The sequence below is a fragment of the Rhizobium sp. O111 genome (assembly GCF_055616315.1).
Genome location: NZ_JBSHXL010000003.1, coordinates 1 through 55,056, shown reverse-complemented (window position 1 = coordinate 55,056; position 55,056 = coordinate 1). Strand labels below are relative to the sequence as shown.

The window sequence follows — 55,056 nt, the reverse complement described above, 5'->3', positions numbered from 1 at the left end:
TCTTCGGGAGGCTTGAGATATCGGTCGGCATGGCGCTCGCGCTTGAAACCGACGTCGTCAATGGTCGTGTGCTCCCGGATGCAGGTGACGACGTCCTGGAGCTGGCGTCTCGAGGGCTCGTGGAAAAGGACGTCGTTAGTGACGACGGTGCGGACCCGGTGCTTCGTCGCCATATTGCTCAGCTCATGTAACCGCATCTGGTCGTTTGGGCGACGCCGGAGGGAGAGCGCAAGGTAGGCTCGGTCACGGAAGAGGTCGGCGACCTTGCGAAGCTGGACTGCGCATCTCTCGTCCGGAAGGTCGGGTACGAGAACAGCGAGAAGTCCTTCGGCGTAGAGCGCGACATCGTCCAAGCTCAGGATGCAGTTGCCCTTCCCGCCGCGCGATTTCCCGAGCGTCAGAAGGCGAGTCAGCCGCGAATACGCGGCCCGGTCTGTCGGGTAGACAAGCAGTGACATCCCGTCCGTCAGGTCGAGGCGGCATCCAACGACAAGGCGGACGCCGATGGCGCGGGAGGCTTCCAGCGCCCGGACGATCCCCGCCAGGGAGTTGCGGTCAACAACGCCGACTGCGTCAATGCCCAGTTCCTTCGCCGTCGTGAACAGCTCGTCGGCCGACGATGCTCCCCGAAGAAACGAGAAATGCGTGGTTACCTGGAGTTCCGCGTACCTCATGACACGTCCCTGCCCTTCACGCGAAGATTCCGTGGATGAACCACTTGTGCGAGCCCGTGCCCGCATCGACCCCGTCGCCTGAGCGGTAGAGCCAGAAGCGCCCGCCAGCGTCGTCCTCAACGACGAAGTAGTCGCGAACAGCATCGGCCTCGGAGGTGCGGACCCACCATTCGCCGAATACGCGCTCGGGGCCGTCGGCGCACCTCACGCGACGACGCTTGCCACGCCATGAGAACCAAGCCGGAGGATGGTCGGGCATCAAAGCCATGACCTCGACAGCGTCCGGGCGGTCCAGCAGTCGCACGGGCCGCTTCCAATCGTGGACCCAAGTCTCGTTGACGGCTTCCGCGGCCGCGGCGATGCGATGGAAGCTTCGTTCGGGAACGTCGGACGCGACAGGAGCTAACCGATAGACCCTGTTGCCGCGGTTGCCGAGGATGTCGATCAGCGGCGTGACGTCATCGTCGTCATCATCGACGAGCGACGACGAGCGCTGTTCCTCCTCGAGCGTTTCCGACATGACGGCGACGAGCGTCAGCCGTTCGATTCCGAAGCCCGGCTCGATCTTCTCCGTGCGGTCCTTGAAGAGCTTTGTGAGCCACGACACGTCGCGCGCTGGCTTGGCTGTTCCGGCGCGGATCGCCTGGCGCGTCCCGTCGGCCTTCTCGACGATGAGGTCGGTGCGACGGACGCCCAATCCCTTGCGCTGGAGTTCGCCCACCAGTTCCACGACAAGTCGCCCGACGTACCTGTTGATTGTCTCGGCAGCGCCGATCGGCTCCGCGAATTGGCGGGTCACCTCGATCCATTCGGGTGATCGGATGGGCTCGATCGGCTCCGAAGTGCGCCCATACATCTGGTCGATGCGTCTGCCAAGTTCAGGCCCGAAGCGAAGCGCAAGTGGGGCGCGTGGAGTGTTGGCAAGCTCGCCGATGAATTTGAAACCAAGAACCCGAAGGTCATCGACGACCTTTGGGGGAAGCCGAAGAAGAGATAGCGGAAGCTTTTCGACGGCGCGAACGATCTCGCCACGGGGAACGATCACAGTCTCTCGGGTGATCGCGCGAGCGCAAGCATGGGCCGCGCCCCAGGTGTCGGCAATCGCCACGCGGGCGGTCAGCCCGGTCGCGCGGAAGCGATTGGCGACACCCGTCAGCATCGGCTCCTCGCCACCTTGGAGGTGGTCCGCGCCTTCGGTGTCGAGAACCAGCCCATCCGTGCCATCGACCGCGACGATCGGGGAATAGATGCCGAGCGCCCAGAGCGCGATACGCTCGAGGGCGGCTGCGTCGGCGGCCGGGTCGGCATCGACCATCATCAACCCCTGGAACAGGGCCTGCGCCTTCGCTGCAGGCATGCCGACGCGCAATCCAGCCTTGCGTGCGGCAGCGTCGGCGGCGGCGACCCAGCGCTTCGAGCCCGACCTCGCGATAACGGCGATCGCCTGCTCAGGCTGAATAGAGGGATCGCCCCGCCGTACCCTGTCGGTCGAAAGATCGGGAAGAAATATCGAGACGACCCTTGTCATCACAGGCTCCAACTTCAAACTCAGCACACTCGCCGGCACGCGATCTCATCAATTCCAAAAGCCACTTCGCTCGCCCCACACCCGGCACGGGCAGCGGGTCCGATGGCAGCGCGCTCACCCTCCACCTCGTCACCGACGCCGTCGGCTGTCCGAAGTCGTTCGCTTCAGTCTGCCGTCGCCAACGCCGCACCACGATCCCGAGTGTCCCGGACTTCTCCGCGGCGAGCTGCAGTCTTCGCGACGACACCATTGGCAGGCGGACGAGCTCGCCGACGACCGCGCCGAGGCGACCGTAGCTGAGAGCCTCCTCCATGCTGGCGAGGACGTCCTCCTCCCTGCCGGCCTCGACGAAGATGACCCGGTCGGGATGGAGGCCTGCCTGCGCTAGCGCTGGCATGAAAAGGTCGGGCCTTGTCAGGCACCAGACGATCTTGCCCTTCGTCCTTGCGGCAACACCTGCGGCGAAGAGAGCGGCCGCCGCACCGTCGACGGTGCCTGACCCACCACCGGCGAATTCATGCAGTGCCCCGTATGCCAGGCCGCCGCCCGGGAGTACGGCATCGATCTCCGGGACACCAAATGGCAGACAGCCAGCCTTCTTTGCTACGCCGCCCTCGATCGAGGAGATGCGTTCGCGCAGTTCAGCGATGGCTAGCTCGCGGGCAGCCGACATCGGTCACGAATCCTCTGGAAGTCGCGGTGGACAGGTACGACATCATGCCGTGAAAACTCGGTTGTTCTCTTTCTGTTCCGTATCGATGACGGCGTCAAGATGCCTTGGAAACCGGAATCTTACGGCGTGGATTAGAGATTCGAAAATTTAGCGAAACGAATCAATTTGGTAGCGAACGCGGCTAAGGCGGTGACCTGGTTGAAAATATTTTTAAGTGGGTTAAAGGTTGGGCTCGACTTCTAAATGTAGCTGGCTCAAGCGCGGCGACAAGGTTTAGCAGTCCTTCCGGGCCTTCATCGCGCTGGCCAGCATGTGCGTACGCTCTAGTTACATATTGAAAACAGCGAGCCGACAGGATGCCGTCACCGCGACCCTACACTACCCTCACACCCCGATGGCCGTTATCTCGTGGTGAAAAGTCGGCTTTGGCGATTGAGCAATCCACCTTGAATTAACCGGCAAGCATGGGACGAGCTTGGACAGTTTGTAGATGAGAATGTTCGGCATAACGAGCGCCCTTTCGGCCTCGCCGGCTACCGAAACATGCTGCTCGATGACTTCAAAACCGTCCCCGACCTCCACTCCCAAGCAACGAAGATCGTGTGCGAGCCGCCGTTACCGATGGCGCGTCTGGAATTTCGAGCTTCACCGATCGGCAGCTTTGTCGGGCTCCCCGTGAACGGGCGAGAGATTTCGTTTACGGAACAAGTGATCTACAAATTTGCCAACGCGAAAATCGTGGAAGTATGGTCGGTGATCGACAAGATCGACAAGATCGAAATCGAGAAGCAGCTTTCCAATTATGGGCTCGCGCGCCATACAGGTGGAAGCCGCCTCAAGTCCAGGACATGAACCTGGTCGCCACTCAATGATCATCTTCGCTGTCGGCGGGTACCACAATTCCGACGTATCGTACGGGCTCGCATTCGCATCACGAAAACCCCTACCAAAGCACATCACCGTCACATAGACGCCTTCGGAATTACAGACCCGGTACGACTGCTGTTGCGGCCGATGTGCTATGATGCTGTCACTGATCGCCTTTGCCAGGATCGGCGCGTCCTGAGGATGCACCCTCGCGAGATAAACCTCGATTGGAAGGCCCTGCTCGGCTTCGGCAGGGTCGACGCCAAAAAGCGTTGCCAGGGCGTTGTCGGCGTACAATACGTTCTCGGGAAGGTCCACGTAAAAAAACCTGAATCGGGCACTTCGTTTCCAAATAGCTCGGTCGAAAAGGTCGTGGCCCGTGGGGAATTTGGGGTGCTTGGACGCTGTCCGTACGAGCGCCTTGTGCAGTTTGGCTAAACGAACGAGCTCCGATCATTGGATAAGTTGGGCCGACCGGAAAAGAGTGACAATTCCGCGACCCAAGCGATTAAGGAAACCACTCGGTAACCGAGTTTTGATGTCACCGGTTGACCGAATCAGGAATATTCGGAAACGTTTTATTAGCGACCTGAGTCCGGCTTTCCTACAAGGAACCCCAATGACTTACTTCACCGAAAAGGCCGACTTGCTGAACGTCATGGCGAACGCAAGCCGTTTACAAGTTTTGACGACATTACGAGATGGAGAGATGGGCGTCGGCAAGCTCGCCGAGACTGTTGGCCTGAGCCAGTCTGCTCTCTCCCAGCACTTGGCCAAACTTCGAGCAATGGACCTGGTGTCCACACGGCGTGATGCTCAGGCAGTTTATTATTCTGTGAAGTCCGACAGGGTTTATGCCGTATTGGACATGCTAAGCGACTTGTTCGACGAGACCATTGAAGTCCGGTCACTGATCGCTAGCTGAAGAAACTTACACTTTATACGAGGCGTTTCTCGGCGGTAGTCCGGCTTTGGGGGCAAACGCTTCCACATGGCGGCCTTGGATGCCCGTCGACAGCCGCTTGACACAAACCCTTATGGGTTTGAGCGCTACTTCGTATCTGGATTTAAGCGGCCCGATCGATATCGCTCGGCTGACGCCATCCCGCACCTTCAGTTGCTATCCAGATGCCCAATCTCCAAGGGGCCAAAGCTGCTATTCGTTCCCCAATCGGCCGCTCAACTGAAATCGTGCACCCTCGGGAGGATAATGAAGCGATGCATTCCCTTGAAAGTGCGGGGCCACCATCTTTTCGATAAGTCGCGATCCAAATCCGGTACGCGTCGGCGCAACCACCGGCGGTCCGCCGTGCTCTACCCAATCGAGCGAAAACTCTCCGCCAGCGGAGGCCCGCCACGTTATGGTTACTCGTCCGGCCTCATTTGAAAGTGCTCCGTACTTGATCGCATTCGTGGCAAGTTCATGAAGTGCCAGAGCCAGCCCCAGGCCCTGCTGATCCGAGAGGACCACGGATCGATCACCGCGCACGTCAAACCGACCTGACCTGCTATCGTGGAGGTCAAGTATCGAAGAGATGACTTGATCGATCTCGGTATCAACCCAATCGGATTGGGTGAGAATGTCCTGGGCCCGACCAAGTGCCGATATACGTCCCATGACGGCTTCTTGGGCTTCCTCTACAGAGCGCGCGTTTCGCAGACTTTGCGCGGTGATGGCCTGAACGATGGAGAGTAGGTTTTTCATCCGATGCGTAAGCTCTCGAGCGAGCACCACCCGCTGAGCGTTCTTGTCCTCAAGGGCGCTTTCGCGATCGTGAGACTGCTTGAGAGCGTCTGCAAGCGTGTAGGCCGCCCCCGCGAACCTCGACAGGCTCCTCAGGAGCCGCATGTCCTCTGCATCGAACTTATCGCCGTCCTCGTGCAAAATCCCCCACACCGTGCCGATGGGGCGGCCGCTGACATAGAAAGGCGCAAGGATGATCTCGTTTATGTAAGGCCTCAAGTCTCGGGCCGCGGGATAAAATCGGCCGGGCTCGCTCATCATCAACGCCTGATCGCGATCGATCACCGTGCCACAAGGGCTCGCCGCGACCGGCATCGTTCCGCCGACCATCGGCGCAAACCCGCCGGAGGTCGCGATCCAACGCAGAACGTCGCCATCTTCGCTCGTTTCGAGAAGCGTTATTCCAGACGATTTTGCCCGACATAATTCCAAGATCGCATCCGAAAGCTTCTGCAGAACGACGCGCGGAGATTTATTCAGTAGCTCAGCGAGCTCAGAAAGAACTCTCGCCTCCCCCTCGAAGTCGCTTGGACGACCTGTCTCGGTAGCCAGTCGCTGGGTGATGATCAGGTCATCGACCCGGCTAACTGGCTCGAAAATGTCGATAGCTTTCATTGGCCTGATCGAGTGTGGAGTTTTTGTTTATTAATATAGGTAAGCTAAGCCGACGCGCGGCGTTTTCAAGATTTGCGCTGCTTATGCCGTCTAAGACTCAACTATTTGTCTAACACATGAAGTTGATCCAGTTGCCTCCCCACCAGAGTCAGGCCCAATATTTTCTGCGCGTCGACACCCAGCTCCTAATCTTTGACCTCGGCTCCGCTCCGCTGTGACGAGACAATTTTTAGCCACCTGAGGACCTCTCGTTCGGAGTACGGCTTGCCCACGAAGCCGATCGGGTTCCACTGGTGAGCCACCTCACGCGTCGCTTCGTCCAGATTGCCCGAGACAAACAGCGAAGGGATGTTCCATCGTTGGCGCAGTTCACCTGCTGTCACAATGCCGTTCGATCCACGAGCCAGATTGACATCCATGATGGCCACGTCGACTTTGCCTTGAACCTTCTCGGCGAGGGAGATCGCCTGGTGCATATCCGAGGCCTGGCCGACCACCGTGTGTCCGGCGTCTCGGAGCATGTCTTCCAAGTCCATGGCCAGAAGCATTTCGTCTTCAACGATCATCACCCTGAGCAGCATCAAGCCTCCCTTGGGAGTGTGAGGACAGCGCGATAGCGATCGTCATGCTGACTATCGTCGAATTCCCCACCGACCTGAGCCACCATCGAACCAATCAGCCTTCTACTCAAATCCGTCAGGACGATTGGCTTCTTGCCGCCACTGACAGTGATAGACAGGTCAAGGCCGTTATCGCCGCGGCGCATGATCTGTACCTCGTATTCGTCCAACGTCTCCGCCCGAGAAAGCGCGGCCGTCAAAATTTCGTTGATGATCACCGAGACCGGAATGGCCCTCTCCGGCGTCAGTTCGACCTCCTCCGCGTCGACGGTCATGCGACCTTCATGATCCGCGCCTACAATGTCCAGGCAAAGTTTGTGAAGATGGGTAGCCATATCGACACTGAGGGCATTTCCCGCCCTGTAGAGACGCTCGTGCACTGAAATTATCGCCCGGACCCGGGAGATGGCCTCGTCAAACGCGGCGGCCGTTACAGGAAAGTGGAGACGACGCGCCTGCAATCGAAGGGTGCTTACGACGAGTTGGAGACTGTTCTTAACCCGATGATTGAGTTCAGCGAGTAGTCGTTCCTGTGCTTTCAGAGCCTCCTCCAGCTCGGCTTGACGGACCCTATCCGGGGTCACGTCCATCAGGACACCGATCATCCTTACCTTGCCGCCAGCGGTTCGCAGTATTTCGCCTCGCGAAGCAATGTGCCGCACCGCGCCGTCCGGTAGCACGATCCGATAATCGAAAACGAAGGCAGTTTGATCTGGCGATCCTGCCACGGCCGCGAGGTTCGCCCGGATTTGGACAAGGTCATCCGGGTGCATGCGAGCAAAGAACGGAGCCGCCACCGGACCAGCCTCGCCTACCGCAAAACCGAACATTTGGTCGACGATTTGGCTACGCCTCCAGATGTCAGTTTCAGGTTCGTATTCCCAAGTGGCCAGGTCGGCAGCGTGAAGGGCGACCCTCAGCCTCGCGTCCGCCTCCCTATTTCGCAACACGCTTTCCGTTACATCCATCGGATTTTGAATGATGAAACTCACCGCTCCTGTGTCGTCGAGAACTGGAGTATGGATCGGCATCCAAAATTTTTGGGAAAATCCTCCGCCCAACCGAGGAATGTCATATTGGATGACCGCCATCTCGTGGGCCTTGCGCGTCTGGAGCACATGCTTGAGCGACACCTCGAGAGGCCCTTGCTCGACCGTTCCCGGAGCGTCCGGGTTCTCCGGGAAGGCCTCAAGGATATGGCGGCCGACTATATCTTCGCGGGTGCGGGAGGTCAGAGCCAAGTAACTGTCGCTTGCACCTACGATCGCGAGGTTTCCGTCGAGAACGAGATACGGTTGCGGCATGCCACTAAGAATGGCGGCGAAGTTCGGGACTGCGGTCATTCTGGCACTCTGCGTTCGTCGCTCGGCAGGACAGCGACTTCCTTTCCGACGGCTCGGATGCAGGAGATAGGGCATATCACCATGCACAACAAGCGCCCGTCACGGTCCAACTTGCGTCCTGCTCACAAGGTTCCGGGATTAGACCCGTTTCTCGAACGAACAAATAACGCCGTTTTGAGATAACGCATTGGCTGATCAGTGATACACCAAGCTGCGGCAGATTGCATGACCCGCCGATTAAAAGGAATGGCCAAGTTGCTCGATGAACACTCACCGGAATTCGAAATCGTGCCCGCGGGATGGAACGAGTTCGAAAGATCGGCCGCATTAAGGTCATTCAACGTCCTTGATACGCCCACCGAACAGGATTTTGACGATATTGCCGCGGTGGCATCGCGGTTTTGCGGCGCACCGATCGCGGTCGTCAATCTGGTCGACACAACAAGGCAGTTTTTCAAAGCGGAGATTGGTCTGGGTGTTCGGTCAACGCCACTCGAAACCGCTTTTTGCCGTCACGCGCTGCTCGAGGAAGATGTGCTTGTCATTCCGGATGCCACCGCGGATCACCGTCTGGACTGCAATCCCTTGGTAACCGGTGCGCCCCACATACGGTCCTACGCCGGTGCCCTCATGAAAACTACCGATGGGTTTCCGATTGGCACGGTCTGTGTCCTTGATTACAGGATACGGGATTTCACGGCCGAACAAGTGGAAATGCTCCGCTTTCTCGCCCGTCAGGCGATGGCCCAGCTTGAACTGAGACGAACTGTCGCCAATCAACGGGAATTACTTGAACGTGCGGTGCGCGCCGAGCGGGCGAAGGCGAATTTCGAGCGCGTTGTCAGGCAGGCGTCGGACTTCATCGGCATCGCCGACACGGACGGAAACGTCTTGTTCTTGAATGACGCCGCCCGGGAGTTGGTCGGCCTGCGACAGGGCGAGCCTCTTCCGCCAAGGGTGATGGATTACATCGCGCCGGATGATCATATTCTCTTTCGGGAACAGGTCGTGCCGGTCGTCAGGGCCGGAGAAAGCTGCGAACAAGAAATTCGTCTGCGTCACTTCGAAAGCGGTGACCTTGTGCCGGCTTTGTACACGATGTTTCCAATTCGGGACGACGATGGTGCGATCGCCGGGTTTGGCGTGGTGACGAAGGACCTCACCGAGATAAAGGCGGAGGAATCCCGCCGTGCTGGCATGATGGCCGAGGCGGCTCACAGGGTCAAAAATACACTTTCGATCGTTCAGGCGATCGTATCTCAATCTGTGAGAAACGCTGTCACGCTCGACGATGCCAAGGAAGCGATCTCGAAGCGAGTTGTGGCGTTGGCACGGGCACAGGACCTCCTGACAACAGCGCAAGGCAACGTCGGGGACATTACGGAAATCGTATCCAATGCGCTAGCGCCACACGATTCGGGAGTGGGACGTTTCAATACAAGGGGCCCGCCGCGAAAATTGGATGCTGGTCAGGCGATGGGTTTGTCACTCGCGCTTCACGAGCTGGCGACGAATGCTGCAAAGTATGGAGCGCTCTCAGGTGATTCCGGCATTGTGGAGATCGAGTGGAGCTTGCGAGAGACCGGCGAGTTCAGTTTTCGATGGTCGGAGACCGGAGGCCCGCCCGTCGTCGTGCCAGAAAAAACAGGCTTTGGGACGCAGTTGATCCGCCGGATGGTCGCACCATACTTCAACGGCGACGTGAAGCTTGAGTATGAGCCGCTCGGCTTCCGCTTCAGCTTGGAAGGTCGGCTTCCTCTGGAGAGCTGAGCTGGCCAATTATCGCGCATGTCCGGTACACCAAGGTCATGTTCACGGCGGGATATCATTGACATGGTTGTGGCGAGATGTTTTCCCCAAGTCCCAAACGAAACATATGTTCAGAAACGATAGCCTGATTGCTGCCTGGTGGGGTGTCCGCCAGGTAGCAATCAACGGGTTATTCCGTGACCACGAGCATCTCCACATGAGCAAGATGCGTTTCCAGTGCTGGAAGCGTTTCCTTTGCAAATCCCACAATCGTCTGATTGTCTCCCGATCCAGCGTAGGTTCGAAAAAGCCCTACCGCCTCCATATGTGCCTGCGCCGCATATCGAGGTACGGGTCATCAAAGTCCTTTCCCTTGGCGGCACTTAGCTGATCCATCATCTTCCGATGCTTGGGAGCTAGGTCGGCGGTCGCCGGGGCTTTGATCGTCTTCGCGCGGAGTTCGACCGCGTCGTTGTATTTGAACCCCGTTCCGACGGAGCCGACATATTAAGTCGGTCATTTTCGGGCCACTAGCAGCAAGCTTCCCAGGCCGTTTCGGGCTGTCGACGTTTTCTCGTAACCAACGATGAAAAAGCTCTCCGAGGCAATGCAATTCACCTTGATCCAATCGGCAGTCCGTCCCGACCTGTAGGCGCTGTCCGCATCCTTGAAGATGATGCCATCGAGGCAATGTCCGCACGCGGCTCGGAAGATCGCGCCGCCCTCACCGTCGTTTTCCTCCGAGAATTGGATCAGTCCATCGCGATCAGCAAGCAGCTGTTCAAGCAGATGTCGGCGGCTCGATACTTCCATCGTCTGCAGGTCATGGCCATCACAATACAGCAGGTCGAAGGCGACGTAAATTGAACTCGAAGATGGCAGCTTGCCGCCTCGCCCACCCAGTGACCGCTGAAGCGCACCGAAATCCGACCGGCCTTCATCGTCCAGCACCGCTGCTTCTCCATCCAGGATAGCGTTCGGAACACCAAGTTTGCGAGCTTCAGCTATCGGCGGAAAGCGCCCGGTCCAACCATGCCCCGCAGATTACCAGTGCGGTTCCGCAAGCTCATATTTGTTTGGCGAAAGGTCAGCATCGTCGAAGAGAAAAACCGAACCGCCCGCGACCGCGATTACATCGGTCCGTGTGTACGACTGCGTAGATGTCATATGGAACCGTCTAGCCCGATTGATCGTTAGGATCAGCCTCAATCGAGCGATCAAATGACGAAGCATCTCAAATTTCTCGCTACACTGCACTTCCTACTAGCTTTCGCTTTTCTTTCTACCGGCGTCACCGCGGCGTTGGCGGCCGGCTCCGATAAGCCCGCAGGGCCGTCCGAAGCTCTATTCTTGCTTCAAATTGTCGTTCTCGTGGTGTCGGGCCGCCTCTTGGGTGAACTCATGGTGAGGATCGGCCAGCCCTCTATCATGGGCCAGATTATCGCCGGGGTAATCCTCGGCCCTTCGCTGTTCGGGCTTCTCCTCCCCGACTTTCAGGTTCGGTTGTTTCCGCCGGACGAGGCACAAAAAAGCATGAGCAACGCGATCGGGCAGCTCGGCATTTTGTTTCTATTGCTTTTGGCCGGGATGGAAACCGATCTTGCACTTGCCAGGAAGCTTAGAAGGTCAGCGACAGGGGTATCGTTAACCGGAATAGCCATCCCTTTCGCGGCAGGATTTGCGCTTGGCCAGTTCATGCCGGCCGACCTTCTTCCCGACCCAGATAAAAGGCTGGTCGCATCTCTGTTCCTTGGAACGGCCTTATCTATTTCGTCGGTGAAGATCGTCGCATCGGTCGTGCGAGAGATGGATTTCATGAGGCGGAATATCGGTCAGTTGATAGTCGCTTCGGCCATTATCGACGACACGCTCGGGTGGATCATCATAGCGGTCACGTTCGGACTCGCAAAAACCGGCACCGTCGACCCGCTCACCTTGGCGAAGAGCGTGACCGGCACCCTTGCTTTCATGGTCTTCAGCTTCACGATCGGACGCCGTATCGTTTTCGAGATCATCCGCTGGACGAACGACAATTTCAAAAGCGATCTCCCGGTTTTGAGTGCCATCATCGCCATAATGGGCGGAATGGCGATGATCACCAACGCGATCGGGGTGCACACGGTCCTCGGAGCATTTGTTGCCGGCATCCTGGTTGGCGAGTCCCCAATCCTGACCCGTCAGATTGATGTCCAGTTACGCGGCCTCACTACGGCGCTATTCATGCCGGTCTTCTTCGGACTTACGGGACTGCAAACCGATCTCACCGTCCTTGGTGATCCCAAAATCATCCTCCTCACTTTGGTCGTCGTTTTGATTGCCTCGCTTGGCAAGTTCGGCGGAGCTTTTGCAGCCGCCAAGGCCAGCGGTCTCTCTAATCCCGAAGCGTTGGCGCTCGGGTGCGGAATGAACGCGCGTGGATCGACCGAGGTTATCGTTGCGACGATCGGTCTTTCCGTCGGGGTTTTGAACGAGGAGTTGTTCTCGGTCATCGTGGCGATGGCCGTCATTACAACGATGGCGATGCCTCCAACGTTGCGTTGGGCGCTGGCGCGGTTGCCCCTCAGGGAAGAGGAAAAGGAGCGACTAGAACGGGAAGATTTCGAGAAAGGCAGCTTCTTGAAGCAGTTCGAGCGGGCGGTGCTTGTCTCTGATGGATCGTCGAACAGCCAGCTGGCTGCCAGAATCGCGGGTCTGCTTGGAGCTTCGAGGAACATGCCGGTAACGACTTTGGACATCTCTTCCGACAAGGACTCCGACGCCACTTCTGATGGCAGACCAGGTTCGGAGGGGGTTCGGGATGCGCTAATCCCTATGCTCGAAAGGCATGCGTCGGAAACGGTCAGAGCCGACGGCGAAGAGACTTCTGCGCTCCGCGTTACGGAATTCGCTAAGGACGTGGACCTAGAGAGCGCATTGGCCGAGATTTCGAAGTCGGGCCATGATTTGCTATTTGCTGGCGTGGAACCCGTCCTGCGTTCAGACGGGAGCTTCAGTCCCACCATCCAGGCAACCGCGGAGAAATTCGCCGGCACAACGGCGATCGTGTCTTCCCGGGGACAAATGCCAGAAAAAAGTAACCGACTTCGCATTCTGGTCGCTGTCAGCGATACCCAGCGGTCGGTGCGCGCAGCGGAGTTCGCGTTTGCTGTTGCCAAGGCAAGCGGTGGACACTGCGCGGTGGTTTTCGTGAAAGAAGAACGCAAACTGCAGGGCGTATCGCGGATTACCGACCAACTCAGCAAACAGGCTGATCCTTTCCGACAAATCGACGCCGCTGCAGCGTATTTCGACATCAAGCCCGAAAAGCTGTTGCGTCAGGGTTCGTCGCCCGAACTCGACATTCTTCGCTGCGCGCGCAGTGGCGACTACAATTTGATAGTGCTGGGTGTCAGTCGACGAGCAGGTGAGCGACTTTCGTACGGGAACGTCGCTGACGCTTTGCTGGGCACTGCGGATCGGTCGTGCCTTCTGGTGGAGACGGAGATCACCAACATTCGAGACGATGCCGCATGAACACGCAAGTGGTACATTTGGCCTGTCCTTTCACCCGCAACTGGCATCGGAGAACGCTTCAGGCCTTCTTCTTTAGAAATTAGTACTTCGTCCCGCACGCGTGGAACCGCGGGCGCGTCCGCGCGATTAATCGGGATGATGAAAAAAATCGTCCTCGGTTCAGTTATCGCCCTCGCATCCGTGGGGGTCGTTCACGCCCAAGACCTCTCCCCACAAGAGATCAACAGCGTCAATCTTTCCTCGGTCTTGTCTGACAAGAGTCTGGAACACCCCCCGACAGACAAGCCCGATCCCGCGGTCATACATCTTCAGGTCTTGTTAGATCGTGCAGGTGCGTCGCCGGGCGTTATTGACGGATTGGATGGAGCAAACGTCAGGAAGGCCATCGCAGGCTTCGAACTGCTGCAGGGGCTCCCCGTCGACGGGAACCTAGACGAAGAAATTGTAACACGTCTGTCTGACGACCAGCGTGTTATCGGGCCGTATACGATCGCGGCCGATGACGGCGATGACATCGTCCCAGAGATACCGAAAGACTATTCGGAGCAGGCGAAACTGGCCCATCTCGGATATACCAGCGTGGCCGAAAAACTGGCGGAGCGCTTCCATATGGACGTGGACCTGATACGTGCGCTGAACCCCACGGCGCGGTTCATACCTGGCGAAACACTGTCTGTCGCCGTTGTCGGCGCTCCCCGGACAGGCAACGTAAAGCGGATCGAGGCCCACCGAAAGGCCGGCGAGCTGGTCGCCTACGGCGAGAACGACAAGGTCTTGGCCGTTTATCCGGCAACCATCGGCAGCGAGGATAACCCGTCGCCTTCGGGAAAGCACAAGGTCAACGGTGTGGCTCGAAATCCGCCATACGTGTACAATCCAAAAATCAACTTCCAGCAAGGCAAGAACAAGTCAAAGCTCACTCTTCCAAGTGGCCCTAACAACCCCGTGGGTACCGTCTGGATCGATCTTTCCGAGCCGACATACGGCATCCACGGTACGCCGGAACCGTCATTGATCGACAAAGCAGGGTCTCACGGCTGTGTCCGACTTACGAATTGGGACGTTGAGGAGCTCAGCAGCATGGTCAAGCCCGGTGTTACTGTCGTGTTTGAAAATTAGAGCACCAAAACGTGTGGCCCGTGATGGACACGCAGAGAGCGAATTGAGGGTAATGTCTCAGTTCGAGCGAGGACGCCAATCCCGACCCTCTTCATGACGACCAATTCTTATCGTGCGTCGTTGTTCCTTGTTTCGTTGCGGGAACCATCTCGAAGGCTCGACATTTCTTTTCTGAGCGCGGGCCGTGTCAATCGGACGCAACAGGGATGGTGAACATCGCGGTTTTTCCGATTTCTCGCGATGGCCAACGAAACGGCAGACGAGCGCCCCACCTGTTCGGCATCGCCCTCACCTATCAACGGTAGGAGCTGGTATGTCGGACGGCCTACAGTCTGAAAAGATCGCCTGGTTTGCTTCGCTGCCGCCCGTTGTCCCGACCGAGTTGACTGGCGTGTGGTGGGGTGAAGGCATTCCATCGGGACATCCGTTGGATGGCGTGTTGGAAAACCTGCAGTGGTTCGGCAAGAAATTTCACCCCGACCTCAGGGCGGACGCGCTGCTGTTTCAATGGCGGCCAAGACGCCTTGTACCCATCGAGCCGGCCTTCTTCCCGATCCGAACGGTGATCCGCTTCGCGGACTTCGCCAAGACGTCCGTCGCTCGAAACTGGTTTTCTCGGTTGAACAAGCTGGTGCGTGCCCGCGACACGACTGCCTCCGTAAAACTAAGGACAGTCGATGAAGACGAGACGGCGGCGATGGTCTATGACCGGCAGCCCATCGTCGACTTCTTTCGGCGCATCGGAGACGACGAGATTGCTGGCATGATGGTCGTCGAAGGCGACGAGCGGCGATATTTCTTTCGGCTCCGGCGCGTCAATCCGTTAGATCAGCAGCCCTGACCAAGAGCGGTGCGACCTAGAAACGCCGGATGGCCGCTACATCGTTGTGCGCGGACGTCCCTGGCGGAAGACAAACCCTCACCTGCCTGAGGATGAGCGCAAACGCCTCGTGTCCGACTTGATGTCAGCACGTGGGGTGGTCAAGGACCCCGCCGGGGACGAGGACGCGACAAGAGTAGCGCGAAGCGCGGTCGATGCCGCGAAAGTCGAGGGCGAGCGCGGAGCGGTGTGGTCGAAGGACGGAGCGCCCGACCTCAACCGCCACATGGCGACAACGACGGAGTACGCGAACTCGTATCGAGAATGTCTTTGCTTGGGACGAGCATGACGTCCGGCGCAGTCGCGAGGTCTTTCAATTTCTGCTGGGTGCCACGCTCTTCGCATCGACGGATCGCTATCTGGCAACTCGGTAGAAGCGGGACGGCTCTCCAACTGGCAAACGCCCTGGGCGCACGAGCGTTTGGGAACCGCTGCCTGAGCTGCGAGTTCCCTTTTCAGAAGGAGAACACAAATGACATCGAATTCCATTCCGAGCTCGGCAAAGCTTCCTCCGAAGTCCCTTAACGAAGACACCCAAGACGACGAGCTTCCCGAAAGTAATATCGACGACCGGCGCGCTCCGCCGGTCAACATGGGTGGTAGCCGCGAGGCCGGCGATGGCGTAACCGATGCCGACCCGGAGACAGGTCGTGCTGACGCAAGGGACCATATCCCGGCCCCTCAGACCGCGAGCCGCGAGTGAAGACGATGGACGAACGCAAAGAATATTTGAGAACCGCCGAGCTGCGGGCGGACGACGAGATTTCGCCTCGGCCGTCCGATTTCGAAAGTGGCGGTGGGCGCAAGACCGAGATTTCCCATGCCGAGAACGACGAAGCGGACGACACCGCGCGGGTCCCGCGAGCGGCCAATTCCGAGTAGGAAAAAGAGTTGCGTCGCCCAGTATCAAGAACGATCTCAACGGCGCGCCGATGAACGTCACGATCGTCCAAAGCGGTCACCTCTTGGCGGCGACTGCGGCCAGCGTGTGGAGGCAACGGCAGACGAGGCGTTGCGAACTCGCTTTAAACTCAGAGGTACGTCCCACGATGAGCGCACGGAAGACGGGCCGCACCTGATCGAACAGCTCTCTAGCCTGAATCACGGCACCCCGTGATGCCGGGCACGTTCGCATCATCGCGGATATTCGCCCACAACCTGGATCCCCGCGGAAATCCAGTCCGAGCTTGGGAGACAATCGCCGGGGGCAGCGAGGCGGACGCGATCGCCGAAGCAAAGGCGGCGTCCGAGAGACACGCAGGAGCCCTTGTCGTGCGGCGGGAGGCCAACCCTGCGGTTGGGGCGACTTGGACGAGCGGATCGATTGGCTGCGGCCGTCGGCCGGGTTTAGGTTGAGTTCAGGCGCGCCGCGGAGCCGGCCTAACTCCCCGACGATCGCGCCGAGGATGTCCTCTTATCTACCCGGTCCACGACGAAATGGGCCGCGGCCTCTTCCAGCCTGAGCCGCGACGCCTCTCTCCATTCAGGCCGGCTCACGAGGCCGTATCTGTCTTGCGCGAAGTTAAGAGTTCCCTTAGGCGGTTCCGATCCGTGACGCCGAGCTGGAACCAGCCGAGGAGTTCTCTCGCTGCCTCTTGAGCTTCGGCGCAGGCCAGTTCAAGGGACCTCTCGCTGCAGTAGTCTTTTACGAGACCTTGGACCATGGAAAATTCTTCCGGCCCGAGCGGTTGCTTGCCACGACTATCGAACGCTTGGAACATTGCGTCTCCTCCTCAAAAGGCGTCAATGCGAGAGCATACCTTACGCCGATCTTGGCGCTGGGCAATTGCATTTGACATTCCGTGGACCGCGAAACGTTCTCGCCAGACTTTTGCTTTCAGCCGATATCATCAGTACGTTGGCGGACCGTCGACGTCACTGATGCCGACACGGCTTCACAACCTGCAAGAAATGCCGGCACTGCCGACAGCGCTTGGATTACGGCTGGTGACGGTAGACCGACAAATACCCCCGGTGGCGGAGGAGCCTGAGTATCGTCGAGGTTTGGGGCTCGTCGACGTTGTCACCCGTCGTCGCCAAAATTGTTGACTCCTCCCCAGAAGAGAACATAATAGGAACATTCAATTCTTTAAAGGGATGACGGCGATGACCAAGACGCCGAGCGGACAGCCGCGGGCTGACGAAGAGACAGGCACATACTGGGCAACCCCGCGCGAGGCAACGCTCGCGGAGGTTCATCCGCTTTTGATGGCGGTCCTTCTCATGATCCCAAGCTACCCGAGCTGGGCTTTGTGCTCTGTGGATGTGTACGACATGGGTTCCGGCGCGCCCATTGGTTCATTCGATATCGGTTTTGACCCAAGGAGCGGCAGAGCGTGCGGTTACTTCAACGCCGTCGGTTACGAACAGCTTATGAGCAAGCCCTTGTGGTTCGACTACTCCGGCGATGAGAGCGACGTCATCGAGGCATTCTATTTGCTCATGAGGAATGCCCGGCATGTGCAGTAAGTCGGCTCAAGCCTTGGCGAACAGCTATGAAGTCGAAGCGGCCCTCGCCTACCACGATGAGGATGCCAAGGCGACAATAGCGACGCTTCTGGGAGACATAAAGCACTTGCGCCTGCAACTGACTTTGGCCGAGGCGGCAATGAGCCAAGGGATGACGCGCGGTTGGAAGCCCAAATTCGATCGTGATCTTTAATTTGCATGCGACGTCACACCAGCCCTGAGAGGAGTTTCCTATGAGCGACATCAATCGACAGACTTTACAACGGGCACCAAAACTGGTCGCGCATAAGTGCCACTGCGGCGACTGGGCTGGCTTTGGCTTCTGCACAGCCGATTCCCAGGATTGGTGGTGCTGGAAGCACTATCCTTACAAGACCTCAGCTCGACTCGAAGCTGCGGAAATCGCTGCTAAATTGCCGAAAACCGCTGCGTAGTGTGCTTTGACGATGTTGCATTCTGGGGCTGAGCGAAACGGTTTTTCAAGATTCGCCGGGAGCCAAGCGCGTTTTCTGTACGGTCGCGGCGTGCTCACGAAACATTCGGACCGCTTCGATCGCGTCGTGGCCGAGCTTGGCTCCGACACGACCTCGACTGCTTCATAAACGAAGAACTTAGGGCACGATGCTGTTTCAAAAAAGTCGGCAACATCTGTGTCGATCGTGGCTTACTCTGCCATCGATCCGGTTTCCAACAGTCGAGGCCGCTATGACGATAGTAGGCTACAGCTCACGTCTTGCCTGTCAATTTTACATGCGGTAATCAGCCGCCAGATCGCGTGCAAGGACTAGAGATTGGGAAAACGTCGCCCTCGACCCGACAACCTACCCGGGCCTAAACTAAGGGACTTCCGTCAGCCGATTATCGAGGTCGTATGCGTCAGATGCGATCGCCGGGACAGCCTAGAGCGAAAGGCACTCGTCGACCAGCTGGGCGCGGGAGCCAGCTTTGCTCGACTGCGCCGTCGTCTCGCGGTGGGGTGTGATCGCATGACGAGTCCGCAAGGCGATCTGTGCGAGACGCGGTTCCCTTGCCTCGACCCCTAAGCCAGCTCGGAACATTCAGCTTCGACACCCGTTGGCTCCTCACCAAACGTAGGAGGAGCATGATGACCAACATCTACAATGAAGGCGCGCCAACCTTTGCCAGCGGCCTCGCCAGGAGCACGCTCACAGCGTTCTTCGACAGCCGAAGCGAGGCCGAGACGGCCATCGACAAACTGAAGTCGGCCGGGGTGTCCGACGTCCGCCTAATGCCGGGCTACGAAGCGGAGGGCGAAGGACCTGCAGCTGCGGCGGAAGGGTCCGGGTTCTGGTCACGCCTAGGCGACTGGTTCTTCCCGGACGAAGACCGGCACGTCTACGCTGAAGGTCTCCGCCGGGGCGGTTTTCTCGTTTCGGTGTCCGTAGACCAGAGCAATTACGACACGGCGCACGACATTCTCGCTAATGAAGGCTCAATCGATATGGACGAGCGCGCGGACCTCTGGCGAGAGGAAGGCTGGACGGCCGGAGGCGGCCAGCAGGCCATCGGGTCTGAGGACGACGTCTTCCACGCCGAGACGGCCGCACGCAGCGCCACCGGCGTCGGCCGCTACACGAGAACCACGCAGGCGACGTCGCCGCGCGTGCGTGGATACGATCTGGCCGAGAACCTTCCCGACGATATCGTTGACGACGTGGTCCCGACGGGCCATCAGCGCGACGTGTCCGAAGGGGATCGCCCAATGAACGAACGGGCGTCGCGGGAACAGTCGATCGACGACCTGCGACAAAGCCAGATGCTGCCTGGGAGTCGCTGAGCGGTCGAGACAATCCGGAGCCGCGCGTTGTCGCGCGGCTCAGGTCAACGAAAGCTGCCTCACTCTACTTTCGTTCTCGTCCTCCGGCACGGTGGACAGCCTATCGCGACAGGCGGTTCGCGGACATCGAGGGAAGCGTAAAACTTCATCTGACAGGTCATGGACGGGAAGACTTGGTTTAGTTCAAACCCAGGAGCTGATAGTAGGCCGCCCGATCCAGCCCCTGATAACGACCGAGAGCTGACACGGCTCGATCGACCATTTCGGAGCTATTGAACCAGGAAAGGAACGGCCAGAGACGAGGACCGGTCTCGTCGGAACGTATCGCGCCCACCGTGCTATCGACCGAGTGGGTCTCCCCTGCGCGCCACGTGGCGGGCCTTGAGCGCTGTAACTCTCTCGGCTATCCAGATTCTATCCCTGGACAGATAATCGCCTGCTCCGTTAATGATCCGGCCGTGAGGAGCTCTCATCTTCCCCCACTCTACCGCAGCTGGATGGGGGGAAGTCTTCCCGGTATCTCTACCCTCCACTAACGAGACGAGGGCCATACGAGATTGCAGTACGACTTCTTTTCCAAGCTCCGAGGCGCGGATCTTGCCATCGCCGGACCGGCTGGCCAATGACAGCAACATCAGTCGCCTGACCATCGGTTCCGTTAAGTAAGCGCCTTCGCCATTTACCAAGTTCTTGAGCGCGCGAAGCTCGAAGCTGTCCAAGTCCCGAGGGCTGATCATCGCATCTTCCTGATCGGCGGTTACAACCCGCGAGACATAGTGCGAGCCATATTTTTTGGCCAGAGCGAGTGGCAAAATTCGCAAGCCCAGATCGATCATCGACCCCTGTCGTTGATCATGGACCGCAGCGCGGCGGTGGTTCCACAACCACGCAAGATGTTGCGAAGGGCAGTATTCGCACTTATACGACCCGGTTTCGATGCAACATGATGGAGTGATCACCGTGATCTGGCTAGTTGGCGTTTCCTTGGGTTTGATTGCACCGTGGATTTTGCGCCGGAATGCGCTGCGTCACGCTTTCGCGATCAACGGCACCGCGGCAGGTCTTTTCCTCTGGGGATTAATAAGCGTCGTCACGGTGCCGATCGCGACCATTCTGGTGGTCGGCTTCCGGGAGATCTTTGGAGGCTAACTTAGCGGGCTGAATGCGGCTCAAACTGTTGACCAAGGGGGCTGAAAGAGACAATCGCAAAGGGCGGCCGACCGCCCAGTTTCATGGGTTAAGGGCAGAGCCCTGCCCGCCGACCGATCGCGAAAATTTACGGGACGGCGGATCAGAGGCCGGGGGAAACCCTGCTTGAAGAAGGGGTCGAAGGACACCGCAATGACTGCTACGAATAGGAATTCCTGACAGCCCATTTTTGGACCTTGTCTGGACACGAGGGGAGCGCCAAGGGAAGAGAAGCAGGGTCTTGTCAAAAAGTGCTCGGAACAAACGGCGTTCAACCGGGTTCCTCCTCGCCGAGATAGTCTCCCAACGTCTTGCTCGGCAGCGGAGAGCCTAAAGGTCTCAACGCCCCGGCGGCCTTCCGCACCCTCAAACCTCAACCGAACCGCCGGGACAGGGGGCGGATGGTACGTGACTGGACCGCCCAATCTATTTGATAGGCTGACTCCATTTGCGCTCGTCCATATAGTGCGCCACTGCTTCGGCGGCCCTCTTCGTGTAGTCGACGAAAATATCGGCGCCTAGATCGTTGAGAAGCGGATCGTGCTCGCCGGAAGCAACGGCAATCACCTTTCGCGCGTTGCCATTTCGCGATCTGGACCGCGAGATGGCCAACGTCGCCGCCGGCGCCGTTCGCCAAACCGTCTTGTCGACGAGCGGAACCGGTGCATGCGGGAAGGTGGAAAGGGTTCGGCACATCACGTCCCAAATCGGCTACAAGTTACCAGGCGGTCAGGAGCGACATCGGCGCAGCGGCGGCCTGCATGTGGTCGATCCCGGCGGGCTGGTTAAGGGTTGGGTCCCGCGTGGCGGGAACAACGCCCATGCCTCTGTCGTTGTCAGGCTGAAGCCCGCCTTGTCTCGTGGCCAGTGGAGGCCAGTCTTCGCCTTGATGGATACGGACCCTTCACGCGTTATCGACCGCTGGCTTGGCGCGAGACAGCGGTGCCAGGGAGCTCGAAGCGTCGAGCAAACGGTAGTGCAGCCGGACGCATCCCTTGTCGAGGTTCTTGACGCTGATCAGCCTTGGACTCGACCTGAAGCCGGTGGAGGGGAAAAGAGGACGACCACCGCCGAGGAGCTCTGGGATGATGTAGATTTCGATCTCATCGAGCGCGTCGCGTTCCATGAACGCCATCTGCAGCATCCCCCCACCCAGCATCCAGACATCACCATCATCGAGAGCACGAAGCTCTGCTATGAGGTCATCTATATTGCCTCTAATCTCGAGCGAGCCCTTGGGATTCAGGATGGGTCGCGACGTCACGACAATCACCCGTTGCTCGTTATAGGCCCAAGGTGTGGGATCCTTCGCAATGAAGTCGTAGGTGCCGCGACCCATGACGATCGTGCGAATGCCTTTTACGAATATGCCGTAATCATGCTCCCCCAGATCCATTCCATCGTACTTAAACAGCCAGTCCAGTTCGTCGCTCTCGTCCGCGATGAAGCCATCCAGACTCGCTGCTATGTAGCCAACTATCCTCGCCATCGTCACCCCTTGATTTATAAATGAATGTACGTTTATATAATATCATGACGAGACGCAAGACAATCCCCGATGAGAAGGTACTCGAGACTCTATTCGAGGCGATGATGAAGACCGGCCCCGACGGTCTGACCTTCGCACGTGCCGCGAAGGCGTCGGGCTTGGCCGCGGCAACCCTGGTGCAGCGCTACGGAAACCGTGAGCGCATGGTTGAGGCAACTCTTCTGCAGGCTTGGGATCGTCTTGATGCGGAGACAATGGCGGCGGACAAAGAGGAGGATCCAACGCCTGAGGGCGCCATTAAGCTCCTACTGCGTCTTATGTCTCCCAAAACGGCTGAACGTGACGCCACTGATGGTCTTCTTTTACTGCGCGAAGACATAAGAAACCCAAGACTTCGTGAAAGGGGCGCTGCGTGGGGTCGCGCCTTGGCTTCGGCGCTAGGGCGGCGCTTGTCGGAGGACCCGCGGGAGGCGGAGCTCTTGGGCTGGCGGATGGCCGCTCTCTGGCAGGGCGCTCACACCTGGTGGGCGTTCGACCAGACAGTGCCCGCTGATCGCGCGATCCGGCAAGCCCTGGAGGCTTGGTTGCAAAGCGATTGACTGCGAGAAGGGCGGCAATGGCCGCGGACGTTCGCGGCGGTCCAAGCGAGATCGATCGCGCTTTCAAGTTTTCCTGACATTCGCTGAGAGCGGGCCTCGTCTGTTTCGGCCGAGGTCGACGAACGCTATGTCCGGAAATAGCTGGGGCACGCGTCAGCAGAGATGAATCGCCGGTAAGAGCGCGGGCGCGAAAGCTTCCGCGTAAATCTGACCAAGGCATCCGCGGGCGTTGCCCTCACCGAGCGGCGTCCGGTCGCTAGTGTTTTGACATCACACCGCGGGTAGGAGGTATGGAAGACATCCCCTACGAACGAGCAGCCTTGGCCTTCGCCGGACCGTCTGAACGGGGATCCCGGTAACTTCCTTCCCCCAGAGTGAAAGGGTAAATAGCGCCTCGGCCACGGAAAGAGGTTGGGAGAAGGGTTTTCTGAAGGAATGGCTTGCGCGGGAAACGCGAGGCGGCATGAATGCCCTCCCGCCAGCGTCAGGTGTGGCATCGTCGGCTGGCGCACCACCAACGATGGCAGCCTCGCGCGGAGGTGCCAAAATCACGGAGCCGGAAAGTGGATTTCCTTTCCGGCTCCGTGGGGAGAACCTGGCTTCAGTTAGCGGCAGACCTTGGTCGTGCGCGTGACTCGCTCACCATGCCGATAGGTTACAACCCGTTTCGTGAAGCAAGACGGGTGGCGGCGAAAATCCTCATGCACAAGGCGAGCTCTCCGATCATTATCCCAGCCACGGTGGTGGCCACGCTCCCAGCCACGATGCGGACGGGGACCGTCATCGGTCCGGATAACGACGGTGTCCGCGTAGGAAGCCGCTGGGACGGCAATGATGGACGAAACAGCCAGAGCGATCGCAAGGATAGTTTTTTTCATGGAAGGTTTACCTCGGGTTATTGGACCGCAGTAAAATGATTGCCTGGTCTTTGAGTTCCACGAAAAGTCTCACCTCCGACTTCAGTCCGAGGAGACGTCAGACCATTGGCGCACCCGTGGACGATTTCCGTTAGCCACAAACCTGGTTCGGGATCGAGCAGCAGGCCGGGATCAATTCGCCAGCGCTATTTTCGGGAGGAATGCATAAACACGCGGTGCCGCATGCCTCCATGCTTGGGCTATTTCAGTGTTCTCATCGCGGCCGGCTTCGTCGGCAGGGACATCTTCCAAAAAACGCCGAACCGCCTATCCAACGCCATTTCCGACAAGCTTCCTCGTTGCCTCACCGGACCAATCAAACTCTTTCAAAGAAGTTCACGAGCATGATGACAGGTTGACAGAGTGGCTGGGTTCACGGGATCCGAACGCATCTTCGTAAGGCATTGCGCCCGCGAGTATCGTTCACGCTGTAGAGGTGACAGCTGAAAATAGACGCGTCGAAAACGAGAGGTTGGTCGTAATCGGCCATGAGCGGAGCAGTGACGCGCGATTTGGCACCGGCGGTTCATAGCGGGCCGTTCAAGGATGCGCTCGATCAGGCCGCGTCAACTTCGATGACAGAGCCCGGAGCCGGACAATGCACGCTTCACGCATATCGGCGGCGAGGTCATCGGTCCTCGCCGTAGGTTAAGGAGGACTACCGCGACCGGCGCTTTCGTGATCCGTGCATTGACTAAAGGTGGTTGATCCGTTGGCACCCGAGCTCAGCATGCCCCTCGCCAGTCAACGCTTGGGTAAATGGCGCGGTCAACTACCTGCCTTTTCCGTTTCCGCCACCGTTACCGTGTCCACCGCCATTTCCGTTGCCGTTGCCGCCGCCATTGGCTCCCGCGTTGCCGTTTCCGCCACCGCCGTTGCTGCTTCCGCCACTATTGCCGCGACCTCCACCGTCGCCATTTCCACCGGCGCCACTGTTACCGCCGCCGTTTCCATTCCCATGTCCACCGCCGTTTCCGCCGCCGCTTCCCTTGCCGCCCCCATTCCCATTCCCATTCCCATTGCCGTTGCCGGAATTACCTTTTCCCCTTCCATCGTCAGACGAGTTGGCGCCGGCGTCTTCGCGGCCTTTCCGCGACTTGTCCCGCCGGTCGGATGCTGCGTCGGGCTTCCCGGAAAGCTCCTTGGTACCCACGGCCGGAACGACGGCGACCAATGTCGCGACCGATTTTATAGAGGGCTTTGAAGCGGCTCCAGCGACTTGCATGCCGGTTTCCCTTCCCACCGTCGCGCTCTGGCGAGGACCCACATCGGCACGTTGACCACTAGCGAACGACGTCACCTGCACCAGTCCACGGTCGACCGTGACTGACGCCTTGGACTTGTCGACCGTCACATGGAAGATCGTTCCCTTGACCACTGCTGCCAGGTAGGGTGTCTGAACGGTGGTGTGTGGTTGGCTTCGCTTCACAATTTCGAGGTCAAGCACCCCCACCTGCTGAACAATCTCGGTTTTTCGAGGAGAAAAAAACCCGCCAGGCCTGGTTGTGACCGCGGCCATGGTGTTCGGCTGCAGCCCAATACGCTCCACGCCCCGCACAAGTTGAACACGTCCTCGAGGGCCAGTTGAGATCCATGCCTTGTCCGGAACGACATCCCCGGCATGCAGGTCGCTCCACTGCTTCTGATCAATGGAATACTTAACCTGGCTGGTTGCCTTGGCCACCTGCCAATCATTGTCGGATGCATGCGCAAATAGCGGTGCGCAGAGAAAGAAAAATACAACGCTGAGAAATTTAGACATGAGTCCCCCGGATCTTCGGGAAAGCTACACACGCTGGAGCTTAAGAATAACTTTAAACGTGAAAATCATTGTAAACTGAGCGGGTTCTGTACGCTATCGGACCAGATTAACCAGATACTCCACTACAAGTCTGACGCGGATGGTCCAACGCCAACGCCGAGGCAATGCCAAGCGAAGTGTTGTTTTGCCCGTGCCGCCCTTTTTGGGATGCAAGCGCGATCTTCGTGTTACTAGCGCCGGATCCACCACTCCATGAAGGCGTGCTCGAGCGGCGTTGTATCTAGCCAATTGATCGGCTCGACGGATGTTTGCGAAGGCTAACCTCGTTCATACATTTCCTTGACGAACTCCCCTAGAAACGCTTTCAGTCTCCACTCTGCAGGTTCACAGGTGGAACACCCAAGGTTTTAACGATGCTTCACGCGATCCTGTCGGACGCAACCGCCCAGTTCACCGCGCTTTTGTGCCTCCTGGTGATCGCGAGGATAGTCGTGAGAGGCAGACCAGCGCTGCGCTTCTTCGTTCACATAGCTTTCTTCGCGATCCTAACAGTGCTCTTGGTTGCCAACGATGTCGCTCCTTGGGTAGCGGATGTACGAGCAGAGGATCTCACGCACCGAATCTTCATCGGCGTCGCGAAGTCCGCCTGGTGGTTAGGCAGCGCGATGGTGCTCGCCAGCTCGGTCAGGCTTTTCCTTATATTCGAGCGAAAGCCGAGAGAAGGACGCCTCATTCAGGACCTGCTGGTCGCGGTGATCTATCTGGGAGCGGCGCTCTCGATCATCGCCTTCGTGTTCAGCCTTCCCGTTGGCACACTCATCGCCACCTCCGGCGTCTTCGCGATCGTGCTCGGCCTGGCACTTCAGAGCACATTGAATGACGTCTTCTCGGGAATTGCTCTCAATCTTGGCCGCCCGTACAGCGTCGGCGACTGGATTGCCCTAGAGGACGGGGTACATGGCCAAGTCGTCGAAACGAACTGGCGTTCCACGCACTTACTCAATGACGCAAATGACCTTGTCATTGTGCCTAATAGCGCACTGGCGAAAGCCAGGCTAACAAACCTAACGGGCAACGATGCCGTGCACGGGGCCAAGATCACAGTCAGGGTCACGCCCAACCGCGCTCCCGCGATCATCGAGGAAGCGATGAGGGCGGTCCTCCTCAGCGCGAACACCATCCTCAAAACACCCGCTCCTTCAGTGTCGATCACTGGGTTGGACGGGTCGGCGATCGAGGTCGAGCTTGCGTTCAAGGTGGCCAGCCTCGCGCGCACCGGAACGGCCAAGAATGAGATATACGACCTCGTGTATCGGCACGCCAAGGCGGCGGGCATCCAGTTCGCGGGTTCAACCAACATCCAGCTCGACGCCGGGCAAGCATTTGAAGTGTCTCCGAAGCACCCTGGCACGCCTTGGCGGCTACTCAGTTCAATCCCACTGTTCTCGACGCTCACCGAAGACGAGATGGAAGCGCTTGCTTCGACGATGCAGCGTCTCACATACAAGAAGGACACCGTCATCGCTCCGCAAGACGCATCGATGACATCCCTGATGATCGTCCGGAGCGGCGTCGTGGTCGTCGAGGACGTGACGGGTCCCGTGCGCTTGGAGCTGACCCGCTTGGCGCCCGGAGATCTGTTTGGTGAGCGCGGCGTCCTCATGGGAGCGGCCGAACCCGCCACCATGCGCGCGCTTACATTCGTTGTGGTCTACGAGATTTCCCGCGCCCATCTGGCGACCGTCATGCATGATAGACCCGCGCTCGCCGAGGAGCTGAGCGAGTTGCTCGCGAAACGCGTCGAGTCCGAGAAGCACCTAGCGGAAGGCGTCACCGGCCCCAAGGCAAACCAGCCGACTTCCTTGGCCGTAAGGATCCGCCACTTGTTCGAGCTGCCTCACGGTGGCTCCGCGCGACCCAATTAAGATTGGCCGTCGTTGATACCCAGGGTGCTACGACCCTAGTAGCGCTGGTCCCACGCTGTCGGTATGCGGGGATCCCCTTGGCCGCGCCGGACTTTTCGAGGAACTGGAACCCAGCCAGTCGCCGGCTTGCGCCTAGCTTCATCCGTTGGCTTCGTGCATCCGTTGGACGTCGTTGGAAAACGACAGGCACGGGTCAGCTGCACGGGTCCATCGCCACCAAGGTGATCGAACGTTTCTCCAACAAACTCGAAAAGTTACAGGCTCCCGCCCACGATGTCACAAGGACCCGCGCCGCGTTCTGGCTACGACCGAGGGCCGCGTCCCTTAATTGGACGGATCGTCATGAACCCACGCCCTGGTCGTGAATTTTTTTTTGAAGAATATCCCGATCAGCGTCACAAACACGGTCTCGTCCAGCGACCTTCGCCAAGTACAAGGCGCGATCCGCGCGCCGACAAAGTTCCTGGAGGGTGGACCCATGGTGCAATGCCCTCGCGATACCGACACTCGTGGTCACCTTGACCTCGAAGCCGAGGCTCGAAACGCGAAGGCCCGAGACGGTCTTGCGTATCCGCTCCGCGTGAAGGAGGGCGTCACCCGCGCTCGCGGGCAGGAAGACGACAAACTCCTCTCCTCCGTGACGTGCAAGCAACGCGGATGGCGGCAGGACCGATTGGACCGCTTCGGCCATCGTCGAAAGGACTTCGTCACCCAGGGCGTGCCCATGACGGTCGTTGAGCTGCTTGAAATGATCAAGGTCCAGAAACAGAACCGCGTCACCAGGCTGTGGGTTGTTCGGTGCGTTCGCGTTGAAGGAGCGGCGATTGTGGAGCCCTGTCAGAGGATCAAGGTCAGCGAGTTTCTGAATCTTGACGCGCTGACGTTCGCTTATGAACATCACGATCGCGATGGCAAGCACGAACTTCGAAAGTATCATGAGGGAAAAGCCCTCGACCACGTCGAGAACCGGGAACGATTGGAAGGAAAACTCCAATCCCATGACCAACGATAGCAGGCTGGTGGCCGCGAGTATCGCGGCGACGAGTTTTCGGATCGGCAGGGGCTCGCGAGACGCATCACGGCGCACGACCCAAGCAGCGGCCGCCATTGTTAGACAACCTAGCAGGGTAAAAGTCGCCGCCCGGTAGGTGTTATCCAGATGAAAATCCGTCGCCAGACCAACCACCAAGGTCGCAGCCGCTGGAAGGAATACGTACCATGTATTGAACTTCCGCCCTGGATTGCTGATCAGAACGAACGCCAACGCCAGGAGGCCATATCCCGACACGGCCAATGCGATATTGACGAGGCTGAGGGTTCCGTAGAGGGCTGGGTAAAGTTCCGCGTACCCCGCCAAGGTCGCGCCCGCGGCCAGCATCAGGAAGCTTGCCGCGAGAAGCCCGACACCTCGACTGTCCGTGGATGTCCGCCGCAGATAGCCCAAGGTCAAGGCCCCGGCTATATAGGACGTTTTCTGCAGAAAGAGCACGGTCGGGAGATCAAGTCCGGAAGTCATCTGGCACCAAAGTCATTTATCGATGCCTACTTACCGCGAATTGCTGAATCTTTTGCAAAGGCTACGTAAGCGGGGAATATTTCAGCAATTCTTGGACGGGACAATTCCCAGGGGCGGCTTAACTTCAACCTGGCCGAACAACCCTTGTATAAACCGGTTCAACCGGATTGGGGACCGGTCCGTCAAATCCGCAGCTCTAGTACAAAATAGAATGCGAGAAGCCAGGTGAGTGCTGTCAGTGATCCCAATGAGACAATAAGCAAGCGCAAGTAGATTTCCAATCGGTGAGAGACCGTCTTGAACAAGCATATGAGGGAATCGTTCCATCAAATCACCGGGGCGAGCAGGAATCCGGCGGACAAAAGCAAGGGGGCCGCGAGTACCGCTCGCCGGTGGCGTCGCCCGGGTGAAAATCGTGATGCTTCAAACTCCGCCGCATCAAGGCCCGCGCCCATGCGCAAGAGGCAATCAGTCTTCGGGGAAAAGGTGCTCAAGTCGATGTGAAGACGAACGAACCCCGCCGTGCCGATGCTTGATCCCTTTGCACTGGGAGAGCCGAAAGCCGCGGGACGTCTCGCGACGGCGCCCGGTCTCCTGGAACAATCGGCGCGCGCCCCGATCAGGACATCAGCCGACCACCGAGAATGCTCCTTCAGAGATTGTCGCCCCTCGGTAGCCGTTCGAAATGGGCCGCGCCGTGAGGGTGCGTATCACGTTGGAGGATCATCGGTAGTCTCGTGAAGCGCGCGAAGCGCTTGTCTCCGCTTGGATTGGTATCGCCGCTGCCTTTACCAGGATTGCCGGCAAGGCCGGAACACAGCAGTCTTTCTAAGTTCAGCGCGACGAACTCCGGCGAAGTAGATGGTGTCGCACGCCGACTTTGGCGCGTTTATCGTGCCCGAGGTGCGTCGTCGGCTCTCGGGTCCAACTGGAACCGCGCCGCGAACGACCGCCGACACCTCCAAGCCGGCGGTTCACCGGCGCTTGTTTTCCATGGAATCCCACTGGCGTTGCTTGCGTGACCTTGGTTTCACGCTCTTCCAGGTCCGATCCAGGAAGCGAAGGAAGCGGGTAACATCCATCAGGCGATCGACGACCGAACTCAGGTTGCCGAGCCGTTCGTTGATAATCTCATTGGCGGTCAGCGCGACTTCGGCGGGTCCATACTCGGGAAAGTGCGCGCAGAGATCGGCATAGGGGTTGGACGCATCGCGGCCGACAATGTCGATCTTGCCCTTGCGAAACATCAGTCGCAGCAGCACCTGCTCGAACGTCCAGTCGTGAACATCGAGAACCTTATAGCGCTCGCTGCGCTTCGAAGAGAAGCCGGCCAGCGTTATCCTGGTGCGAAGATTGAGCGTCGTCAGCCAGAAGCAGAGCGCAAATCCCGTCGTCGGCACGCTCGAGCGGGGATAGAAAGGCGTGAAGACATCAGTCAGATCGAGGTGCCTGACATGAACATCGCCGAAGTCGGACGCCGGGCTGAGCTGCTCGTTGGGTCCGGCCTTGATGTTCACCACTCCATGAAAAGTGCGGGTGTCGAAATAGGGCAGAACCTTATCGACCTTGCCGCTCTTGACGAGATTGGCGCCCAGCGTTCCGCTTCTTGAGAAGAGCATGGAATGGCGGGTGAAGGGTTCGTTCAGAACCTTGAAGACCTTGTTGAAGAAGATGAAGAGCGTGGTGTCGGGAAAGCGCCTTTTCAGCTCCTCGATATCCACTTCATCGCTGTTTGCGACCAGAACGACATCGCTATACTCCGCCAGCAGGGATTTCCACTCCTCCACGGCAGCGGCAGCGGGGTTGGCCTTCTCGAAGCGAGCGTCTCTGTCGATCATTCTACTCTCCTTAGCGTCTTGTGTTCGGTAGCTCGGGCCGCATCGCTTGGGGCCCCGTCGCGTCGGGCAATGGACGCTTTTTGACCAAACGCGCGGGGGAACCCACATAGACACCAAACGGCTCCGTCGCTCCCTTGATGACGCTATTCGCGCCGATGACGCAGCCGTCGGCGATATTGCTGCCGGCAAGCACCTTGGCGCCGGCGCCGATCCAGACATCCCCGCCGATCACCACCCTGCCCTTTTTGATCGGCTGATCCTTGATGAGAACCGTGGCATCCTCGTAGCCGTGCTCGAACGAGATAATGACGACATGCGCCGCGATCCTGGTACCGTCGCCGATCCTGACGCCGCCATGTCCCAGCACGATCGAGTAATCGTTGATCGAGACATTGTTTCCGATCTCGATCTTACCGCTCTGCGCATCGAGGACCACGCCACTTTGAGTGAAGAGCCGGTCACCGATTTCGATCTTGCCGTGCCGATAGCGAAGCTTTGGCAGATACCGCATGTTCGGTCTCGTCCCGATCCGCAGCGATCCGCCCGACAAGGCGGCGCGGAGGCGGACCAGAAATCCGAGGTTCACGGGTCACACAGGCGCGAAACGGGGGTCGAGCGCGCGTGCCGTTTCCAGCCAGACATCCGCGTATTCGACGTCCTGCCAATTGTGGAACCACGGGCCGCCATTGGTGTAGTGGACGGCCTTCGGAAGGCCTTGGCTCGGCTTGGTGCTCCACCCCTCCAGCCAGTTCCATTCTTCCGGTATCTCGCCGATCTCGCTGTCCTTTGCCCATTGCAAACGATGAAGATAGGCACCGGTCTGTGCATTGACGAGCTCGGGTGTCAGCTGGCGGGTGGAAGGATGCTCGCAATTGAACAGCATGAACGAGGACCAGTTCTTGCGAGGGTAATTGGTCTGCACCTTGCCATCCATCTTCACGCCCTCCTTGGGCGTATAGTCGTGATGAACGCAGGCGACGGCCTTGCTGTCGTCCTTGTAGCGCAGGAGGTCGGCGACATCGCCGAAGAACAGGAAGTCGCAGTCGCAAAACAGCGCCCAGCCCTTGTAACCGGCGAGCCAGGGCGTGAAGAAACGGGAATAGGTGAACTCGGTCGAAGCCAGAGGATCGACTTCACGGGTGTAAACACCACGATCGACCAGCTCCTGCAGCTTGATGGGGTGAACCTCGACGTCGATTGATGCGTTCTTGAGCAACGTGGCCTTGGCAACCTGGTAGGCAATATCCTCGCGGGAATCCCATCCAATATAAACTCTTAGTTCGGCCATTCATCAATTCTCCATGCAGTCCGAGGACAGAAGCTAAAGTGAGCGATGTGGAATGCTTGACCGTAATGTCAACATCTTGAAGTCGAGAAGAATCAGGACCTTTGTGGCGTTCCCACGTACTCGCCCTCTCTCCACTCGCTGCGCGCCTGTTAAGGAGACTGATACGGGCGGCACCTGACGAGCGGTGGCCATGACTGGACAAACCGGTTTGCAGCGATCGCACAGACCGCACGCGCCCAGGCCCGGCGGTGACCATCGATGGCGAAGAAGGTCGAGGTCTCGAAGCCAAACGATCTGCTCGCGGCCCTCCGCGAGAGTGCCGGACTTCTCAAGGCTGGTGCGGCCGCCGACACCAAACCCAAACGCGGCGCGCCAATGCCAACCACGGCAGGGGTGTTGCGGCCAACGAACCGTAGTCGTGTCCCGGCCATCGACGCTATCGTCATCTGCCTCAATCCGCCATACACCAGCCACCATATCCCAATCTTGATTGAACTCGTTGACGGCCAGACCGTTGTCGGTAAATCAAACGAGGACAGAGGAGCCACGAGACAATGGCAGAGGAACAAGATCTTGATGCCGCGGGGTTCGAGGACCAACTTTCCGCGATGCCCGATGAGGAACTGTTCGCGCTGATGCGGAAACTCGAAGACGAAAGCGAAAACATACCCTCCGAAGACCGTGACAGCAGCGAGGTCTTTGTCAGGATCGCGATGGTCGAAACCGCGATCGAGGAGCGATTTCCTGGACAGCTATTGGCGCCATATAAAGACTGGCGGCAGCGGCGGATAGATAGCTGAGGAGCGAGGATCGTGACAAATGGATCCGACGATGCCTAAAGACTGTTCCAGGACATATTGGACACGGTAGGACAGAAAGTGCAGCTAACGCGGAGGAGGCGCTTGCGATCTTGCAAGAACCGCCCGTCGATGTGGGCGCCACCGGCATCCCCCGGGTGGAACGTAACGAGCTGATGGTGGATGTGGTCACGCTGGGAAAGCCTTGCGATTAGTTCGCTCCGGCAACAGCGATCGAACAGATCCAACGCACATCGCGGAAGTAGCACTCATCTCGGATATTCGCGGTCATCCCTGCTGGACGCCGACTGAAATCTCACGGCGTCCTTGCCGGCCGCCTTCGCATTGTAAAGAAGCGCGTCGGCCTCGTTTAGCAGTTCCGAAACGTCGCGCTTGTCGGGCGTCCAGATACCGCCGATGCTCACGCGGACGTCAGCGATATGATTGGCGATCGCGATAGGTTCCCTCATCCGCGCGAGGATCCGTTTAGCTGCCGCCTCCCCCGCTGGTTGATCGCCCGCGATAACCACCACGAACTCATCGCCCCCGGTACGTGCCACGAGATCTTGGACTCTGACAGATGACGTCAGGCGCGACGCGGTGGTCTTCAGGACAACATCTCCCATGGCATGACCATGCGCATCGTTGACCTCCTTGAAGCCATCGAGGTCGAGGGCAAGGACAGCGACGCCAGCGGCGGATTGCAAGGCCGCGAATTCGATCGACAGCCCACGCCGGTTTAGCAACCCTGTCAACGCATCCGTTCGCGCCGTCTCCTCCAGCATCTCGATCCGGCGTCGCTCCTCGGTGAAATCGATGGCCATTCCGACAATTTTCACTGGCCGACCGTCGCTATCGCGTAAAAGTCGGCGATCACAGCGCATCCAGCGTTCGCCCTGAACGGTCTCCAGACGATACTCCGCGACATTCTGATCGAGCTTACCTGTGATCAGCGGCGTCAGATCCGCCTGGGCGCCATCATTGACGTTGACCCTGTTGACGTAGCGCTCGAGGTCGAGCCGCGCGGCGGTCGGCCCGCCGATAAATTGAGCCAGTCGATCGGACGTCTCAAACTTGCCGGTGAGGATGTCCATCTGCCAGAAGCCACCACGGACGGCCTCAAGGGCCAGTTCAAGCTGCGCTGCCCGCTCGGCAAGCTGACGCTCATGCTCCTTGTGGCGCGTGATGTCTTCGATCTGGGATATAAAGCGTACAACCTCACCATCGGCATTGCGCATCGCGGCCACGTGGATCAGGACGTGAACGATTTCGCCGAAGGGTCTTAGATAGCGCTTCTCGATCGTGTATCCGTCCCGTTTTCCCCGCAGGACCTGCTGGAACAGGATCAGGTCTGCCTCGATATCGTCTGGGTGGGTGAAGTCCTTGAAATGTGTCCCGAGCACCTTGTCGATAGGAAGCGATAGAAGCTTGGCGAAAGCGGCGTTGCCGCGAATGATGCGCCCCCCGAGATCCACGAGAGCGATCCCGATTGGAGCGTTCTCGAAGGCAAAATCAAAAAGCGCCAGGCGGGTCTCAGGATCGTCGGCCGTAGAGGCTTGCGCCACTTTCTCTCCTCCATACACAAGAGCTGCACGGCGTAACTTGTGCTTTAGGAGATCATAATCAAGGTGCGAGGAGGCTCCAGCGCGAGGCAACCCTCACTGAGCGCCAGTGGCGATATGCGAGATGGGCTTATTGCCGGGCGACGCGGCACGCCTCCCAATTGTTTCCTCAGCGCTCGCGGATTGGTGGTCTTGATCTTGAACCGGGCCAAACGGTGAGTATTTCGCGATGTCTCGATCAAGCCAAAGGTAGAGATCTCGCCCAAGAATATTGACGAGCTGGCCCTGCCCGTCGCACGTCAGGCTCGTTATGGCGAGCATCTCCTGGAGGGGCGTCTCGGAGGATCGGCGTGATCTTTTCTTCCGAAGAGATGGCTAAGCTACATCCTCTGTGTCGATGTGCGGGAGCTGTCCATCTTCTCGCCGTAAAGCCTGATCCGAGCCCCGCTGTTCTCGCGCATGGATATGGTGTCCTGCCGCAACCTGCTGATCTTTTCGGGCCCCGACATCCAGAACCTGGTAGTCCTGGCCGCCTGCCCGCGTTACCGACGGCGCTTGCCGCGCCAGGTGAAGACGATAGGCCGCTAGTCTGGAAGTAGAGCGGTCAGGCCGATCCGTTCCGGCTTTTCCCGCAGCCGCCACGGCCTCGGCCATTTAGCGGCCCATGTCGCGCCGGTCTCGTCGGTCGTCGGACCAACGCGCATCACCGACCGTTCGGGAACGTTAAAGGCGACGGGCGTGACCCGTAGGACGCCGGTTGCCTCGAATGTCGACGAGCTGCGTGACAGCCGCGCATCCTCCGCGACTGATCGTGAGCCTTGAAATTCTGCCAATTGGCAGTATATTGATTGTCAACGGAGGCTGACATGGTCGTAGCGCAAGCAATTCATGATAATGGTGTTCCACAGTCACCTGTAAACCTCGGCGACGAAGGGACGCGTGGACGGCTGACCCCGGCAGCGGTATCTGGCGTCGTTCGATTGGCCAAGATCTGGCGCTTAACCAGCGTCGAGGTTTGCGCACTGATGGGTGATGTTTCGGAGCGCACGTGGTTCAGAATGAAGAAAGGTGAGTGGAGCGGAAGTCTTTCGCAAGACACATTGACGAGGGTTAGTGCCCTGATTGGTATTTTCAAGGCGCTACGACTGCTTTTCTCTGAAACCCTTGCCGACGAATGGATCAGACTTCCAAACAAGGGACCGCTTTTCGAAGGGCGCCGGCCGATTGACGTCATGATTGAAGGTGGCATCCCGAAGCTGCTTCTGGTGCGACGCCATGTTGATGCATTGCGGGGTGGTCTGTGATCGAGCCTGCTCGCACGGACATCGTTCAGCGAGATACCGTACGCCTGATACCGACAGCTAGGCTCAAGGAGCCAGTGTTGCTGGAACTGGCGCCCACTCATGATGCCATGGAGGATTTGGCCGAGCTGGAGGGGGCCACCAGCAGCCGGCTCCAGGCTCAGGAAGGTGGTTTGCTGGATCTCGATCGGAAAGAACTTGTGTTTGGCCGCCCAGGCCATACGTTCATCAATGCCGCCTTCACATACACTCGACCTGGCGGCAGCCGGTTCAACGATGACGAGCGCGGCGCATGGTATTGTGCCTTTCAAGCGGAAACGGCCTTAGCCGAGGTCACTTTTCACCTCACAAAAGAACTTGCGGCGATCGACCGGTTTGAGAACGTCACGGACTACGCGGAGCTGCTAGCTGATTTCATCGGGCAATTCCACGACCTTCGCGGTGATGCTTTTTCAACAGATAACAGTTTAACGGCCGACCCCGCCATCGCATATCCCGCGGGGCAGGCGCTGGCCAGATGGCTACGCGTGGAAAAGGACAGCCCAGGTCTAATCTATCCTTCCGTCAGATCACCGGGTGGGACATGCCTCGTGGCGTTCCATCCTTCCTTGATCCAAAACCTACGCCAAGGTGGAACATGGAGGATCGAATGGCAGGGTTCTCCAGAACCGGAAATTTCGAGGCTTTAGGCGATCGTACATATGACGAACGCGATATATCTCGATGGTTTGGCAACTTTCCAAAGCCCAAGGGGCCATGCTCTCGAGGAAACAGTTGTCCAAACCGGGAACGTGGTGGCTCCCAACGCTTCGGATGAATGAGAAAATTTGGGCGGGCTTATGCGCTAAACAAATTGAGCAGGTTTCCTGGCGCGCTGTTGGCGATCGAGAGAGATTGTATCGCTAGTTTCCGCTGCGTCTGCTTCGCGGCTAGTTTTGACGATTCTTCTTCCATATCCGCATCAACCAATTGCCCAATGCCAGACGACAGCGAGTCCCGTAGATCGCCGATAAATCTCTCCTGAATGCCGATGCGTGATGACAACGATCCTAGGCGCAAGGCCACCTCGGTCATCTTCGACACCATGGCCTCGGTAACGACCAACATTTCCTGGATCTCGTCGTTTGTCGTGTCCTCGGACAACTCCATCTCACGATGCGATTGATGGCGCGCGCCATTGAACAGGACCCAATCGCTCGCGGTCCCCAGCCTATCGGCGAAGGCGGAATTCGTGATGATCCCGGAATCTCCACTCTCATCATCGATTAGAAAGGAGACGTCGGGCGTATCCCAGGCGGAGTTGAGATCGTAAGTCATCGTTTGGACGGAAACCGCGCCGCTCGTATCGCGGGCAATGCCAGCGGCGATGGAACGGTCCACGTTGTCTGCCGTTGAATTGATATAAAGCCAGTTCTGTCCTGAAAAGGATGCGGAGACGGCGATGGCGCGTAGTTGATTCTTGAGTTGGCTCAGCTCGTCGTTGACCTTCGCCTTGTCAACGCCGTTCTCGGTGGCGGCAACGAACCTCGCCTTGATCTCCGACATGACATCGATCGCCTGGCTCATGCCCGCATATGCGGTGTCGACCATGGCGGCGCCGAGGCCCAACGCGTCGCTGACGGCTGAGAGTGCTTCGTTGTCGGAGCGCATCTTCGTGGCGATCGACCAATAAGCGGCATTGTCGGAAGCTCGCTCGACGCGAAACCCGGTTGAAACTTTGCGTTGTGTCTCCGTGAGGTCCGAGGCAACTGCTCGGAGTGTCTGGAGGGCAATATCGGCGGAACTGTTGGAATTGATGGACGACATCCGAATCTCAGATGAACATGGAAATCGCGAGTAGGGATGATGATGCTTCACGCATCTTTGAGATGAATTTTATCGCCGAAAGTCGCTTAAAAAATTCTTACCTCATTAAGCAAAAAAACATGCAAGTCAGGGCGCGACGTCAGCGAGGTGGTGCTTTCCTCACACCTTGACGACGCGTGCTCGAGCTTCCCGAGCCGGTCGCTTCCGTGCGGCCATGAGGTTTCACCAATTGCCGTGATCTCTTCGTATGCGCAGGTGCTTGTGCTAGGTGAAGCTGATGCTCAAGGATATTGCATATGGCTAGAACTCTGATCCGACCCGGTGGACGCAGCGAGCGTATACAAATCGCGGTTCATAAAGCAGTAAAGGATCTGATGGCCGAGCGGCCCGAGGAAGAACTCACGATCGCCATGATTGCCGCGCGTGCGGACGTGACCCCGTCGACGATCTACAGGCGTTGGTCAAGTCTCTCACAACTGCTGAATGATGTCGCTGGCGAACGGTTTGTTCCGATCAGTTCCTCCAGATACGGGCAGTTCGCGAGGCGATCTTGAAATCTGGGTTGAACAAACCGTCGATGACTTTTCCTCCGCCGCTCTTTGTATGCTGTTTCGAGAGCGTCTGGCGAACAAGAAAATGGCAGAGGTGGCGGCCGGGTACATCTATATGAACTTGCTGTATCTGTGCGACCGGTGCGAGCGTCGGGGCGAAGTTGCCCCTAATCCCGACAGATTGATTGACCTTATCTTCGCCGCTCGTATATCGGATGTTCTTCGTACATCAATCGGTTCCCAAGTTATATCAGATGGACTTGTCCTCAGTCCTAGGACAGAGGACAGTGTTCATGACGAGCCAAGATATCCTCGTCCTGCTAAAGCTGGTAAGCCTACAAGACCAGGAACTCACCAAGGGCATTGATCAGTTGCGATCGGAATCCGTGGGTGAGACCCATATTCTGTTCGGAACCTAGAGGCACTACTCGGGTCAGCAAGACCGAAATAGCGCAGTCGATCAAGCGCAGTGTTGCTTCAGGCATCGCGCGAAAAGACAACAGCAAGAACGAGCCTCGGCCAAGCCGAAGGAACCTATCGAAGACGTGCTGGCAGGCGACGAGCCATTCACGCCGACGATTGAGCGGAAGTTCGATATCTTCTACTTCCGCAGCGACATCTGATATAGCAGGACCCAGCGTTGTTGCTTTTGAATAGCCGCTACCCATGTAAAGGTTGAGCTTCTATGGGGTCGGATGTTGCCATCTCAATAGATCCTTGCGTCGTGCAGGCCTATGTATTATATAGGAATATTGAAAGATCGCGGTGAAAACGATGTCCAGTGTGGCAATCAAGGTTCTGTCGACGGTGAACGCTCCCTATGGGACGAACCTTTCGGCCGAGCAATTGGCTGCAAAGATTTCCGATCCAGCAAGCGTCGAAAATTTCGATCCGTCAGCATTTTCCTTCTACTCCGAGGTCGATGAAGGCCTTCAGAATTCGTTTCTGAACGAAATGCATATTGATCGTTCCGAAGCGGCTGAGATTGCGCGGAAATTCTCTGCTCTCGCAGGATACTCGATGGCGTTGGCCGCTTAGTGGTCTCGCCGTCTAAAAGTCAGTGGGAAAGCCTGTTTGATCAGGCAGTAGCGATCATAAATCAAGCCAATCGCGAATTTAAGCTCGTTGACGATTGGAGCTTTGGCGGAGGAACCGCCTTGATGCTCCAGATCGATCAACGGGAAAGTTTCGACGTGGATATATTTATCGACGATCCTCAACTCCTTCCTTACCTCAATCCACAGGTCCAAGGCTACACATTGGACCTGAACCCCGACGATTACGAAACAGACGGGACGAAGGCACTCAAGATAGTATTTGCGGGCGTAGGCGAGATCGATTTCATCTGCGCTCCCGCATTGACTGACTATCCGACGACAATGGTCCCTGTGCGGGGCGTGTCGGTGGCTCTCGAAACCCCCGCCGAAATCGTTGCGAAGAAAATCTACCATCGCGGTTCATCTATGCAACCGCGCGACATGTTCGACATAGCCTGTATCGTAGAGGCGTTTGGCGAGCAGTGCCTTCTCGACGCGCTCGCGCCGTTAAAGGAACGCGCTGCCGTTGCTCTGGAAGTCGCGGAAAAGATGGACCACCGGCTTGCAAAAACGCTGATGGGCAGTCTTCTTTTTCGTGAGAATTTCTCCCACATCCCAAGCCAAGGTCGCGCGATCACGATCAAGCTTCTCGAGGCTGTCTGCGCTTACGATCCGGCGTCGACCAACAAGGTTGGAACGACGCCCTCTCCGAAGTGACCGTGTATATCGCCAAGAGGAACGAATATCGCCGGGATGACTGATACCCTGACCCCGGCCGCCCGCTCCGCTCGAATGGCGCGGATCAAGAACAAGAACACGAAACCCGAGATGAAGGTTCGAGGGCTCGTTCATTCCCTCGGGTTCCGGTACCGTCTTCATGGGAAGAACATTCCGGGCAGGCCGGATATAGTCTTTTCTGGTCGGCGGAAGGTGATATTCATTCACGGCTGTTTCTGGCATCGCCACGCCGATTCGGACTGCGCCCTCGCGCGCATGCCTAAATCGAGGCTCGATTTCTGGAAACCAAAGCTTGAACGCAACGCCGAGCGTGATGGCGAGACTATGGAACTGCTTCGTCGGGCTGGATGGGACAGCCTGGTGATATGGGAATGTGAGCTGCGTGACATGGTCGCGGTCGAGCAAAAAGTGGTGGGGTTTCTCTGCGATGAAGTCGATTGAATTGTTCGCCGGAGCCGGAGGCCTTGGGCTGGGCCTGCACTCGGCTGGGTTTCGTCCAGCGAACGTCTTCGAGTGGGACCGCTATTGCTGCGACACCATCCGGGAAAACCAGGCTCGTGGCGTGAACGCGGTAAAGGGCTGGAAAGTGGTTGAAGGCGACGTCCGCCAGTCCGATTTCTCGCGGTTCGAGGGCAAGATCAGTCTTGTTTCCGGAGGTCCACCCTGCCAACCGTTTTCCATGGGCGGAAAGCACGCCGCCTATGATGATGCCCGTGACATGTTTCCCCAGGCAATCAGGGCGGTGCGCGAAGCGCGGCCCAGTGCGTTCGTGTTCGAGAACGTAAAGGGGCTGACACGGGCGACCTTCAGCAATTACTTTGAATATATCCGACTGCAGCTTGAACATCCGGAGATCGTCAAGAGGGTCGACGAGCCTTGGCCGGACCACTTCGCGAGACTGGAACAACATCACAGCAGCGGCAGCCACGATGGGCTGAACTACCGGGTTGTAACGCAACTGTTGAACGCCGCCGACTTTGGGGTGCCGCAGCGACGCGAACGCGTCTTCTTCGTTGGTTTCCGGGAAGACCTTGGCATTTCCTGGAGTTTCCCGCGACCGACGCACTCGCGCGAGGCGCTCATCTGGGACAAGGCCTCCGGAGCTTATTGGGATCGAGCCCTGATCGCGAAAAAGGATCGCCCTGCCCTCGGGATCGACACCTCCCGCCTTGATCCCGACCGCGCACCGGGGGAACTTGCTTGGATGACCGTGCATGAGGCGATTTCATCATTGCCGGAACCAGGGCGCGCCCATTCGGACATGCCAATCCACAACCATAAGGCCCAGCATGGGGCGCGCTCGTATCCAGGACACACCGGTAGTCCGTTGCACGAGCCCGCCAAGACGTTGAAGGCCGGTGTGCACGGGGTTCCTGGCGGCGAGAACATGCTGTTGAGACCAGACGGGACCGTGCGATACTTCACGGTGCGCGAGAGCGCTCGCCTTCAGACGTTCCCCGACGATTATGTGTTCCACGGATCGTGGAGCGAAACCATGCGGCAACTGGGCAACGCCGTTCCGGTGAACCTGGCGAAAGTGGTCGGTGGTTCCGTGGCGGCGCATTTAAAGGCCGCCGCATGAATGGTGGACCCTACAATCCGCTAGACAAAATCAATCTTGCCCGAAGCATCGAGACGGAGTTGCTATCGCGACAGGCGGTGGGCTTCGACCAACTCAGTGATGTTCGTGGGGCGGGTGTCTACGCGATCTATTATTTCGGTCATTTCCCCGCTTACGCGACGATCGCGGCGAGGAACCTGGACGGGAAGTTCGCGCAGCCGATCTATGTCGGCAAGGCCATTCCCAAGGGCGGTCGAAAAGGCGGAATCTCGGCTGACGCCCTGGCTGGGAAGCCGCTTCTCGACCGCTTGGGACAGCATGCTTCCTCGATCGACCAGGCGACAAATCTTTCCATCGCCGACTTCGCGGTTCGGCACCTGGTGGTGGACGACATCTGGATCCCGCTGGGCGAAAACATGCTCATCGAGACCTACAAGCCAGTTTGGAACCGGGCCTTGGATGGTTTTGGCAACAAGGATCCTGGACGTCGTCGCGCCACGCAGTACAAGTCTCCCTGGGACGTACTGCATCCCGGCCGAAGGTTCGCGGAGAAGCTCGCGGACAGCGGCTTATCCGAGGAGTTCCTCGCCGAGCGAGTGGACGACTATCTAAACAACCGACCCATGAAGCGACTGCCCCGGGTGGTGGAGGAACAACAGGCGGAAGAACAAGGAGAAGCCGAGCAGGGCGCGGATGATGGCCTACGTCATCTCGGAACAACGGATCATATCTGATACCGTCAGCGGGCAAATGACGGTAAGAGATCGTATAAACACTGCGCAGCGGCCGGGAAACGTCGAAACCATCATGCGTGATTTAGGGAGCGTGTCTTCGATCCATCCCCCATCGCCGGCAAGGGCGGCTACCCGAGCCGGCGCTTCTTCTACTTACAAGAAGCAGGGATAGTCATAAGACAAGCGTGTCGCGATCCTTCGGGTTCGCTCGTCACGCTTTAAGTTTTTGTTCTGTCGCATGTCGGTGCCGCAAAACCGCTGCATCTTTTGCGCGGATACTTTAGGATTCTAAATCGGGGGCCTGGCTGAGCGTGAGCGATACCCAAGCAGTGTGAGCTTGAGAGTGAATTCTCGCAGGTCACCCGACCATTCGACAAAGCCAAGTTCGCGCGCTTTGACCGCCGTCTTCAATCCGACCCCGTGTGGTAATAACTTGAAGGATCTGCGTGATAGGCTGTCCAGGAGAAAGGCCAGGCGCCCATCAAGGAGGATTTCGCTCCGTGACATAGGGGAAGCGCTCATCTCAAGCCCGCCTGCTTCTCGAATTGCCGCTCACGAGCCGGATATGCTGCTCGGCAGGACGAGTCACTTCAACACCAGGCTCGCGGATGGTCTTGCGACGGTTCAGCTTGAAGCGGCCCACCAGGCCTGCGAGCTGCTCGGAGTCGGACGCCAAGGCATGGCTTATAGCCGTCGTCTCTTCGACCATGGACGCATTCTGCTGTGTCATCTGGTCGACGGAGTTCACGGCTGCGCTGATCTCGACGAGACCGACTGACTGCTCCTTCGCGGCAGTGGTAATTGCCTCCACTTTCACATCGATCTCGCTGACGAAGCTGTCGATCCTATGCAGTGCATCGACGGTCTCGGCGACCATCTTCACGCCATCGGAAACGTCTCCCGTGGAAAGCTGGATAAGGCCCGCGATCTCCTTTGCCGCCGTCGCGGATCTTTGCGCGAGTTCGCGAACTTCCTGCGCGACCACGGCAAAGCCTTTACCTGCCTCCCCTGCCCTGGCGGCTTCCACGCCTGCATTCAGAGCGAGCAAGTTCGTCTGAAACGCGATCTGATCGATGACGCCGATGATCTGGCCGATCGCCGCCGAGGAGTTCTCGATCCGGGACATCGCCTTGATCGCCTCCTGGACGACGGCCGTCGATGCGGTCGTGCAGCGACGTGCGTCCCGGACGAGGTCGCGCGTTTCCGCGGTACGTTCACTCGACGCCCGGACGGTTGCCGTGACCTCTTCGAGCGCGGCGGCGGTTTCTTCAAGCGCAGCGGCCTGCTGTTCGGTGCGCCGTGACAGATTGTCGGCCGCCTCCCTCATCGCCTGGGAGTTCTCGGTGATGTGGCGGGTCTTGCCGAGCACCTCCTCGAGCGTCGCCTGGAAAGTCGCGATCGAACTGTTGAAGTCGTGTCTTAGAGCCTCGAACTCAGCCGAGAACGGCACATCGATCGTCATGCGGATGTTGCATTCAGCAAGCCGCCCCAGGCCCGCGCCGAGGGTGGTGACAACCTCCTCCAGACTGGCCGCCTGCTCAGCCTGTTGCTGTTCCCGCAGTTCGCGCTCCTGCTCCGCGCGTTCGCGTGCAGCGTCCATCTCCTCGCGCAGCCGCAACCTGTCGAGAGAGGATTGGCGGAATACTTCGACGGATCGAGCCATGACCCCGATTTCGTCCTGGCGAGCCATGTAGGGGACGGCAACCGTGAAGTCGCCCTCGGCCATTCGTCCCATGTACGCCGCGAAAGCGCTTAGGGGCGCGACGGCGCGGCGTCGGATGAACAACAGGCCCGCGGCAAAGATGGCGATGGATGCGATGCCGCCCGTCATCGCCATTCGGCTGTAGAAGGCATCCTTGGAGGCCGCGTAGGCCTGGGTCTCAGCGATATTCTTGTTCGTGGCCGATACAAGCTCGTCTACAGCTTTTTGGTGGACGTGGAACCGCTCTTCGAGCGTGTCCAGAGTATCTCGCATCCGCATATCGTCATGGGCCGCGGCCGCGGTGAAAAACGGCCCAGTCAAGGCTACCCAGAATGAATCCGCTGTATCCGCCGTGCCTTTGATGCGCTCCTTCAAATCGCCAGGCAAGTCCGACTTCTCCCAAACCCCTCGACGCTCATCGTAGGAGCCCTTCAATGCTTTGATCTTTTCGAGGTTCCGGAGCGTTACGTCCTTGTGAATGAACGCCTCGCTGGCCAAACCGTAAGCCTCGACGACGTAAAGCGGAGGCGGTAGCACGTCGGCCACAAGATCCTTGTTCTGTTCGACGCGAAGGGAGACCGGGCCTCCCACTTTTAGTTCGCCGAGCGCTGTCCGTTGCAGCCCTAGGGCGGCAACCATCCCCACGGAAACGACGAGGCCGAAAGCAAGCGTAAGGCGAGAGATCGATAATTTGGTCATGTCCCGAACCGAGGTGAGAGAACCGTCTGCTTGGGAAGAATGCGAGCGAGCGTTTGCTCAGGCGTAAATTTTTAGCCCGCTTGAAAGCGATCTTTCCGAGCACCTATTGCTCTTGACCTCCACAAAGAACACCCTGTGCTCACAACTCGGTTGTCCGGCTGATTCGGAGAGCACGAGGTGCTCAAACATGAAAGTCTTCGGGAGCCAGCATGCCTATCCGCACAGCCACCACACCGGACAAGAGGACAAAGCTGCTCGAGGTGTTTCTGGGGGCCGGGTCGTGGACCTACAGCATCCAGGCGCGGGATATCTTCTGGTCGCCAGGCCTTTACGCCTTGCTTGGCTTGGATCCACATACCGTCATACCAAGCCGCGATCTTTACGACACCATGATCCACCCGGAAGATAGGTTGTCTCATGACAAAATCGTGGAGCGGGCCGAAGCTGGAGAGCTGGCGGTTCGTCGCTTTAGGATGATCAGGCCCGATGGCCGTCTTCTCTGGCTGGAGAGTAAGTCGCAACGTGAGTACGACAGGCAGGGAGGGCTGAGCTTCCTGCACGGTGTTGTCCAGGATGTGACGGACGATCAGAAGGTCCGCTCCGAGAACGCCAGGATCCGGCAAGCTGTCATGTCGATGAAGAAGATCACCGGAGCAGACTTCTGGCGCACCGATGCCGAAGGCCGGATGCTCGATACCGCTAATTGGGCGCAGTTCACGGGTGTCACTCCTGAACGCCTGAAGGATCATGAGGCCCTAACAGCGATCCATCCCGATGATCGGGACATTGTCAGGAAGGCACGGGAGACAGGGATCCGGCTCAAGCAGGAGGTCCAGTTCACCGTGCGCGTGCTTGGCGCCGACGGAAACTATCGCAATGTGGAGCACAAGGTCGTCCCCGTGGTCATGGACGGCCAGCTGGTTGAATGGCATGGCATGTCCTGGATCGACAAGCAGGCAGTTTCAGACAGCGATGAGGCGCCGTTGCTCCGCGCCTGTCACATACGAGCGGCGCGAGCCCTCATCGGCATGACAGCGCGTGAACTGGCGGAAGCTGTCGGTCTCTCATTCTCAACGATCCGCCGCATCGAGGATGATGTCGATGCACCGAGGTCGTCAGCCATGGACAAGATTAGGTTCGAATTGACGCGCAGAGGGATCAGTTTCAACGCTAGCGCCGACGGCGCCGTGACGATTGCATTTAAGTCGGGAACCGGAAGATAGCCCGAGCCACCCGCGGCGAGACTTGTAGCCAAACAGCTAACATCCGAGCGTCATGAAGGCGGTCAAGGTAGCGAAATCGGTGCTTCTCGCGCAACAGCACCCATTTTTTGTAGCTGCATGACCATCTTACCGATGTCGTACGGCTTATCGAAGAAAATGGCCCGCTCCGGCAACTCGTGAATCCGTGGTCGCTGCATCCCGGATACGACGATGATCTCCACGGGAGGCCACCTGTCCCGAACAGCGGCGGCTAGCTTCAGCCCGTCCATGCTCCCGGGCATATCGACGTCTGTCATAAGGATCCGGATGCCGGGGACCGTTTCCAACAAGATGACTGCCTCGTCCGCATTGGACGCTTCCAGGACCTCGAACCCCGCCTCCTCGGCGACCTCCACGGCGAGCATCCGCACTAGCGGCTCGTCGTCGACAACAAGGACAATGTCACGCATTTTCATTCCTAGCGGTTCGAAGCTCACTAACCTGTTGGCGGCCGTTGGGTTCCCGCAATGCGAAACTAAGGTCGAACACAAGGCCATCCGCTCTGAACTCCTTTCGGCTAGAGGCGCGGGCCGCGGCCGGGAAAGCGCGTTCGATCAGGACGCTTCCAAACCCCTTCCGGCTCGGCTCCTCGACCGGTGGGCCACCTGCCTCCCTCCAAGAGAGATCGATGTCTCGCCCAGTATGCGACCAAGTGATGCTCACCCTTCCGTTCTCGGCACCCAGGCTTCCGTACTTCGTGGCGTTGGTTGCCAGCTCATGAACAACCAGGGATAAAGGAAGGGCCAGGTCCGCTGGAAGGACGACGTCCGGTCCCTGAACGGTAATTCTGTCGGCATCCGTGGAGTGAGCCCTCAAGGCGGCTGCCAGCACGTCCCTTATCGAGGATGCGGAGCCTTCCCTTGAGAGGATGAGATCGTAGGTGCTCGCCAAAGCCGATAGGCGCTCGGAGAAGGATTGGTAGTGCGCCGGATCAGAGCGGGCAAAGGTTTGCCGGGCGATTGCTTGAACCAGTGTAAACCCATTTTTCACGCGGTGGGCGAGCTCGCGAACCAGGAGACCGCGGTCTTCCTCGGCCTGCTCGTTCTGGACACGTCGTCGCTCAAGTTCGTCAAGAAGCGCATCGAGACTGGCGCCGACCGCGTGAAGCTCGTCGATTGGCTTCATACCCGTTCTGGCGGTTGTCGACCCCGATCTCCAGTCATCCATCACATCTCCAATGCGAACGATGGGTGATAGGATAAAGCGGTTGCCTATGAAGAGTGCCAGCAGCAGGGAGACGACAGCGCCGAGCACGATCCCCAAGCTGTTGACGAAGGTTGCTCTGTTGATCGGTGCAAATGCCTCGGATGTCGAAACGCCTGCGCTGACGTAGAGCGGACTTCGAGGCTGCGCGATCGGTCGGTACCCCAGAACTCGCTCGGTGCCGTCCTGGCTTGTGAGCTCGATGATGCCCGGTTTGTCGGCGTGGACGAGCCGCTGAAATTCGTCAGGGATAACCGTGCCCACGAAACGTTCCGGCAGCGGGACGCGCGCAACCACGGTTCCGTCCTCATCGGCAAGCGTAACGGCACTCCCGGGCGACAGCCCTCTCTCGACTATCCTGTTTTGAAGCCAGTCGAGCCTAATTCCGCTTACGACAACCGCCGCCACCGCACTGTCTTCGACGATCGGCATCGCCAATGGAAGCACAGCGGCTCCCGTCACCCGGCTTTTGGTGTACTTGCCGACGACAAAGGCCTTTGTTTCGATCGCCTTGCGTACATAGTCCCGGTCGGCGAACGCAATCCCGGCGGGGATTGGAATGCTGCCGCAGACCGGGGTTCCGTCTAGTTTCACGACGAAGATCGTCGCTACGTTCGGCACATTGCCGGCAAGCGACCGAAGAGCATCGTTACAGTTGCCTGCGTCCAGATGACGAACCGATGGCATCGACGTCACGGCGACGAGAAGAGACCGCACACCCTCCACGATGCGCTCGACTTCGGATGATGCCTGCCGGGCGGCTTGGGCGGCTTGGGCGCGCACCTCGTCTCCCCGCTGCTGGCGCATCGCATACTCATTGTATCCCAGCATCGTCACGACGGGGACAAGCGCAGCAACCGCCACGGCAACCAGCTTCAGTCTCATCGAATGTCCCTCAAGCTGGCGACGAACCAGCGGTAGCTCGATACAAATAGGGCACTTCACGACATCAGCCGGAGCGCCCGAGAGCTTCGGCTTCAGTCGGGGAAGTGCGATACCCATAAACACAAAGAATAGATTCGTTAAAATAGGGCAAGTCCGCGCTTTGCAAGCGGCCGACAGCCCCAAGGAGCGCCGCTCACTCACATAGCGATCCATCCGATGTCGCGCTCTTCCGGTCGCTCCTATCATAACTGGACACGGGACCGCCCGTGGACTTGGGAAAAGGGTTCTTCTAGGGTCGGCCGCCCGCCACTCACCGAGAGAACTTATGAACTTTCCGATTGTCGCCACGGTCATCTCTATGGTCCTCGGTCTCGCGGTGACCCGCCTGCTGAGCGGCCTTGTAACGGTATTCCGGATCCGCGGAACATGCGCGTTCGACTGGGTGCCGATCGCATGGTGCGGCATTCTCTTCGCGATGCAACTGGATCACTGGTGGGCCATCAACCAGCTCCCCGCGTACCGGAATACGTTCCAGTTCAGCGAATTCATTTTCCTGGTCATGATGACCCTGATGCTGTTCCTCGCCGCCGCGCTCCTCCTCCCCAGTCGTGCGGAAGACGAGGCTCTTGGGCTCCGGGATTATTTTGAGAAGGACGGCCGTTTCGCCCTCCTCTCGATCGCAGTCTACCTGTTATGCGGCTTCGCCTTGAACGTCATCGGCTTCCAGAGCGCGGTCGCGTCCGCGTGGGCGTTCATCGACGTTCCAATGATTGTCTTCCCCGCGCTCGCCTTCTTGCTGCGTCAGCGGCGGTACTACGCGACGATCACCGCGATCTACGTTCCGCTCTGCGCGCTGGACATCTGGGTTTCGCTCACGTCGTAGCTTCCGTGACGCGGTGTGATGGGTTCGTTACCAGCGAATGAACATCGATTGCGTCCGCGGCGCCCCGGTACGATGCCAGAACCCCATCCGTCAGGATGGCGATGTTACCACCCAATGTCTGGAGGATCGCGAGCTGGCCGCCACGACAGTCGCCAGCCCCTGCCAGACGCCCGAGATCGAAAACCGGAATGACCTCGCCCTTGAATGAACTGTAACCAGATGGGCCGCTTTCGGATGAGTGCAGGCTGCTCCACTCTTCGGCGCGAGCAACGATCCGCCCGCCGTCGAACGTATAATACTTGTCCCCCAGACGGGCGACGCTCACGTCTGGTCTCAGAAGGTTTGAAAGAAACACGATGCGCTGTCCCTCAAGGCACAGGTCGTTGAAGCGCACTCGTCGAGGATGGGACCACCACCTGGCTCATCATGAGACCAGCTTTCGCCCGACCGACGTTCTTTAGCACCGGATCATGTAAGACGCGGTTGAATGATTGCCTAAAGTTCGAGTGATTGCTTTTTTTGCATTGGCGTCGCGCCAAGGGCGCTCAACCCATCATGGGGAGCGCCCTTGTTCATCCGGATGTCCGCAGGGCCCGCGAAATCATTTCACGGCAAGCCGACAATGGTTGGTTCGGGTGGTGACACATACATGATGTGTCGGCGACCGTTCTTCAAGATCAGAGCGTCTTCGCGGTCGTCTCCATAAAAGCGCGATGCTTCTCCTCATCCTGATGGGTCTTCATGAAAAAGACCCTCGACGCCGGGACCGCACCCCTCGTGCCGAGCGGCTCTCTCTATGCGGTGACCGTGTCGTCCTCGTTCGTCTTCATGGCCTTGAGGATAGCGGCGTCACCCATCATGTCAGCAAGCGCAATCTTGCCAGTCGCGCGCATCTGCTTCATGTCGCCTTCCGTCGGCGCCGCGATACCCAGCTCGCGGGCCTTTCCCGTGAGCACATGAACATGCGAAGGCTTCACCTTCTGGCTCATGTAATTCGATGGCATTTCCAGTCATCGAGACAAGGAGCTAGCCGATCCGCGGGGCCTCCTGGCGCGCGCCGCCGGCATTGACGTGACCGAATGCCGCGTCCACCACGAAAGCGGCGATCGCGGGACGCAGCGCTTCGACCGCGTCGCCAGGGGCCAGAGACGCCACATGCAGTCGCTGCTTCGCCGCGCCAAGACGATTGCACAAGACGATTCCAATGCGGCGGGAGCATATTCCAATTGACGAACGAACGGGTTCCCACTTTCACGCCACCGTAAGGCTTTGTCATGGCCAACGGTGGGATCAAGTCTTCCGCTGGGCAAGTTCGATAATGATGCCATCGGGATCGCGCACGAAGGCGACTTTTTGCAGCACTTCGGGATTATAAGCGAAACGCGGCCTCTCTTTGACATCAACGCCAGCCATCTCGAGCTTGGCGAAGGTCCGGTCGACGTCTTCGTATAGGAATGTCAGATGGCGCAATCCGGCGGTATCGTCGGGCACGTCCACCGCCCGCTTGACCCCGTTAGTGGGAGCGATGATCTCAAGCATCCCGCCGCCCGCGTCCAGGAAGACCAACTCCGCGCCGTCATCCGTCTTTTTCCTCAGATGCAGTTTCAGCCCGAGTAGGTCACAATAGAATGTGACCGCGCGATCCATGTTGCTAACGGTCATGCCCACGTGTTCGAAGGATTTCAGCATTCTCGACGCGTCCCCGGCTCAATTGGTCAAGCTCTCGAAACTAGTCGTCGGGAGCCATTCAACAAGGGTGCTGGCAACCTTGGGCCAGAGCAGGTGTCGACCCAATCGCATTGGATCATAAAATCGGACGGCCACCCCCGGGGCAAGAACGTACGACAAGCAACCGCGTTGCTGGCAACGAGCTGGATTAGATCAGATGGTTCTGGTTTGCATGGCTGGGCTGCAATCAAGGAGCTTCTCGTCCCAACTCTATGAGGTTAAACCGACGGCACTTGAGGCCGCCTGCCGAATGTTCGGCGTTCGCGGCCTTTGCAACCAACGGGCGCTCCCCAGATTCTGGGTTGAGCGCCCGCAGTCGTTTTAAAGCCACGCGGCTCCAGGGGGCTCTTTCCTCGGGTGTCGGTCCGGGAGCTTAATCCGCAAGGCCGAAGATGCTCACTGGCCGTTCAAGGCCACGCAGGTTATGCGATCCGAGATCGAGAAACCCTGACGACGAATTTTCCACGAGTTTGACGAAGTCGGAGGATAGCAACACCGGCCGTTTCAGTTGCTTCGTGAGCTCCTCTAGTCGGGACGCGATATTGACGGCGGGCCCAATCGCCGTGAAATCCAGGCGCTTCCTGGACCCGATGTTGCCATACATCACGTCGCCCACATGGACACCGATACCGTACCGCAGCGGCGATTTCCGGCTTTTCACGAGCTCGCCATTCAAGACGTCCATTCTTTGGCGACCAACCTTGATTGCTTCCAATAGATCCGCGTGGGCATTCGGGTTGGAGAGAGGGAACACAGCCAAGAGGCCGTCGCCCATGAATTTCAGGATCTCTCCGCCCCTGGCCTCGACGGGTTCGCACAGCGCGTCGAAGTAGCCATTCAGTATCTCGATGATGTCGTCTCTTGGCCACAGATCGGACAGGGCGGTGAAATCGCGCAGGTCGCAAATCATGATCGCGGCACTGACGGTCTTGCCACTGCCCCGGGTCGTCGCGCCGGCCAGGATCTCCGCGCTCGCGTGTGGACCGACATAGGTCTCCAGGAGCGTGCGGGCCATGGCATTCTTCATGCGGATTTCGCTCGCTAGGGCGAGCGCCGGCAGCAGGTCCCGGAGGTAATCGATGTCATGCTCGCGAAACCCGCCGGCTTTCTTCGTGGCGAAGGTGACGACATGACGCTTCCCCCAGGTATGCTCCATCGGCCAGGCGACATAATCCGTGAAGCCGTCACGGCGAAGCTCCTCGAAAAGAGGATACGCCGCCACCTCGTTGGCGCTCGCGTCAAGGTGTTGTCGAACTTCCGTTGCCCCATTGTATATCTCGGTCGCCGGCCTGCGCAGGAACAGCTCCGTGGTGTCGACATCGTAATCAAATGTGTCGATATGGGCTTCCTGGACACCGGGTTGCCACAGGATCCGGGCGCCCTGCCATTGTGGGTGCTGGATCCTCAGATGAAGCGAAGACCTCGCGACCGGTACGCCGTCGCGCACGAGGCGCTCGCAAAAATCAACGAGCAAGTTATCCAGGAAACGCTGCGAACTCGTTTCCTTCATGAGCCAGTCCAGGACTGGGCGACGCTCCCTCGGCCATGTACCCCTAGCCTTTGGTTGCGGCGTCATATGCGTAATGGTGCTCATCAGAATCCTCCGAGCACGCATTCTATGGCGGTTGGCGTGAGTGTGAAAGGAAAGATCGAGCAACAGCGGCACCTGGCGGGCATCCAACCTATCCGCGGGAACATATCCGCCGTCGGTTTTGCCCAAGGCGCGAATGTCTTGCCCCCGTCCTCGGTGCGCGAACGCTCCCTGGTCTAGCGATCAAAGGACCTGGTGTGGCGGCGAGACATCGCTCCGGCCTCGATCGTGCCGCGACGCCAGCTAAACAGGCGCGGAAGAGACGTTTCGAGACGCCGTTTCTCAACCCTGTCTCTGTTTGCGTTCGACGAGGAGGATATGGTCCGCGGCGAGCACGACGTCATCGCGCTGGTTCAGGACCTCGCAACGCTCGACGACGCGACCCATGTCCGGGCGTTTCGGATCGTCCTCCTTCATCGAGATCGTCACGCGCGTGCGGATCGTGTCACCGATATGCACCGGACGCACGAAGCGCAGCCGGTCATAGCCATAGGAGAACGCGACCGGGTTGATCAACGTCGCCGTCAGCCCGACGCCGATCGAAAACACCATTGTGCCGTGGGCGATGCGCTGGCCACCGGGAAGCGTCTTGGCGAATTCGGCGTCCATGTGATGTGGAAAGAAGTCACCCGTGTGCCCGGCATGGACGACGAAGTCGGTCTCGGTGATCGTCCGGCCGGTCGTCACGCGAACCGCGTTGAGTTCATAGTCTTCGTAATGGATAATTTGCTCGGACACGTGATTACTCCTTCGGCAAGGGCATTAGCGGCGTCGCCGGGCTCCCGCTGGATTGATAGGCGGCCTCGACGAGCGCCATCGTCCGCCATCCATCCTCGATGGCACCGACAAGCACATCGTCCTCGCCAGAGGCAAAACGCTGAAGGTTCGCCATGCGATTGGCGAAAGCGTCGGGGAACCAGCTTCCCTTAAGCGGCACGGCGACCCAGTCGTCGGCGCCGTCACCCCTGATCCAAAGTTCATCGGGCTCCCCACGCGGATAGTCGAGATTGACGCCAAGCTTCAGATATGCGGCGCCCTTCGTGCCGCATACGCGGAATTCGCAGGCTTGAAAGCGTCTGCCGAAGTCGTGGTCATGGTTGATGGAGAGCACGCAACGGATCGTCTCGCCGTAGTCGAGGATTGCCGCGGTGCGGGTCTGCGCCACCTCGTGGTTCGGATGACCGATCGTCTTGGCGTGGACGCCAAGCGGGTCGCCAAGCAAATCCCTGACAACGTCGAGATAATGGATCGAGTGCATTGCGATCTCGATGCGCGGCAGGCCCTTGAGGAAGGGCCAGAGACCCCATGGCGTCGCGAGCGCGAGCCAGGCATCGAAATCGACGACCTCGCCTAAATATCCACCGGCTATGGCGTCCTTGAGCGCCAGCATCATCGGCGCGAAGCGAAGCTGGAAATTGACGGCGGCTTTAAGGCCGCGGGATCGACATAGGGACAGGATCTCGGTGGCTTCCTCGAGATTGCCGCCCATCGGCTTTTGAAGCAGCGCGAAGGAGCCTTGCGGGAGCTTCGACAATATCGCGGCATGAGCGGCGGGCGGCGTCGCCAGATCGAAGATCGCGCCCTCCACGGAAAGCGCCTGCTCTTGCGAGACAAAAGCCGCCGTGCCCCACTCCCGCGCCAACGCGCTTGCCTTGGCTAAATTCGGATCGAAAATACCAGCGACCGGGAAACCGGCCTTCTTGTAAGCCGGAAGATGGGCGTCCCCGACAATGCTCCCAGCACCAAAAATCACGATTGGGCGGGGCTTGGCGGGAAGCGGCCATGATTGTCGTAGACGACTTGGATCAAGGGCTTCAACCATGGTGAAAGACCTCTTCCATCATCGCCCACCACTCGCCCGGCTTTCGCGTGTCAAGCGGCTGTTGCTGCGGCATGCAGATGGCCCACCATTCCTTGTTTTTCGGGTGCGCGGCCATCCTCGCCATGTCGGCGTCGAAATCATCCCCGGTATATTCCCAGTATCCGAACAGGAGGTTTTCCGGCTCCTTGAGGAAGATGGAATAGTTGGTGATGTTACATTCGGAGATCAGCGCCAGGATCTCTGGCCATACAGTCGCATGAAGACGCTTGTAATTCGCGATGTTCGCCGGCTTTAATCCGATGACCATTCCCATTCTCCGCATCGCCATTCTCCTCAGCCGCGAAGTTCCTTGGTGAATTCCACAATCGAGCGATCCTCGATGGCTTGCCAGTCCCAGCTGATACCGAGACCGGGGTCGCGGGGCGCGATCGCGCGACCGTCCTTGATCTCCATGCCCTTGGTGGTCAGCTGATCGAGCTGCGGGATATACTCAACATATTTCCCGTTCTGCACCGCGCAGACCAGGCTGACGTGCAACTCCATCAGGAAATGCGGGCAAACGGGAATATCGAAGGCCTCCGCGGCGTGGGCGACCTTGAGCCATGGCGTGATGCCACCGATGCGGGCGACATCGACCTGGACGATCGAGCAGGCGCCCTTTTGCATGTATTCGCGGAAGTGGCGGATCGAATAGAGCGATTCCCCCACGGCAATGGGCGTGGCGGTCGAACGAGAAAGGCGGACATGCCCGTCGAGATCATCCGCTGGGAGCGGTTCCTCGATCCAGGCGAGATCAAGGTCCTTCAGGCGCGCCGCGCGCCTTATCACTTCGTCGACCATGAAGCCCTGATTGCAGTCGGTCATGATCTCGAAGTCATCACCCACCGCTGCTCGTACAGCCGAGAGGCGGGCGTAATCCTCGGCGCCATGCGGCTTGCCGATTTTCACCTTGGAACCGGAAAAGCCCTTCGACTTCGCCAGGAGCGCGTCTTCGACCAGCGCTTGCTTTTCTATATGCAGCCAGCCACCTTCCGTCGTGTAGAGGGGGCAACTATCCTTGGCCCCACCCGCCAGCTTCCA

The 55,056-nt window shown here is 58.6% G+C and carries 57 protein-coding genes and 4 pseudogenes (1 of these 61 only partly in view); 30 read left to right on the top strand and 31 right to left on the bottom strand.

Annotation, left to right across the window (positions count from 1 at the left end):
- The 3 genes in view from ACVTFQ_RS26025 to ACVTFQ_RS26015 are tightly spaced (at most 16 nt apart) and all read right to left on the bottom strand, a layout consistent with a single transcriptional unit that may run on beyond the window.
- A protein-coding gene (locus tag ACVTFQ_RS26025; RefSeq protein ID WP_470424206.1) for an error-prone DNA polymerase crosses the window boundary here: on the bottom strand, positions 1-674 show its beginning. The gene continues 2,590 nt to the left of window position 1, outside the view; only the first 674 of its 3,264 coding nucleotides appear in the window; the start codon lies at positions 672-674; the stop codon falls past the left edge of the window.
- A 16-nt stretch (positions 675-690) separates the two neighbouring features.
- Complete coding sequence (locus ACVTFQ_RS26020) at positions 691-2,202, bottom strand: Y-family DNA polymerase (RefSeq protein WP_470424205.1); 1,512 nt, start codon at positions 2,200-2,202, stop codon at positions 691-693.
- The gene (locus ACVTFQ_RS26015; protein ID WP_111563919.1) at positions 2,123-2,875 is read right to left on the bottom strand and encodes an ImuA family protein; all 753 of its coding nucleotides are present in this window, start codon (positions 2,873-2,875) and stop codon (positions 2,123-2,125) included. The genes ACVTFQ_RS26020 and ACVTFQ_RS26015 overlap by 80 nt, the downstream gene beginning before the upstream one ends.
- Before the next feature lie 450 nt (positions 2,876-3,325).
- On the opposite strand from ACVTFQ_RS26015, the pseudogene ACVTFQ_RS26010 reads away from it, so the two are divergent.
- A pseudogene (locus ACVTFQ_RS26010) lies at positions 3,326-3,634 on the top strand (ester cyclase); the annotation flags it as partial.
- On the opposite strand, the gene ACVTFQ_RS26005 reads toward ACVTFQ_RS26010, so the two are convergent.
- On the bottom strand, positions 3,521-4,060 hold the full coding sequence (locus tag ACVTFQ_RS26005; RefSeq protein WP_470424204.1) for a PAS domain-containing protein: 540 nt from the start codon (positions 4,058-4,060) through the stop codon (positions 3,521-3,523). The pseudogene ACVTFQ_RS26010 and the gene ACVTFQ_RS26005 sit on opposite strands and share 114 nt — an antisense overlap.
- Before the next feature lie 301 nt (positions 4,061-4,361).
- On the opposite strand from ACVTFQ_RS26005, the gene ACVTFQ_RS26000 reads away from it, so the two are divergent.
- Entirely contained in the window at positions 4,362-4,667 is a 306-nt protein-coding gene (locus ACVTFQ_RS26000; protein ID WP_112436053.1) for an ArsR/SmtB family transcription factor, read from the top strand.
- A gap of 231 nt (positions 4,668-4,898) precedes the next feature.
- Here the strand turns inward: ACVTFQ_RS26000 and ACVTFQ_RS25995 are convergent, their stop codons facing one another.
- From ACVTFQ_RS25995 to ACVTFQ_RS25985, 3 genes are all read right to left on the bottom strand, one after another.
- Positions 4,899-6,101 (bottom strand): sensor histidine kinase, encoded by a 1,203-nt coding sequence (locus tag ACVTFQ_RS25995; RefSeq protein WP_413397169.1) that lies wholly within the window; start codon positions 6,099-6,101, stop codon positions 4,899-4,901.
- A gap of 185 nt (positions 6,102-6,286) precedes the next feature.
- A complete protein-coding gene (locus tag ACVTFQ_RS25990; RefSeq protein ID WP_470424203.1) occupies positions 6,287-6,682 on the bottom strand; it encodes a response regulator in 396 nt (131 codons plus the stop codon).
- The gene (locus tag ACVTFQ_RS25985) at positions 6,682-8,064 is read right to left on the bottom strand and encodes a sensor histidine kinase (RefSeq protein ID WP_470424202.1); all 1,383 of its coding nucleotides are present in this window, start codon (positions 8,062-8,064) and stop codon (positions 6,682-6,684) included. The genes ACVTFQ_RS25990 and ACVTFQ_RS25985 overlap by 1 nt, the downstream gene beginning before the upstream one ends.
- Before the next feature lie 225 nt (positions 8,065-8,289).
- On the opposite strand from ACVTFQ_RS25985, the gene ACVTFQ_RS25980 reads away from it, so the two are divergent.
- On the top strand, positions 8,290-9,834 hold the full coding sequence (locus ACVTFQ_RS25980; protein WP_112436057.1) for an HWE histidine kinase domain-containing protein: 1,545 nt from the start codon (positions 8,290-8,292) through the stop codon (positions 9,832-9,834).
- 169 nt (positions 9,835-10,003) lie between these two features.
- On the opposite strand, the pseudogene ACVTFQ_RS25975 reads toward ACVTFQ_RS25980, so the two are convergent.
- Both ACVTFQ_RS25975 and ACVTFQ_RS25970 read right to left on the bottom strand, forming a co-directional pair.
- Positions 10,004-10,209: pseudogene (locus tag ACVTFQ_RS25975) on the bottom strand (DUF4142 domain-containing protein).
- Positions 10,210-10,329: 120 nt separating this feature from the next.
- Positions 10,330-10,821 carry an ATP-dependent DNA ligase gene (locus ACVTFQ_RS25970; RefSeq protein WP_470424604.1) on the bottom strand — a complete coding sequence of 164 codons (492 nt, stop codon included), beginning with the start codon at positions 10,819-10,821 and terminating at the stop codon, positions 10,330-10,332.
- 213 nt (positions 10,822-11,034) lie between these two features.
- On the opposite strand from ACVTFQ_RS25970, the gene ACVTFQ_RS25965 reads away from it, so the two are divergent.
- The 5 genes from ACVTFQ_RS25965 (at position 11,035) to ACVTFQ_RS25945 (ending at position 16,207) form a co-directional block, all read left to right on the top strand.
- Positions 11,035-13,326: a cation:proton antiporter domain-containing protein gene (locus tag ACVTFQ_RS25965; RefSeq protein WP_470424201.1), complete on the top strand. Its 2,292-nt coding sequence runs from the start codon at positions 11,035-11,037 to the stop codon at positions 13,324-13,326.
- A 138-nt stretch (positions 13,327-13,464) separates the two neighbouring features.
- Positions 13,465-14,445 (top strand): L,D-transpeptidase family protein, encoded by a 981-nt coding sequence (locus ACVTFQ_RS25960; RefSeq protein WP_470424603.1) that lies wholly within the window; start codon positions 13,465-13,467, stop codon positions 14,443-14,445.
- Positions 14,446-14,758: 313 nt separating this feature from the next.
- Positions 14,759-15,286 (top strand): GXWXG domain-containing protein, encoded by a 528-nt coding sequence (locus ACVTFQ_RS25955; RefSeq protein ID WP_470424200.1) that lies wholly within the window; start codon positions 14,759-14,761, stop codon positions 15,284-15,286.
- Positions 15,287-15,797: 511 nt separating this feature from the next.
- A complete protein-coding gene (locus tag ACVTFQ_RS25950; RefSeq protein WP_111563908.1) occupies positions 15,798-16,028 on the top strand; it encodes a hypothetical protein in 231 nt (76 codons plus the stop codon).
- A complete protein-coding gene (locus ACVTFQ_RS25945; RefSeq protein ID WP_146618520.1) occupies positions 16,025-16,207 on the top strand; it encodes a hypothetical protein in 183 nt (60 codons plus the stop codon). The genes ACVTFQ_RS25950 and ACVTFQ_RS25945 overlap by 4 nt, the downstream gene beginning before the upstream one ends.
- Before the next feature lie 611 nt (positions 16,208-16,818).
- Here the strand turns inward: ACVTFQ_RS25945 and ACVTFQ_RS25940 are convergent.
- Positions 16,819-17,046: an acetyltransferase gene (locus ACVTFQ_RS25940; protein WP_111563906.1), complete on the bottom strand. Its 228-nt coding sequence runs from the start codon at positions 17,044-17,046 to the stop codon at positions 16,819-16,821.
- 385 nt (positions 17,047-17,431) lie between these two features.
- On the opposite strand from ACVTFQ_RS25940, the gene ACVTFQ_RS25935 reads away from it, so the two are divergent.
- From ACVTFQ_RS25935 to ACVTFQ_RS25920, 4 genes are all read left to right on the top strand, one after another.
- Positions 17,432-17,794 carry a hypothetical protein gene (locus tag ACVTFQ_RS25935; RefSeq protein ID WP_283193732.1) on the top strand — a complete coding sequence of 121 codons (363 nt, stop codon included), beginning with the start codon at positions 17,432-17,434 and terminating at the stop codon, positions 17,792-17,794.
- A complete protein-coding gene (locus ACVTFQ_RS25930; RefSeq protein ID WP_112436064.1) occupies positions 17,784-17,987 on the top strand; it encodes a hypothetical protein in 204 nt (67 codons plus the stop codon). Before ACVTFQ_RS25935 ends, ACVTFQ_RS25930 begins: the two co-directional genes overlap by 11 nt.
- Before the next feature lie 40 nt (positions 17,988-18,027).
- Positions 18,028-18,228, top strand: coding sequence for a hypothetical protein (locus tag ACVTFQ_RS25925; protein ID WP_111563903.1), 201 nt, complete (start codon positions 18,028-18,030; stop codon positions 18,226-18,228).
- Positions 18,229-18,899: 671 nt separating this feature from the next.
- Complete coding sequence (locus ACVTFQ_RS25920) at positions 18,900-19,592, top strand: hypothetical protein (RefSeq protein ID WP_470424199.1); 693 nt, start codon at positions 18,900-18,902, stop codon at positions 19,590-19,592.
- Between the two features lie 338 nt (positions 19,593-19,930).
- On the opposite strand, the gene ACVTFQ_RS25915 is transcribed toward ACVTFQ_RS25920, so the two are convergent.
- Positions 19,931-20,428, bottom strand: coding sequence for a hypothetical protein (locus ACVTFQ_RS25915; protein WP_470424198.1), 498 nt, complete (start codon positions 20,426-20,428; stop codon positions 19,931-19,933).
- A 124-nt stretch (positions 20,429-20,552) separates the two neighbouring features.
- On the opposite strand from ACVTFQ_RS25915, the gene ACVTFQ_RS25910 reads away from it, so the two are divergent.
- Positions 20,553-20,741 (top strand): hypothetical protein, encoded by a 189-nt coding sequence (locus tag ACVTFQ_RS25910; protein ID WP_162724571.1) that lies wholly within the window; start codon positions 20,553-20,555, stop codon positions 20,739-20,741.
- Between the two features lie 943 nt (positions 20,742-21,684).
- Here the strand turns inward: ACVTFQ_RS25910 and ACVTFQ_RS25905 are convergent.
- Positions 21,685-22,269, bottom strand: coding sequence for a dihydrofolate reductase family protein (locus ACVTFQ_RS25905; RefSeq protein WP_413397186.1), 585 nt, complete (start codon positions 22,267-22,269; stop codon positions 21,685-21,687).
- Positions 22,270-22,313: 44 nt separating this feature from the next.
- Here ACVTFQ_RS25905 and ACVTFQ_RS25900 point away from each other — a divergent pair, with 44 nt between their 5' ends.
- Together ACVTFQ_RS25900 and ACVTFQ_RS25895 are read left to right on the top strand one after the other, a co-directional pair.
- The gene (locus ACVTFQ_RS25900) at positions 22,314-22,868 is read left to right on the top strand and encodes a TetR/AcrR family transcriptional regulator (protein ID WP_470424197.1); all 555 of its coding nucleotides are present in this window, start codon (positions 22,314-22,316) and stop codon (positions 22,866-22,868) included.
- Between the two features lie 563 nt (positions 22,869-23,431).
- Positions 23,432-23,785, top strand: a complete 354-nt coding sequence (locus ACVTFQ_RS25895) for a hypothetical protein (protein ID WP_146618519.1) — start codon at positions 23,432-23,434, stop codon at positions 23,783-23,785.
- Positions 23,786-24,557: 772 nt separating this feature from the next.
- Here ACVTFQ_RS25895 and ACVTFQ_RS25890 read toward each other — a convergent pair.
- Positions 24,558-25,547: a FecR family protein gene (locus tag ACVTFQ_RS25890; RefSeq protein ID WP_470424196.1), complete on the bottom strand. Its 990-nt coding sequence runs from the start codon at positions 25,545-25,547 to the stop codon at positions 24,558-24,560.
- A gap of 413 nt (positions 25,548-25,960) precedes the next feature.
- Here ACVTFQ_RS25890 and ACVTFQ_RS25885 point away from each other — a divergent pair, with 413 nt between their 5' ends.
- A complete protein-coding gene (locus tag ACVTFQ_RS25885) occupies positions 25,961-27,472 on the top strand; it encodes a mechanosensitive ion channel family protein (RefSeq protein ID WP_112436069.1) in 1,512 nt (503 codons plus the stop codon).
- 340 nt (positions 27,473-27,812) lie between these two features.
- On the opposite strand, the gene ACVTFQ_RS25880 is transcribed toward ACVTFQ_RS25885, so the two are convergent.
- The 4 genes from ACVTFQ_RS25880 to ACVTFQ_RS25865 all read right to left on the bottom strand — a co-directional run bounded on the left by ACVTFQ_RS25880 (position 27,813) and on the right by ACVTFQ_RS25865 (position 32,114).
- The gene (locus ACVTFQ_RS25880; RefSeq protein ID WP_470424195.1) at positions 27,813-28,988 is read right to left on the bottom strand and encodes a GGDEF domain-containing protein; all 1,176 of its coding nucleotides are present in this window, start codon (positions 28,986-28,988) and stop codon (positions 27,813-27,815) included.
- 974 nt (positions 28,989-29,962) lie between these two features.
- Entirely contained in the window at positions 29,963-30,826 is an 864-nt protein-coding gene (locus tag ACVTFQ_RS25875) for a 3-deoxy-manno-octulosonate cytidylyltransferase (RefSeq protein ID WP_470424194.1), read from the bottom strand.
- A gap of 10 nt (positions 30,827-30,836) precedes the next feature.
- Positions 30,837-31,337, bottom strand: coding sequence for an acyltransferase (locus ACVTFQ_RS25870; RefSeq protein WP_413396422.1), 501 nt, complete (start codon positions 31,335-31,337; stop codon positions 30,837-30,839).
- 78 nt (positions 31,338-31,415) lie between these two features.
- Entirely contained in the window at positions 31,416-32,114 is a 699-nt protein-coding gene (locus ACVTFQ_RS25865; protein WP_112949246.1) for a glycosyltransferase, read from the bottom strand.
- A 264-nt stretch (positions 32,115-32,378) separates the two neighbouring features.
- Between ACVTFQ_RS25865 and ACVTFQ_RS25860 the strand changes: the two are divergent.
- Positions 32,379-32,509: pseudogene (locus ACVTFQ_RS25860) on the top strand (non-homologous end joining protein Ku); the annotation flags it as partial.
- Between the two features lie 159 nt (positions 32,510-32,668).
- Positions 32,669-32,914 carry a hypothetical protein gene (locus ACVTFQ_RS25855; protein ID WP_112436411.1) on the top strand — a complete coding sequence of 82 codons (246 nt, stop codon included), beginning with the start codon at positions 32,669-32,671 and terminating at the stop codon, positions 32,912-32,914.
- Positions 32,915-33,180: 266 nt separating this feature from the next.
- On the opposite strand, the gene ACVTFQ_RS25850 is transcribed toward ACVTFQ_RS25855, so the two are convergent.
- Positions 33,181-34,476, bottom strand: a complete 1,296-nt coding sequence (locus tag ACVTFQ_RS25850; protein WP_470424193.1) for a diguanylate cyclase — start codon at positions 34,474-34,476, stop codon at positions 33,181-33,183.
- An 863-nt stretch (positions 34,477-35,339) separates the two neighbouring features.
- Here ACVTFQ_RS25850 and ACVTFQ_RS25845 point away from each other — a divergent pair.
- Together ACVTFQ_RS25845 and ACVTFQ_RS25840 are read left to right on the top strand one after the other, a co-directional pair.
- Entirely contained in the window at positions 35,340-35,777 is a 438-nt protein-coding gene (locus ACVTFQ_RS25845) for an MbcA/ParS/Xre antitoxin family protein (protein WP_111563891.1), read from the top strand.
- Positions 35,778-35,851: 74 nt separating this feature from the next.
- The gene (locus tag ACVTFQ_RS25840) at positions 35,852-36,463 is read left to right on the top strand and encodes an RES family NAD+ phosphorylase (protein WP_470424602.1); all 612 of its coding nucleotides are present in this window, start codon (positions 35,852-35,854) and stop codon (positions 36,461-36,463) included.
- Positions 36,464-36,611: 148 nt separating this feature from the next.
- Here ACVTFQ_RS25840 and ACVTFQ_RS25835 read toward each other — a convergent pair whose 3' ends face one another.
- Positions 36,612-37,580, bottom strand: coding sequence for a flagellin N-terminal helical domain-containing protein (locus tag ACVTFQ_RS25835; RefSeq protein ID WP_470424192.1), 969 nt, complete (start codon positions 37,578-37,580; stop codon positions 36,612-36,614).
- A 296-nt stretch (positions 37,581-37,876) separates the two neighbouring features.
- Here ACVTFQ_RS25835 and ACVTFQ_RS25830 point away from each other — a divergent pair, with 296 nt between their 5' ends.
- The 8 genes and pseudogenes from ACVTFQ_RS25830 to ACVTFQ_RS25795 all read left to right on the top strand — a co-directional run bounded on the left by ACVTFQ_RS25830 (position 37,877) and on the right by ACVTFQ_RS25795 (position 42,201).
- On the top strand, positions 37,877-38,134 hold the full coding sequence (locus ACVTFQ_RS25830) for a helix-turn-helix domain-containing protein (RefSeq protein ID WP_146618518.1): 258 nt from the start codon (positions 37,877-37,879) through the stop codon (positions 38,132-38,134).
- Positions 38,064-38,282, top strand: a pseudogene (locus ACVTFQ_RS25825) (hypothetical protein); the annotation flags it as partial. The gene ACVTFQ_RS25830 and the pseudogene ACVTFQ_RS25825, both read left to right, overlap by 71 nt.
- A gap of 142 nt (positions 38,283-38,424) precedes the next feature.
- Positions 38,425-38,550 carry a hypothetical protein gene (locus ACVTFQ_RS25820; protein ID WP_470424643.1) on the top strand — a complete coding sequence of 42 codons (126 nt, stop codon included), beginning with the start codon at positions 38,425-38,427 and terminating at the stop codon, positions 38,548-38,550.
- A gap of 355 nt (positions 38,551-38,905) precedes the next feature.
- Positions 38,906-39,169, top strand: coding sequence for a hypothetical protein (locus ACVTFQ_RS25815; RefSeq protein WP_111563888.1), 264 nt, complete (start codon positions 38,906-38,908; stop codon positions 39,167-39,169).
- Between the two features lie 122 nt (positions 39,170-39,291).
- Positions 39,292-39,885, top strand: a complete 594-nt coding sequence (locus ACVTFQ_RS25810) for a nucleotidyl transferase AbiEii/AbiGii toxin family protein (RefSeq protein WP_283193735.1) — start codon at positions 39,292-39,294, stop codon at positions 39,883-39,885.
- Positions 39,886-39,921: 36 nt separating this feature from the next.
- Positions 39,922-40,347: a very short patch repair endonuclease gene (locus tag ACVTFQ_RS25805; protein ID WP_470424191.1), complete on the top strand. Its 426-nt coding sequence runs from the start codon at positions 39,922-39,924 to the stop codon at positions 40,345-40,347.
- On the top strand, positions 40,334-41,488 hold the full coding sequence (locus ACVTFQ_RS25800; RefSeq protein WP_111563885.1) for a DNA cytosine methyltransferase: 1,155 nt from the start codon (positions 40,334-40,336) through the stop codon (positions 41,486-41,488). Before ACVTFQ_RS25805 ends, ACVTFQ_RS25800 begins: the two co-directional genes overlap by 14 nt.
- Positions 41,485-42,201, top strand: a complete 717-nt coding sequence (locus tag ACVTFQ_RS25795; RefSeq protein ID WP_112436419.1) for an Eco29kI family restriction endonuclease — start codon at positions 41,485-41,487, stop codon at positions 42,199-42,201. Before ACVTFQ_RS25800 ends, ACVTFQ_RS25795 begins: the two co-directional genes overlap by 4 nt.
- A gap of 523 nt (positions 42,202-42,724) precedes the next feature.
- On the opposite strand, the gene ACVTFQ_RS25790 is transcribed toward ACVTFQ_RS25795, so the two are convergent.
- Positions 42,725-44,602: a methyl-accepting chemotaxis protein gene (locus ACVTFQ_RS25790; protein ID WP_470424190.1), complete on the bottom strand. Its 1,878-nt coding sequence runs from the start codon at positions 44,600-44,602 to the stop codon at positions 42,725-42,727.
- Between the two features lie 209 nt (positions 44,603-44,811).
- Between ACVTFQ_RS25790 and ACVTFQ_RS25785 the strand changes: the two genes are divergently transcribed.
- Complete coding sequence (locus tag ACVTFQ_RS25785) at positions 44,812-45,825, top strand: PAS domain-containing protein (RefSeq protein ID WP_470424189.1); 1,014 nt, start codon at positions 44,812-44,814, stop codon at positions 45,823-45,825.
- A 62-nt stretch (positions 45,826-45,887) separates the two neighbouring features.
- Here the strand turns inward: ACVTFQ_RS25785 and ACVTFQ_RS25780 are convergent, their stop codons facing one another.
- On the bottom strand, positions 45,888-46,274 hold the full coding sequence (locus tag ACVTFQ_RS25780; RefSeq protein ID WP_113177719.1) for a response regulator: 387 nt from the start codon (positions 46,272-46,274) through the stop codon (positions 45,888-45,890).
- On the bottom strand, positions 46,267-47,952 hold the full coding sequence (locus tag ACVTFQ_RS25775) for an HWE histidine kinase domain-containing protein (RefSeq protein WP_470424188.1): 1,686 nt from the start codon (positions 47,950-47,952) through the stop codon (positions 46,267-46,269). Before ACVTFQ_RS25775 ends, ACVTFQ_RS25780 begins: the two co-directional genes overlap by 8 nt.
- Positions 47,953-48,277: 325 nt before the next feature.
- Between ACVTFQ_RS25775 and ACVTFQ_RS25770 the strand changes: the two genes are divergently transcribed.
- Positions 48,278-48,835 (top strand): hypothetical protein, encoded by a 558-nt coding sequence (locus tag ACVTFQ_RS25770; RefSeq protein ID WP_470424187.1) that lies wholly within the window; start codon positions 48,278-48,280, stop codon positions 48,833-48,835.
- Here ACVTFQ_RS25770 and ACVTFQ_RS25765 read toward each other — a convergent pair.
- The 9 genes from ACVTFQ_RS25765 to ACVTFQ_RS25725 form a co-directional block, all read right to left on the bottom strand.
- Complete coding sequence (locus ACVTFQ_RS25765) at positions 48,825-49,160, bottom strand: hypothetical protein (protein WP_470424186.1); 336 nt, start codon at positions 49,158-49,160, stop codon at positions 48,825-48,827. The two genes, ACVTFQ_RS25770 and ACVTFQ_RS25765, sit on opposite strands and share 11 nt — an antisense overlap.
- Positions 49,161-49,629: 469 nt before the next feature.
- A complete protein-coding gene (locus ACVTFQ_RS25760; protein WP_470424185.1) occupies positions 49,630-49,839 on the bottom strand; it encodes a hypothetical protein in 210 nt (69 codons plus the stop codon).
- A 22-nt stretch (positions 49,840-49,861) separates the two neighbouring features.
- Positions 49,862-50,029, bottom strand: coding sequence for a hypothetical protein (locus ACVTFQ_RS25755; protein ID WP_162718140.1), 168 nt, complete (start codon positions 50,027-50,029; stop codon positions 49,862-49,864).
- A gap of 96 nt (positions 50,030-50,125) precedes the next feature.
- Complete coding sequence (locus ACVTFQ_RS25750; protein ID WP_470424184.1) at positions 50,126-50,524, bottom strand: VOC family protein; 399 nt, start codon at positions 50,522-50,524, stop codon at positions 50,126-50,128.
- Between the two features lie 412 nt (positions 50,525-50,936).
- Positions 50,937-52,157 carry an adenylate/guanylate cyclase domain-containing protein gene (locus ACVTFQ_RS25745; protein WP_470424183.1) on the bottom strand — a complete coding sequence of 407 codons (1,221 nt, stop codon included), beginning with the start codon at positions 52,155-52,157 and terminating at the stop codon, positions 50,937-50,939.
- 279 nt (positions 52,158-52,436) lie between these two features.
- A complete protein-coding gene (locus tag ACVTFQ_RS25740; protein WP_111563876.1) occupies positions 52,437-52,892 on the bottom strand; it encodes a MaoC/PaaZ C-terminal domain-containing protein in 456 nt (151 codons plus the stop codon).
- A 4-nt stretch (positions 52,893-52,896) separates the two neighbouring features.
- The gene (locus tag ACVTFQ_RS25735) at positions 52,897-53,976 is read right to left on the bottom strand and encodes a Gfo/Idh/MocA family protein (RefSeq protein ID WP_113177723.1); all 1,080 of its coding nucleotides are present in this window, start codon (positions 53,974-53,976) and stop codon (positions 52,897-52,899) included.
- Entirely contained in the window at positions 53,969-54,298 is a 330-nt protein-coding gene (locus ACVTFQ_RS25730) for an L-rhamnose mutarotase (protein WP_112989390.1), read from the bottom strand. The genes ACVTFQ_RS25735 and ACVTFQ_RS25730 overlap by 8 nt, the downstream gene beginning before the upstream one ends.
- 11 nt (positions 54,299-54,309) lie before the next feature.
- A partial coding sequence (locus tag ACVTFQ_RS25725; protein ID WP_470424182.1) for a mandelate racemase/muconate lactonizing enzyme family protein occupies positions 54,310-55,056 on the bottom strand: 747 nt, incomplete at its 5' end.

Excerpts from the sequence above, each read along its gene's own strand:
- ACVTFQ_RS25855 (WP_112436411.1), top strand. The coding sequence starts at position 32,669 with ATGGCAGAGGAACAAGATCTTGATGCCGCGGGGTTCGAGGACCAACTT.
- ACVTFQ_RS25935 (WP_283193732.1), top strand. The coding sequence starts at position 17,432 with ATGACCAAGACGCCGAGCGGACAGCCGCGGGCTGACGAAGAGACAGGC.
- ACVTFQ_RS25865 (WP_112949246.1), bottom strand. The coding sequence starts at position 32,114 with ATGGCCGAACTAAGAGTTTATATTGGATGGGATTCCCGCGAGGATATT.
- ACVTFQ_RS25770 (WP_470424187.1), top strand. The coding sequence starts at position 48,278 with ATGAACTTTCCGATTGTCGCCACGGTCATCTCTATGGTCCTCGGTCTC.
- ACVTFQ_RS25795 (WP_112436419.1), top strand. The coding sequence starts at position 41,485 with ATGAATGGTGGACCCTACAATCCGCTAGACAAAATCAATCTTGCCCGA.
- ACVTFQ_RS25890 (WP_470424196.1), bottom strand. The coding sequence starts at position 25,547 with ATGTCTAAATTTCTCAGCGTTGTATTTTTCTTTCTCTGCGCACCGCTA.
- ACVTFQ_RS25870 (WP_413396422.1), bottom strand. The coding sequence starts at position 31,337 with ATGCGGTATCTGCCAAAGCTTCGCTATCGGCACGGCAAGATCGAAATC.
- ACVTFQ_RS25810 (WP_283193735.1), top strand. The coding sequence starts at position 39,292 with ATGCTCCAGATCGATCAACGGGAAAGTTTCGACGTGGATATATTTATC.
- ACVTFQ_RS25965 (WP_470424201.1), top strand. The coding sequence starts at position 11,035 with ATGACGAAGCATCTCAAATTTCTCGCTACACTGCACTTCCTACTAGCT.
- ACVTFQ_RS25875 (WP_470424194.1), bottom strand. The coding sequence starts at position 30,826 with ATGATCGACAGAGACGCTCGCTTCGAGAAGGCCAACCCCGCTGCCGCT.
- ACVTFQ_RS25995 (WP_413397169.1), bottom strand. The coding sequence starts at position 6,101 with ATGAAAGCTATCGACATTTTCGAGCCAGTTAGCCGGGTCGATGACCTG.
- ACVTFQ_RS25775 (WP_470424188.1), bottom strand. The coding sequence starts at position 47,952 with ATGAGACTGAAGCTGGTTGCCGTGGCGGTTGCTGCGCTTGTCCCCGTC.
- ACVTFQ_RS25735 (WP_113177723.1), bottom strand. The coding sequence starts at position 53,976 with ATGGTTGAAGCCCTTGATCCAAGTCGTCTACGACAATCATGGCCGCTT.
- ACVTFQ_RS25785 (WP_470424189.1), top strand. The coding sequence starts at position 44,812 with ATGCCTATCCGCACAGCCACCACACCGGACAAGAGGACAAAGCTGCTC.
- ACVTFQ_RS25940 (WP_111563906.1), bottom strand. The coding sequence starts at position 17,046 with ATGTTCCAAGCGTTCGATAGTCGTGGCAAGCAACCGCTCGGGCCGGAA.
- ACVTFQ_RS25950 (WP_111563908.1), top strand. The coding sequence starts at position 15,798 with ATGACATCGAATTCCATTCCGAGCTCGGCAAAGCTTCCTCCGAAGTCC.
- ACVTFQ_RS25835 (WP_470424192.1), bottom strand. The coding sequence starts at position 37,580 with ATGTCGTCCATCAATTCCAACAGTTCCGCCGATATTGCCCTCCAGACA.
- ACVTFQ_RS25915 (WP_470424198.1), bottom strand. The coding sequence starts at position 20,428 with ATGATCGATCTGGGCTTGCGAATTTTGCCACTCGCTCTGGCCAAAAAA.
- ACVTFQ_RS25980 (WP_112436057.1), top strand. The coding sequence starts at position 8,290 with ATGACCCGCCGATTAAAAGGAATGGCCAAGTTGCTCGATGAACACTCA.
- ACVTFQ_RS25805 (WP_470424191.1), top strand. The coding sequence starts at position 39,922 with ATGACTGATACCCTGACCCCGGCCGCCCGCTCCGCTCGAATGGCGCGG.
- ACVTFQ_RS25930 (WP_112436064.1), top strand. The coding sequence starts at position 17,784 with ATGTGCAGTAAGTCGGCTCAAGCCTTGGCGAACAGCTATGAAGTCGAA.
- ACVTFQ_RS26000 (WP_112436053.1), top strand. The coding sequence starts at position 4,362 with ATGACTTACTTCACCGAAAAGGCCGACTTGCTGAACGTCATGGCGAAC.
- ACVTFQ_RS25985 (WP_470424202.1), bottom strand. The coding sequence starts at position 8,064 with ATGACCGCAGTCCCGAACTTCGCCGCCATTCTTAGTGGCATGCCGCAA.
- ACVTFQ_RS25780 (WP_113177719.1), bottom strand. The coding sequence starts at position 46,274 with ATGCGTGACATTGTCCTTGTTGTCGACGACGAGCCGCTAGTGCGGATG.
- ACVTFQ_RS25960 (WP_470424603.1), top strand. The coding sequence starts at position 13,465 with ATGAAAAAAATCGTCCTCGGTTCAGTTATCGCCCTCGCATCCGTGGGG.
- ACVTFQ_RS25830 (WP_146618518.1), top strand. The coding sequence starts at position 37,877 with ATGGCTAGAACTCTGATCCGACCCGGTGGACGCAGCGAGCGTATACAA.
- ACVTFQ_RS25815 (WP_111563888.1), top strand. The coding sequence starts at position 38,906 with ATGTCCAGTGTGGCAATCAAGGTTCTGTCGACGGTGAACGCTCCCTAT.
- ACVTFQ_RS26020 (WP_470424205.1), bottom strand. The coding sequence starts at position 2,202 with ATGACAAGGGTCGTCTCGATATTTCTTCCCGATCTTTCGACCGACAGG.
- ACVTFQ_RS25730 (WP_112989390.1), bottom strand. The coding sequence starts at position 54,298 with ATGCGGAGAATGGGAATGGTCATCGGATTAAAGCCGGCGAACATCGCG.
- ACVTFQ_RS25900 (WP_470424197.1), top strand. The coding sequence starts at position 22,314 with ATGACGAGACGCAAGACAATCCCCGATGAGAAGGTACTCGAGACTCTA.
- ACVTFQ_RS25800 (WP_111563885.1), top strand. The coding sequence starts at position 40,334 with ATGAAGTCGATTGAATTGTTCGCCGGAGCCGGAGGCCTTGGGCTGGGC.
- ACVTFQ_RS25905 (WP_413397186.1), bottom strand. The coding sequence starts at position 22,269 with ATGGCGAGGATAGTTGGCTACATAGCAGCGAGTCTGGATGGCTTCATC.
- ACVTFQ_RS25920 (WP_470424199.1), top strand. The coding sequence starts at position 18,900 with ATGACCAACATCTACAATGAAGGCGCGCCAACCTTTGCCAGCGGCCTC.
- ACVTFQ_RS25790 (WP_470424190.1), bottom strand. The coding sequence starts at position 44,602 with ATGACCAAATTATCGATCTCTCGCCTTACGCTTGCTTTCGGCCTCGTC.
- ACVTFQ_RS25880 (WP_470424195.1), bottom strand. The coding sequence starts at position 28,988 with ATGACTTCCGGACTTGATCTCCCGACCGTGCTCTTTCTGCAGAAAACG.
- ACVTFQ_RS25760 (WP_470424185.1), bottom strand. The coding sequence starts at position 49,839 with ATGCCATCGAATTACATGAGCCAGAAGGTGAAGCCTTCGCATGTTCAT.
- ACVTFQ_RS25990 (WP_470424203.1), bottom strand. The coding sequence starts at position 6,682 with ATGCTGCTCAGGGTGATGATCGTTGAAGACGAAATGCTTCTGGCCATG.
- ACVTFQ_RS25925 (WP_111563903.1), top strand. The coding sequence starts at position 18,028 with ATGAGCGACATCAATCGACAGACTTTACAACGGGCACCAAAACTGGTC.
- ACVTFQ_RS25845 (WP_111563891.1), top strand. The coding sequence starts at position 35,340 with ATGGTCGTAGCGCAAGCAATTCATGATAATGGTGTTCCACAGTCACCT.
- ACVTFQ_RS25820 (WP_470424643.1), top strand. The coding sequence starts at position 38,425 with ATGACGAGCCAAGATATCCTCGTCCTGCTAAAGCTGGTAAGCCTACAA.
- ACVTFQ_RS25885 (WP_112436069.1), top strand. The coding sequence starts at position 25,961 with ATGCTTCACGCGATCCTGTCGGACGCAACCGCCCAGTTCACCGCGCTT.
- ACVTFQ_RS25955 (WP_470424200.1), top strand. The coding sequence starts at position 14,759 with ATGTCGGACGGCCTACAGTCTGAAAAGATCGCCTGGTTTGCTTCGCTG.
- ACVTFQ_RS25750 (WP_470424184.1), bottom strand. The coding sequence starts at position 50,524 with ATGCTGAAATCCTTCGAACACGTGGGCATGACCGTTAGCAACATGGAT.
- ACVTFQ_RS26015 (WP_111563919.1), bottom strand. The coding sequence starts at position 2,875 with ATGTCGGCTGCCCGCGAGCTAGCCATCGCTGAACTGCGCGAACGCATC.
- ACVTFQ_RS25745 (WP_470424183.1), bottom strand. The coding sequence starts at position 52,157 with ATGAGCACCATTACGCATATGACGCCGCAACCAAAGGCTAGGGGTACA.